This window comes from Streptomyces sp. NPDC032198, assembly GCF_040636975.1.
Classification (GTDB): Bacteria; Actinomycetota; Actinomycetes; order Streptomycetales; family Streptomycetaceae; genus Streptomyces.
In genome coordinates this window covers 172179-227589 of the sequence record NZ_JBEZVL010000009.1, presented here as the reverse complement: position 1 = coordinate 227589, position 55411 = coordinate 172179, and the positions used below count along the sequence as shown (strand labels likewise).

General features: G+C 70.7%; 53 protein-coding genes, 3 tRNA genes, 1 pseudogene and 1 riboswitch (2 of these 58 only partly in view). Of the genes and pseudogenes, 32 read left to right on the top strand and 25 right to left on the bottom strand.

Going from position 1 to position 55411, the window contains the following annotated elements:
* From AB0E78_RS24885 to AB0E78_RS24870, 4 genes are all read left to right on the top strand, one after another.
* A protein-coding gene (locus AB0E78_RS24885; RefSeq protein WP_361836385.1) for a helix-turn-helix domain-containing protein crosses the window boundary here: on the top strand, positions 1 to 217 show its 3' end. 314 nt of this gene lie to the left of the window's left edge; the window shows 217 of its 531 coding nt (coding positions 315-531); its start codon lies off the left edge, out of view; its stop codon occupies positions 215 to 217.
* 84 nt (positions 218 to 301) lie between these two features.
* Positions 302 to 622 carry a DUF6412 domain-containing protein gene (locus tag AB0E78_RS24880; RefSeq protein WP_361836382.1) on the top strand — a complete coding sequence of 107 codons (321 nt, stop codon included), beginning with the start codon at positions 302 to 304 and terminating at the stop codon, positions 620 to 622.
* A gap of 128 nt (positions 623 to 750) precedes the next feature.
* Complete coding sequence (locus AB0E78_RS24875) at positions 751 to 1521, top strand: YidC/Oxa1 family membrane protein insertase (protein ID WP_361836787.1); 771 nt, start codon at positions 751 to 753, stop codon at positions 1519 to 1521.
* Between the two features lie 135 nt (positions 1522 to 1656).
* Positions 1657 to 2514 (top strand): fumarylacetoacetate hydrolase family protein, encoded by an 858-nt coding sequence (locus AB0E78_RS24870; protein WP_361836379.1) that lies wholly within the window; start codon positions 1657 to 1659, stop codon positions 2512 to 2514.
* A 132-nt stretch (positions 2515 to 2646) separates the two neighbouring features.
* Here the strand turns inward: AB0E78_RS24870 and AB0E78_RS24865 are convergent, their stop codons facing one another.
* A complete protein-coding gene (locus AB0E78_RS24865; protein WP_361836376.1) occupies positions 2647 to 3114 on the bottom strand; it encodes a heme-degrading domain-containing protein in 468 nt (155 codons plus the stop codon).
* Positions 3111 to 4208, bottom strand: a complete 1098-nt coding sequence (locus AB0E78_RS24860; protein ID WP_361836373.1) for a Gfo/Idh/MocA family oxidoreductase — start codon at positions 4206 to 4208, stop codon at positions 3111 to 3113. Before AB0E78_RS24860 ends, AB0E78_RS24865 begins: the two co-directional genes overlap by 4 nt.
* 48 nt (positions 4209 to 4256) lie before the next feature.
* On the opposite strand from AB0E78_RS24860, the gene AB0E78_RS24855 reads away from it, so the two are divergent.
* The 13 genes from AB0E78_RS24855 (at position 4257) to AB0E78_RS24795 (ending at position 17350) form a co-directional block, all read left to right on the top strand.
* A complete protein-coding gene (locus AB0E78_RS24855; protein WP_361836370.1) occupies positions 4257 to 5456 on the top strand; it encodes an ROK family transcriptional regulator in 1200 nt (399 codons plus the stop codon).
* Between the two features lie 435 nt (positions 5457 to 5891).
* Positions 5892 to 6812 (top strand): hypothetical protein, encoded by a 921-nt coding sequence (locus tag AB0E78_RS24850; protein WP_361836368.1) that lies wholly within the window; start codon positions 5892 to 5894, stop codon positions 6810 to 6812.
* Between the two features lie 81 nt (positions 6813 to 6893).
* Entirely contained in the window at positions 6894 to 7685 is a 792-nt protein-coding gene (locus AB0E78_RS24845) for a GntR family transcriptional regulator (protein ID WP_361836365.1), read from the top strand.
* Positions 7686 to 7840: 155 nt separating this feature from the next.
* Positions 7841 to 8965 (top strand): TIGR03364 family FAD-dependent oxidoreductase, encoded by a 1125-nt coding sequence (locus AB0E78_RS24840; RefSeq protein WP_361836362.1) that lies wholly within the window; start codon positions 7841 to 7843, stop codon positions 8963 to 8965.
* A gap of 14 nt (positions 8966 to 8979) precedes the next feature.
* Positions 8980 to 9675: a phosphonatase-like hydrolase gene (locus tag AB0E78_RS24835; protein WP_361836359.1), complete on the top strand. Its 696-nt coding sequence runs from the start codon at positions 8980 to 8982 to the stop codon at positions 9673 to 9675.
* Positions 9672 to 10724 (top strand): ABC transporter ATP-binding protein, encoded by a 1053-nt coding sequence (locus tag AB0E78_RS24830; protein ID WP_361836356.1) that lies wholly within the window; start codon positions 9672 to 9674, stop codon positions 10722 to 10724. Before AB0E78_RS24835 ends, AB0E78_RS24830 begins: the two co-directional genes overlap by 4 nt.
* 49 nt (positions 10725 to 10773) lie before the next feature.
* Positions 10774 to 11619: a 2-aminoethylphosphonate ABC transporter permease subunit gene (locus AB0E78_RS24825; RefSeq protein ID WP_361836353.1), complete on the top strand. Its 846-nt coding sequence runs from the start codon at positions 10774 to 10776 to the stop codon at positions 11617 to 11619.
* Positions 11606 to 12403 carry an ABC transporter permease subunit gene (locus AB0E78_RS24820; protein WP_361836352.1) on the top strand — a complete coding sequence of 266 codons (798 nt, stop codon included), beginning with the start codon at positions 11606 to 11608 and terminating at the stop codon, positions 12401 to 12403. The genes AB0E78_RS24825 and AB0E78_RS24820 overlap by 14 nt, the downstream gene beginning before the upstream one ends.
* A 42-nt stretch (positions 12404 to 12445) precedes the next feature.
* A complete protein-coding gene (locus AB0E78_RS24815) occupies positions 12446 to 13522 on the top strand; it encodes a 2-aminoethylphosphonate ABC transporter substrate-binding protein (RefSeq protein WP_361836349.1) in 1077 nt (358 codons plus the stop codon).
* A 294-nt stretch (positions 13523 to 13816) separates the two neighbouring features.
* Positions 13817 to 15199 carry an alkaline phosphatase family protein gene (locus AB0E78_RS24810; RefSeq protein WP_361836784.1) on the top strand — a complete coding sequence of 461 codons (1383 nt, stop codon included), beginning with the start codon at positions 13817 to 13819 and terminating at the stop codon, positions 15197 to 15199.
* 81 nt (positions 15200 to 15280) lie between these two features.
* A complete protein-coding gene (locus AB0E78_RS24805) occupies positions 15281 to 16060 on the top strand; it encodes an HAD-IIA family hydrolase (protein WP_361836346.1) in 780 nt (259 codons plus the stop codon).
* A gap of 69 nt (positions 16061 to 16129) precedes the next feature.
* The gene (locus AB0E78_RS24800; RefSeq protein WP_361836344.1) at positions 16130 to 16669 is read left to right on the top strand and encodes a hypothetical protein; all 540 of its coding nucleotides are present in this window, start codon (positions 16130 to 16132) and stop codon (positions 16667 to 16669) included.
* A 15-nt stretch (positions 16670 to 16684) separates the two neighbouring features.
* Entirely contained in the window at positions 16685 to 17350 is a 666-nt protein-coding gene (locus AB0E78_RS24795) for a class F sortase (protein WP_361836341.1), read from the top strand.
* Here the strand turns inward: AB0E78_RS24795 and AB0E78_RS24790 are convergent.
* From AB0E78_RS24790 to AB0E78_RS24780, 3 genes are all read right to left on the bottom strand, one after another.
* The gene (locus AB0E78_RS24790) at positions 17331 to 18122 is read right to left on the bottom strand and encodes a CbtA family protein (protein WP_361836338.1); all 792 of its coding nucleotides are present in this window, start codon (positions 18120 to 18122) and stop codon (positions 17331 to 17333) included. The genes AB0E78_RS24795 and AB0E78_RS24790 overlap by 20 nt on opposite strands.
* A gap of 20 nt (positions 18123 to 18142) precedes the next feature.
* Positions 18143 to 18364 carry a CbtB-domain containing protein gene (locus AB0E78_RS24785; protein ID WP_361836335.1) on the bottom strand — a complete coding sequence of 74 codons (222 nt, stop codon included), beginning with the start codon at positions 18362 to 18364 and terminating at the stop codon, positions 18143 to 18145.
* Positions 18365 to 18395: 31 nt separating this feature from the next.
* Positions 18396 to 18518, bottom strand: a riboswitch (cobalamin riboswitch).
* Positions 18519 to 18848: 330 nt separating this feature from the next.
* Positions 18849 to 19604, bottom strand: coding sequence for an ANTAR domain-containing protein (locus AB0E78_RS24780; protein WP_361836332.1), 756 nt, complete (start codon positions 19602 to 19604; stop codon positions 18849 to 18851).
* A gap of 161 nt (positions 19605 to 19765) precedes the next feature.
* On the opposite strand from AB0E78_RS24780, the gene AB0E78_RS24775 reads away from it, so the two are divergent.
* Positions 19766 to 20797: a glycoside hydrolase family 6 protein gene (locus AB0E78_RS24775; RefSeq protein WP_361836329.1), complete on the top strand. Its 1032-nt coding sequence runs from the start codon at positions 19766 to 19768 to the stop codon at positions 20795 to 20797.
* Positions 20798 to 20936: 139 nt separating this feature from the next.
* Here the strand turns inward: AB0E78_RS24775 and AB0E78_RS24770 are convergent, their stop codons facing one another.
* From AB0E78_RS24770 to AB0E78_RS24755, 4 genes are all read right to left on the bottom strand, one after another.
* Entirely contained in the window at positions 20937 to 22877 is a 1941-nt protein-coding gene (locus AB0E78_RS24770) for a kelch motif-containing protein (protein WP_361836326.1), read from the bottom strand.
* Positions 22874 to 24859 (bottom strand): glycosyltransferase family 2 protein, encoded by a 1986-nt coding sequence (locus tag AB0E78_RS24765; RefSeq protein ID WP_361836325.1) that lies wholly within the window; start codon positions 24857 to 24859, stop codon positions 22874 to 22876. The genes AB0E78_RS24770 and AB0E78_RS24765 overlap by 4 nt, the downstream gene beginning before the upstream one ends.
* A gap of 316 nt (positions 24860 to 25175) precedes the next feature.
* Positions 25176 to 25907, bottom strand: a complete 732-nt coding sequence (locus AB0E78_RS24760; protein ID WP_361836322.1) for a FadR/GntR family transcriptional regulator — start codon at positions 25905 to 25907, stop codon at positions 25176 to 25178.
* 112 nt (positions 25908 to 26019) lie between these two features.
* Positions 26020 to 26093, bottom strand: a tRNA-Lys gene (locus AB0E78_RS24755).
* 255 nt (positions 26094 to 26348) lie between these two features.
* Here AB0E78_RS24755 and AB0E78_RS24750 point away from each other — a divergent pair.
* The 9 genes from AB0E78_RS24750 (at position 26349) to AB0E78_RS24710 (ending at position 35238) form a co-directional block, all read left to right on the top strand.
* Positions 26349 to 27737, top strand: coding sequence for a peptidoglycan-binding protein (locus AB0E78_RS24750; protein ID WP_361836319.1), 1389 nt, complete (start codon positions 26349 to 26351; stop codon positions 27735 to 27737).
* A 142-nt stretch (positions 27738 to 27879) separates the two neighbouring features.
* A complete protein-coding gene (locus tag AB0E78_RS24745) occupies positions 27880 to 29064 on the top strand; it encodes an SPFH domain-containing protein (RefSeq protein WP_361836317.1) in 1185 nt (394 codons plus the stop codon).
* A complete protein-coding gene (locus AB0E78_RS24740) occupies positions 29051 to 29737 on the top strand; it encodes a nucleoside/nucleotide kinase family protein (RefSeq protein WP_361836314.1) in 687 nt (228 codons plus the stop codon). Before AB0E78_RS24745 ends, AB0E78_RS24740 begins: the two co-directional genes overlap by 14 nt.
* Before the next feature lie 106 nt (positions 29738 to 29843).
* Positions 29844 to 30446: a lytic polysaccharide monooxygenase gene (locus tag AB0E78_RS24735; RefSeq protein WP_361836312.1), complete on the top strand. Its 603-nt coding sequence runs from the start codon at positions 29844 to 29846 to the stop codon at positions 30444 to 30446.
* 109 nt (positions 30447 to 30555) lie between these two features.
* Positions 30556 to 31047: a DUF3592 domain-containing protein gene (locus AB0E78_RS24730; protein ID WP_361836309.1), complete on the top strand. Its 492-nt coding sequence runs from the start codon at positions 30556 to 30558 to the stop codon at positions 31045 to 31047.
* 81 nt (positions 31048 to 31128) lie between these two features.
* Positions 31129 to 32790, top strand: coding sequence for a long-chain-fatty-acid--CoA ligase (locus AB0E78_RS24725; protein WP_361836306.1), 1662 nt, complete (start codon positions 31129 to 31131; stop codon positions 32788 to 32790).
* A 172-nt stretch (positions 32791 to 32962) separates the two neighbouring features.
* Positions 32963 to 34258 carry a sensor domain-containing protein gene (locus AB0E78_RS24720; protein WP_361836303.1) on the top strand — a complete coding sequence of 432 codons (1296 nt, stop codon included), beginning with the start codon at positions 32963 to 32965 and terminating at the stop codon, positions 34256 to 34258.
* Positions 34222 to 34905 (top strand): response regulator transcription factor, encoded by a 684-nt coding sequence (locus AB0E78_RS24715; protein ID WP_361836301.1) that lies wholly within the window; start codon positions 34222 to 34224, stop codon positions 34903 to 34905. Before AB0E78_RS24720 ends, AB0E78_RS24715 begins: the two co-directional genes overlap by 37 nt.
* Before the next feature lie 51 nt (positions 34906 to 34956).
* Positions 34957 to 35238, top strand: coding sequence for a hypothetical protein (locus tag AB0E78_RS24710; RefSeq protein WP_361836299.1), 282 nt, complete (start codon positions 34957 to 34959; stop codon positions 35236 to 35238).
* On the opposite strand, the pseudogene AB0E78_RS24705 reads toward AB0E78_RS24710, so the two are convergent.
* From AB0E78_RS24705 to ehuB, 7 genes and pseudogenes are all read right to left on the bottom strand, one after another.
* Positions 35213 to 35644 (bottom strand): annotated as a pseudogene (locus tag AB0E78_RS24705) (MMPL family transporter); the annotation flags it as partial. The gene AB0E78_RS24710 and the pseudogene AB0E78_RS24705 overlap by 26 nt on opposite strands.
* Positions 35645 to 35689: 45 nt before the next feature.
* Positions 35690 to 35763, bottom strand: a tRNA-Lys gene (locus tag AB0E78_RS24700).
* Between the two features lie 73 nt (positions 35764 to 35836).
* Positions 35837 to 36595, bottom strand: a complete 759-nt coding sequence (locus AB0E78_RS24695; RefSeq protein ID WP_361836298.1) for an IclR family transcriptional regulator C-terminal domain-containing protein — start codon at positions 36593 to 36595, stop codon at positions 35837 to 35839.
* 188 nt (positions 36596 to 36783) lie between these two features.
* Entirely contained in the window at positions 36784 to 37596 is an 813-nt protein-coding gene (ehuA, locus tag AB0E78_RS24690; protein ID WP_249589754.1) for an ectoine/hydroxyectoine ABC transporter ATP-binding protein EhuA, read from the bottom strand.
* Positions 37586 to 38251: an ectoine/hydroxyectoine ABC transporter permease subunit EhuD gene (gene ehuD, locus AB0E78_RS24685; RefSeq protein WP_361836295.1), complete on the bottom strand. Its 666-nt coding sequence runs from the start codon at positions 38249 to 38251 to the stop codon at positions 37586 to 37588. The genes ehuA and ehuD overlap by 11 nt, the downstream gene beginning before the upstream one ends.
* A complete protein-coding gene (gene ehuC / locus AB0E78_RS24680; RefSeq protein ID WP_361836292.1) occupies positions 38248 to 38988 on the bottom strand; it encodes an ectoine/hydroxyectoine ABC transporter permease subunit EhuC in 741 nt (246 codons plus the stop codon). Before ehuC ends, ehuD begins: the two co-directional genes overlap by 4 nt.
* A complete protein-coding gene (ehuB, locus tag AB0E78_RS24675) occupies positions 38985 to 39794 on the bottom strand; it encodes an ectoine/hydroxyectoine ABC transporter substrate-binding protein EhuB (RefSeq protein WP_361836781.1) in 810 nt (269 codons plus the stop codon). Before ehuB ends, ehuC begins: the two co-directional genes overlap by 4 nt.
* Positions 39795 to 40032: 238 nt before the next feature.
* Between ehuB and AB0E78_RS24670 the strand changes: the two genes are divergently transcribed.
* Positions 40033 to 40533 (top strand): DUF3830 family protein, encoded by a 501-nt coding sequence (locus AB0E78_RS24670; RefSeq protein ID WP_361836289.1) that lies wholly within the window; start codon positions 40033 to 40035, stop codon positions 40531 to 40533.
* Positions 40534 to 40550: 17 nt separating this feature from the next.
* Here AB0E78_RS24670 and AB0E78_RS24665 read toward each other — a convergent pair whose 3' ends face one another.
* Both AB0E78_RS24665 and AB0E78_RS24660 read right to left on the bottom strand, forming a co-directional pair.
* A complete protein-coding gene (locus tag AB0E78_RS24665) occupies positions 40551 to 41954 on the bottom strand; it encodes an amidase (protein ID WP_361836287.1) in 1404 nt (467 codons plus the stop codon).
* Between the two features lie 107 nt (positions 41955 to 42061).
* The gene (locus AB0E78_RS24660; protein WP_361836284.1) at positions 42062 to 43018 is read right to left on the bottom strand and encodes a D-2-hydroxyacid dehydrogenase; all 957 of its coding nucleotides are present in this window, start codon (positions 43016 to 43018) and stop codon (positions 42062 to 42064) included.
* Positions 43019 to 43349: 331 nt separating this feature from the next.
* Here AB0E78_RS24660 and AB0E78_RS24655 point away from each other — a divergent pair, with 331 nt between their 5' ends.
* From AB0E78_RS24655 to AB0E78_RS24645, 3 genes are all read left to right on the top strand, one after another.
* Positions 43350 to 44186: a decarboxylase gene (locus AB0E78_RS24655; protein ID WP_361836281.1), complete on the top strand. Its 837-nt coding sequence runs from the start codon at positions 43350 to 43352 to the stop codon at positions 44184 to 44186.
* 12 nt (positions 44187 to 44198) lie between these two features.
* A complete protein-coding gene (locus AB0E78_RS24650) occupies positions 44199 to 44936 on the top strand; it encodes a decarboxylase (RefSeq protein ID WP_361836278.1) in 738 nt (245 codons plus the stop codon).
* Positions 44937 to 45580: 644 nt separating this feature from the next.
* Positions 45581 to 46678, top strand: a complete 1098-nt coding sequence (locus AB0E78_RS24645; RefSeq protein WP_361836276.1) for an LLM class flavin-dependent oxidoreductase — start codon at positions 45581 to 45583, stop codon at positions 46676 to 46678.
* Between the two features lie 7 nt (positions 46679 to 46685).
* On the opposite strand, the gene AB0E78_RS24640 is transcribed toward AB0E78_RS24645, so the two are convergent.
* The gene (locus tag AB0E78_RS24640; RefSeq protein ID WP_361836273.1) at positions 46686 to 48491 is read right to left on the bottom strand and encodes an EAL domain-containing protein; all 1806 of its coding nucleotides are present in this window, start codon (positions 48489 to 48491) and stop codon (positions 46686 to 46688) included.
* 326 nt (positions 48492 to 48817) lie between these two features.
* Here AB0E78_RS24640 and AB0E78_RS24635 point away from each other — a divergent pair, with 326 nt between their 5' ends.
* Entirely contained in the window at positions 48818 to 50098 is a 1281-nt protein-coding gene (locus AB0E78_RS24635; protein ID WP_361836270.1) for a M6 family metalloprotease domain-containing protein, read from the top strand.
* A gap of 90 nt (positions 50099 to 50188) precedes the next feature.
* On the opposite strand, the gene AB0E78_RS24630 is transcribed toward AB0E78_RS24635, so the two are convergent.
* The 6 genes from AB0E78_RS24630 to AB0E78_RS24605 form a co-directional block, all read right to left on the bottom strand.
* Positions 50189 to 50262, bottom strand: a tRNA-Lys gene (locus AB0E78_RS24630).
* A complete protein-coding gene (locus tag AB0E78_RS24625) occupies positions 50253 to 50885 on the bottom strand; it encodes a bifunctional DNA primase/polymerase (RefSeq protein WP_361836268.1) in 633 nt (210 codons plus the stop codon). Before AB0E78_RS24625 ends, AB0E78_RS24630 begins: the two co-directional genes overlap by 10 nt.
* Positions 50886 to 51052: 167 nt before the next feature.
* Positions 51053 to 51418, bottom strand: a complete 366-nt coding sequence (locus tag AB0E78_RS24620) for a hypothetical protein (RefSeq protein WP_361836265.1) — start codon at positions 51416 to 51418, stop codon at positions 51053 to 51055.
* 220 nt (positions 51419 to 51638) lie between these two features.
* Complete coding sequence (locus AB0E78_RS24615) at positions 51639 to 53018, bottom strand: AAA domain-containing protein (RefSeq protein ID WP_361836263.1); 1380 nt, start codon at positions 53016 to 53018, stop codon at positions 51639 to 51641.
* Positions 53015 to 54601: a hypothetical protein gene (locus AB0E78_RS24610; protein WP_361836260.1), complete on the bottom strand. Its 1587-nt coding sequence runs from the start codon at positions 54599 to 54601 to the stop codon at positions 53015 to 53017. Before AB0E78_RS24610 ends, AB0E78_RS24615 begins: the two co-directional genes overlap by 4 nt.
* A 217-nt stretch (positions 54602 to 54818) precedes the next feature.
* Positions 54819 to 55411, bottom strand: the 3' portion of a protein-coding gene (locus AB0E78_RS24605; protein WP_361836779.1) for a hypothetical protein. The gene runs 562 nt beyond the window's last position; 593 of the gene's 1155 nt are visible here — the last part of the coding sequence; the start codon falls outside the window, past its right edge — the gene reads right to left on this strand; the stop codon is at positions 54819 to 54821.

Genomic DNA, 55411 nt, shown 5'->3' with positions numbered 1-55411 from the left:
CTCGGAGACCGGGCCGTTGCGGTACTTCCGGCACACGGAGTGCGGCACGGAGCTCGGGAACGTCGGGGAGTGCCCGGCCTGCGGAATCCTCGTGCCCGTCGCGGACGTCGAGATGCTGCCGGGTCCCGGGCTCGATCCGGACCCGTCCGATCCGGTCAGCCGGGCGCTGCTCGCGCCCCGAAGGCTCCTTACGGCCGTCGAGGCGGATCCTGTATAACGGGCTGTGGACGACGTGCCGTACCAATGCGGCATGTTCATGAGAACGCAGCATGTTCATGAGTGGGAAGGGAGGGACCGAGGAATGCAGGACGCACTCCGCGGCTGGAAAGCCGCTCTCCGTCCCACCGGCCTTCTCCTCTTCCTCCTCGTCGAGGTCGTCCTCCTCGACGCGAGCAGCCTCACCGCCGCCGTCGCGCTCGCCGCGACCGCCGCCGCGGGCTCCGCGCTCGCCGCCTGCTCGGTCATCGCCGCGCGTTGCGCACCCGCCGTGCCCCGCACCAGGGTGCGTACGGCCATCCGTGATCGCGAGAAGCGCACCGCGTTCCTGCCCCAGCGCGACCCCGACGCCTCGGGCCGCAGGCGACCCCGAGCACCGGGCCGTCTCGTCCTGACGGCCGCGTAGGGCGCACCAGAAACGCAGGGCGCACCAGAAACGCGAAGCAACCCTCGCGGGCCGTCACGCCGAAAAGAGCATCCGCACCTTTTCCCGGCACGACGAGACCCCCGGAGGGCTTCTCCATGTTCGGTTTCCTGTCTCCCTTTATGTCCGTGTTCGCGGGCTTGGTCGGCTCCCTCGCCGACCTGCTCGAACCGCTCTTCCACGCCTCCGCGACCGCCGCCGCCATCGTGCTGTTCACCGCGTGCGTACGACTCCTCGTCCACCCCTTGTCGCGGGCGTCCGCCCGTGGCCAGAAGGCGCGCGCCAGGCTGAACCCGCAGATCGCCGAGTTGCGCAAGAAGCACTCCAAGAACCCCGAGAAGCTGCAGAAGGCGGTCCTCGAACTGCACGCGGCGGAGAAGGTCTCGCCGCTCTCCGGGTGCCTGCCCAGCCTGTTCCAGCTCCCGGCGTTCTTCCTGCTCTACCACCTGTTCTCCAACACCAGCATCGGCGGCGAGGCCAACTCGCTCCTCGGCCACAAGCTCTTCGAGGCGCCCCTTGGCGGGCGGTGGGCGGACGCGCTCGGCGACGGCGGGGTCTTCGGGGCGCAGGGCCTCGTCTACCTCGGGCTCTTCGCGATCGTGGCCGCCGTCGCGACCTTCAACTTCCGGCGTACGAAGACGCAGATGGCCGCGACGGCCGCCGCCACGCCCGCGGGGGACGCGGGCCAGCAGGTGCCCGGCATGGGCGCGATCGCCAAGGTCATGCCGTTCATGTCGTTCATGACGCTGTTCACCGTCGCCTTCGTGCCGCTGGCCGCCGCGCTGTACGTGGTCACCAGCACCACCTGGAGCGCGATCGAGCGGGCCGCCCTCTACCGCGACGTGCCGATCGGCGCCGGGGCGCTGGCTACTGCCGGGTAACGGTCCGGTCCGTGAACAGGGTCTTGCGGGATGGACAGCGACCTTGGAGGATCTTCCAATCCTCCGATGGCCGCTGCCCAGAGATCGGCGATCCGTCGGAGGTGAGTGGGCGCGCTCGACCAAGGGAGATTGACCATGAAGCTGCTGCGAGTCGGTACGGCGGGGGCCGAGCGCCCGGCGCTGCTCGACGCCGAAGGCGCGCTGCGGGACCTGTCAGGGACCGTCACGGACATCGACGGGGCGCTGCTCTCCGACGCGAGCGCCCTCGACCGGGTCCGGGCCGCCGCCGAGTCGGGCGAGCTGCCCGTGCTCGACGCGCAGGGGCTGCGGGTCGGGCCGCCGGTGGGCCGGATCGGCAAGGTCGTGTGCATCGGGCTCAACTACCACGACCACGCGGCCGAGACCGGGGCCACGCCGCCCGCCGAACCCGTCATCTTCTTCAAGGCGGCGGACACGGTGGTCGGGCCCGCCGACACCGTGCTGGTGCCGCGCAAGTCGGTCAAGACCGACTGGGAGGTCGAGCTCGCGATCGTCATCGGGCGCACCGCCCGCTACCTGGAGTCCGACGCGGAGGCGCTCGCGCACGTCGCCGGGTACGCGGTGTCGCACGACGTGTCCGAGCGCGAGTTCCAGATCGAGCGCGGCGGCACCTGGGACAAGGGCAAGAACTGCGAGACGTTCAACCCGCTGGGCCCGTGGCTGGTGACGACGGACGAGGTCCCCGACCCGCAGGCGCTGTCCCTGAAGCTCTGGGTCAACGGCGATCTGAAGCAGGACGGGACCACGGCCCAGCAGATCTTCCCGGTGGCCGAAGTGGTGCGCTACGTAAGCCAGTTCATGACGCTGTACCCGGGCGACGTCATCAACACCGGTACGCCGGCGGGCGTGGCCATGGGCCAGCCGGAGCCGAAGCCGTACCTGCGGGCCGGTGATGTGGTGGAGCTGGAGATCGAGGGTCTGGGCAGGCAGCGCCAGGAGCTGAAGGATGCGTAGCCCTTCGGGGCGGGGCGCGGCGGATTCTTGATGCCCCGGGGTGGAGTCAGCGGGGCCTTCGCCGACTCCACCTGCGGGTGCGTCGTGGCTGGGCGCGCAGTTCCCCGCGCCCCTACGGGGCGTACTCGCGGCTTACGTGAACCGCTCCAGCGCCTCCACCACCAGCGCGTGGTCCGCGGCCTGCGGGAGGCCCGACACGACGACCGTGCCGATCACGCCCGCGCCCCGCACCGCGATCGGGAACGCGCCGCCGTGCGCCGCGTACGCGTCCGGGTCCAGGCGCGAGGACTCCTCGAACGTCGTCCCCTTGGCGCGGAAACGCGTGCCGACCAGGAACGACGAGCAGCCGTAACGCTCGACGACACGGCGCTTGCGCTGGATCCAGGCGTCGTTGTCCGGGGTCGAGCCCGGCAGTGCCGCGTGGAAGAGCTGCTGGCCGCCGCGGGTGATGTCGACGGCCACCGGGGCCCGGCGTTCGCGGGCGAGATCGACCAGGAGGGTGCCGAGTGCCCAGGCGTCCTCGTACGTGAAGTGGGGGAGGACCAGGCGGAGTTCCTGGTCCTCCAGCTCCTCGATCGTCGGTGCGGCGGGCGTCGTCATACGACCACCGTCACACCGTCGCGGGCCGAGCGGCGTGCCGCCTCCAGGACGTCGAGGGCCGATGCCGCCTCGTGCGCGGAGACCGGGTTGCCGCCGGTGCCACGGAGCGCCGCGGCCACGGCCGCGTAGTACGCGGGGTAGTCGCCCGGCAGCGTCTTGACCGGGTTGCCGCCGCCGGTCAGCGGGGACTCGCCGGAGCCGACGCGGCCCCACATGCATTCGAGTTCCTCGCCCCAACTGTCCTCGCTGGTGGGCCGCTTGCCGTCGCGGAGTGCGGCTTCCTGCGGGTCGAGGCCGTACTTCACGTAGCCCGCCGCCGAGCCGAGCGCGCGGAAGCGCGGGCCGAGCTGGGCGGTGGTGGCGCTCACGTACAGGTGCGAGCGGACGCCGCTCTCGTGCGTGATCGCGATGAACGTGTCGTCGTCTGCCTCGGCGCCGGGGCGGCGGACGTCGGACTCGGCGTACACGGACCGCGCGGGACCGAAGAGAACGAGCGCCTGGTCGACCACGTGGGACCCGAGGTCGTACAGCAGACCTCCGATCTCTTCGGGGTTTCCGGACTCGCGCCAGCCGCCCTTGGGCTGCGGGCGCCACCGCTCGAAGCGGGATTCGAAGCGCCATACGTCGCCGAGCTCGCCGTCGGCGATGAGCTTCTGGAGAGTGCGGAAGTCGTTGTCCCAGCGGCGGTTCTGGAAGACGGAGAGGAGCAGCCCCCGGTCGTCGGCGAGGCCCGCGAGCTCGCGGGCCTCGGCTGCCGTGCCCGCGATCGGCTTGTCCACGACGACCGGGAGGCCCGCCTTGAGGGCGGCGGTCGCGAGCGCGACGTGCGTCTTGTTCGGGGAGGCGATCACCACCAGGTCGAGCTCGTCCGCGCGGGCCCAGAGGTCGTCGGCCGACGCGGCGAAGTTCAGCCCGTCACCGAACTCGGCGCGAGCCTGGGCCTGCCGCTCGGGGTTCGACGTGACGACCGTGTCGAGGGCGAGGCCCTCGGTGGCGGCGATCAGCGGGGCGTGGAATACGGAGCCCGCGAGGCCGTATCCGATGAGGGCGACGCGTAGAGGGGAGCCACGTAGAGGGGAGCCTGTACCAGTCATGCGTTCCACTTAAGCAACGGTGTTGCCAAAGCGCAAGCGCGGGCGACAATGGGGGGTGTGAACAGGACTGATGTGGGAGCCCAGAGGGCCGGCGGCGGTGGTCGGACGGGCGGCGGAGTGAATCTGCCCGCGCTGCGCGGGCACAACGCCGCCCTGGTGCTCGACCTGCTGCGCACGGCAGGCGACGGCGGCATAAGCCGACTGGAACTGGCCGAGCGTACGGGGCTCACGCCGCAGGCCGTCAGCAAGATCACCGCGCGGCTGCGTACGGAGGGGCTCGCGGCGGAGGCGGGCCGGCGGGCGTCCACGGGAGGCAAGCCGCGGACGCTCCTGCGCCTCGTCCCGGAGGCGGGCCATGCGATCGGCCTCCACCTGGACCGCGACGAACTGACCGCGGTCCTGGCCGACCTGACGGGCCACGTGGTCGCGGAACGCCGGGCACCGCTGGATTTCGCCGCGGGTGCGGAGGCGGTGGTGGACGCGGCGGTGGAGGTGGTGCGGGGGCTGGCCCCTGGCCTGAAACCGGCCCCGGATGCGGGCCCGGATGCGGCCCCGGATGCGGGGGCGGGCCTGCTCGGTGTGGGGATCGCACTGCCGGGGCCGCTCGACCACTCCGACGGGGTGCTGCACCGCGTGACGGGCTTCCCCGCGTGGGACGGCTTCCCGCTGCGGGACGCGTTCGCGGGGCGGCTCGGGCTGCCGGTGGTCGTGGACAAGGACACGAACGCGGCGGCCCTTGGCCTCGCGCTGGGCGGGGTGGCGGAGTCCTTCGCGTATCTGCACCTCGGGACGGGCCTGGGCGCGGGCCTCGTACTGGGCGGAAGCCTCTACCGGGGCGCGCGCACCGGGGCGGGCGAGTTCGGCCACCAGGTGATCCAGCTGGACGGCCCGCGATGCGAATGCGGCAACCGCGGCTGCATCGAGGCGCTGTGCCTTGCGGCGGTCGCGCGGGGCGATCTGGACGAGGCGGCGCGGGTCCTCGGGGCGGGGGCGGGGAACCTGGTCAGCCTGCTCGACATCGACCTCGTACTCCTGGGCGGCCGAGCCGTCCTGGCCGACGAGGAGCGCTTCGTACGAGGGGTCGGCGAGGTACTCACCACTCGCGCGAGGCAAGGCGGCGACGGCACGGAGGTCCCGGTGTCCATCGCACCCGGCGGCGACCGGGGCGTGGCGGAGGGCGCGGCCCAACTGGTACTGACCCCCCTCTTCGGCAGGGCGAACGCGGCGTTTCCGGCGGGGAGGGGGTAGGGGCGTCGTCGGCTGGTGGAGGCCGGTAGGAGCCCTCGGCTGGTGGAGGCCGCCGCTGGGGGCACCCTGGCCATCACGGCCCGCTGGCGCGGTGGCGTCCCTGGCCACCCCGGCCCGCTGGCGGTGGCATCCCTGGTCGCCACAGCCCGCTGACAGTGGCGACCCGGGCCACTGGGACCCGCTGATGCGGCATCCCGGCCACCGCAACCCGCGGATCAAGGGCAACCCCCGGCCGCCAGAGCCCACCCCCTCACCCCACCCCGGCAACCCGAATTAACGGAAAGTCGGCTGATAGGGCGGACTTGCGCGGGCCAGTCGGCGGTATGGGGTGGTGGCGTGGGTGGGGGAGAGCGGGGGGCGTGGCAATCTCGCGGGGTCCGTTCCCGCCACACAAGGCCCCCGCTCCCGCCCGCCCGCGCCCAGCAAAGGCCCCTCATGCGACTCCGCCGCCCGCTCGCCTCCGGCATCACCGTCGTCGCCGCCGTCCTCCTGCCCGGAGCGGTTCCAGCGGCTGCCGTGGAGAGGCCGCCGGAGAGCGGGGTGGCGGCTGCCGTTTCCGTACCGCTGCCGGGAGCCGCGCAGCCTCCCACCTGCTCCGATCCCGGGAGTGAGGACTTTCCCATCGGGACGCGGATCCGAGGGGGGCCCGCCGCCTACGAAGCCGGCGGCGGCTACCGGCGCTGGTCCGTCGAGCTGGCCAACACCACCCGCGGCACCTGCGGAAACATCCACCCCGTCGTCGTCATCGTCGACAAGGAGCGCGAGCTGCGGCCCCGCGAGGTCCAGTTGGAGTTCCGCGACGGCAAGCGCTGGCGTCCCGTCACGTTCGAGCAGACCGATCGGGACGAGAACGTCGGCGTCTTCGACGACGGATTCCCCGGGTTCACGGTCAAGGCTGGTCGGACCCTCACCGTGAAGGTGCGGCTCTCCTTCACCTCCGAGGCCCGCTCCGAACACGCCGTCATCTCCGCCGCCGTCGTCCAGCGCCGTGCCGACGACGGCGACTGGGTGGGCGAGTCCGAGGACTATCCGTTCGCCATTGATGCCCATGAAGGCCACGGCGATGGGGATGGCGATGGAGATGCGGACGGGGGCGGTGACGGTGCCGACGGCGGAACCGACGCGGGCGAGAGCGGCGGGCGCGACGGCGGCGACGGTGCCTCGGACCTCCACGGCGGCGGCAGCGGCGGGCAAGGGGACTCCGATGCCGGAGGGTCGACCTCGTACGCCGATGAACTCGCCGCCACAGGACCCCGCGCCCTGCTCGGCGTCAGCGCCGTCGCCGGTGCGCTGTTCGCCGCGGGCTGGGCCCTCGTCGTAGGCGCGAGGCGCCTGCGGGCCACCCGCCGGCGCTGAAACCCCGCACGCCGACGCCGAGCCCCGCGCGGACAGCGGGTGTTCACGCGCCCGTTCACGTACGTCTGCGAACATCCCCGGGTGGACAACCCGAACCCCCCGCACCCTCCCGCGCACCTGCTCGACCAGGCCCCCGGCGCCCCCATCCGCTCCGGCATCCCCGAGCACGGCCGCATCCCGAAGTACTACGCGGTGAAGGCCCGGATCGCCGACCTCATAGAGGAGTTGGGGGACGGGCAGACGCTGCCGACCGAGCGGGACCTCGCCGTGCGGTACGAGGTCGCCCGGGAGACCGTCCGGCAGGCGCTGCGTGAGCTGCTGCTCGAAGGGCGGCTGCGCAGGCAGGGGCGCGGCACCGTCGTCGCGGGCCCCAAGCTGGAGCAGCCCCTGTCCCTCGCGAGCTATACCGAAGGCGTACGGCGACAGGGGCGCACCCCGGGGCGACATCTCATCTCCCTCGACCAGTTCCCCGCCCCCGAGGCCCTCGCCGCCGAGATCGGGGTCAAGCAGGGGGAGCCCGTCTGGCACATGGAGCGTGTGCTGCTCGCCGACGACGAACGGGTCGGCCTGGAGAGCACGTACGTCTCCGTGGCCCGTGCCCCCGCCCTCGACCGGGAGTTTGAGCCGGACTCCTCCTTCTACGCCTACCTGCGCGACCGGCTCGGCATCTCCTTCGGCGACGCCGACGAACGCATCGAGACCGTCCTGGCCACGCCCCGCGAGGCCCTGCTCATCGGCACCCCTCCCGCGCTGCCCATGCTGCTGATCCACCGCGTCTCCCGCGACACCTCCGGCAGCCCCCTGGAACGCGTCCGCACGCTCTACCGCGGCGACCGGTTCTCCTTCACCACCCATCTGGGCAACGGCGGCTGATCCCTCCTCCCCGCAGCCGACACCCGACTGCACTGGATTGCACTCGACTCAGGTAACGAGAACATAACGGGTCTAGGCCAAGCTTGGGTGCCCGTTCACCGTCCCGTTGCCGTTCGGACCACGGCGGGTCACCCGTCCCCAGGAGCGTTGCCGCCGTGAGAGTCATCGTCGTAGGAGCCGGCGTGGTGGGAACCATGCACGCCTGGCACGCAGTGGAACGCGGCCACGAGGTCGTACAGATCGAGCGCGAGAGTGAGGCTCGCGGCGCCTCGCTGCGCAACTTCGGGCAGATATGGGTGAGCGGCCGCGCCGGGGGCGAGGAGCTGGACACCGCCCTGCGGGCCCGCGAGCTGTGGGAGGAGATAGGCGCACGGGTGGAGGGCATCGGCTTCCGGGCCAACGGCTCCCTCACCCTCGTGCGCAACGAGCGTGAGCACGCGGTCGCCGAGGCCGCCCTCGCCCGCCCCGACGCGGCGGCCCGCGGCTACAAGCTGCTGGACGCCGACGAGGCCCGCGCCCTCAACCCGGCGCTGCGGGGTGACTTCATCGCAGGCCTGTGGTGCGAGCGGGACGCGGCCGTGGAGCCGCGCGTCGCCCAACTGCGGCTGCGGGAAGCGCTGCTGGCCTCGCCCCGCTACACCTTCCTGCCCGGCCGTGAGGTCCGCGAGGTCGTCGGCGAGAACGCGGTGCGGGACGACCACGGCGACGTACACACCGGTGATGCCGTCGTGCTCGCCACCGGCGCCTGGCTCGGCGGCCTCGTCCGCGAGCTTGCGGGACCCGGCCTGCCCGTGCGCCGTGTGCGGCTGCAGATGATGCAGACGGAGCCCCTCGGCGAGGAGCTCACCACCTCCGTCGCCGACGCCGACAGCTTCCGCTACTACCCCGCGTACAGGTCGGACGCCCTCGACGCGCTCAACTCCGGGCAGCCGCAGGCACCGACCGCCGCCGAGCACAAGATGCAGCTGCTCATGGTGCAGCGCAAGGACGGCGGCCTGACCATCGGCGACACCCACGAGTACGAGCACCCCTTCGCCTTCGACGCCCTCGAGGACCCCTACGACCACCTGACCGAGGTCGTCGAGGGCTTCCTGGGCCGCCCGCTGCCGAAGATCAGGCGGCGCTGGGCCGGGGTGTACGCGCAGTGCGTCGACACGGCCCGCGTCGTGCACCGGCAGCAGGTCCGCGAGGGCGTGTGGCTGGTCACCGGGCCCGGCGGGCGCGGCATGACGTGCTCGCCCGCGATCGCCGAGAAGACCGCCGACGAGTTGGGATGGTGAGGGAGTTGCGAGACATGGTGAACGAGGGGTGCGGCCTTGTCGTCCTCGACATGGCCGGTACGACCGTCGCGGACGGCGGGCTCGTCGAGGAGGCCTTCTCCGCCGCCGCGCGGGAACTCGGCGTCGAGCCGGACTCGGCCGATCACGCGGCGAAGCTGGACTACGTACGCGCCACCATGGGCGAGTCCAAGATCTCCGTCTTCCGGCACCTGTTCGGCGACGAGGAGCTTGCCCAGCGGGGCAACGTGGCGTTCGAGAAGGCGTACGGGGCGCTGGTGGACGGCGGCCGGATCGCGCCGGTCGCCGGGGCCAGGGAGGCCATCGAGGAGCTGCGGGGCGAGGGCAGGACCGTGGTGCTGACCACCGGGTTCGCCCGCGTCACCCAGGACGCCATCCTGGCCGCGCTCGGCTGGCGGGACCTCGTCGAGCTGACCCTGTGCCCCGCCGACGCGGGCGGTCGCGGCCGGCCCTACCCGGACATGGTGCTCAGCGCCTTCCTGCGGACGGGGGCGGTGGACGGCGTCCGGCAGGTCGCCGTCGCGGGCGACACGGCGTACGACATGCTCAGCGGCGTACGGGCCGGTGCCTCCGTCGTCGCCGGGGTACTGACGGGGGCGCACGACGACGGGGCGCTGCGGGCCGCCGGGGCGACGCACGTCCTCGGGAGCGTCGCCGAACTGCCTGCCCTCCTCCGGGGTGTCGGGGAATGAGCAGCGGCATCCGCTTCGACCGCGTCTCGGTCGCCTACGGCAGGAACACCGTCCTCGACTCGCTCGACCTGACCGTCGAGCCCGGCGAGGTCATGGCCCTGCTCGGCCCCTCGGGCTCGGGCAAGACGACCGCGCTGCGGGCCGTCGCCGGGTTCGTGCGGGCGGCGTCCGGGCGGGTGTTCATCGGGGAGCGCGATGTCACCGGCCTGCCGCCGCACCAGCGGGGGATCGGGATGGTCGTCCAGCAGTACGCGCTCTTCCCGCACATGAGGGTCGCGGACAACGTCGCCTTCGGCATGAAGGCGCAGAAGGTCCCCAAGTCCGAGATTCCGGGGCGGGTCGCCGAGGTGCTGGAGATGACGGGGATGGCCTCGTACGCCAAGCGGTTTCCCCGGGAGCTCTCCGGCGGGCAGCAGCAGCGGGTGGCCATCGCGCGGGCGCTGGCCATCCGGCCGGGGGTGCTGCTCCTCGACGAGCCGCTCTCCGCGCTCGACGCGCAGCTGCGGTCGGGGATGCTGGGTGAACTGGCCCGGCTGCACCGGGAGTTGCCCGACGTCTCGATCCTGTACGTCACCCATGACCAGGTCGAGGCGCTCACTCTTGCGGATCGCATCGCCGTGATGGACCGGGCGCGGCTGCGGGACTGCGGTACTCCGCAGGAACTCTATCGGGCGCCCCGGACCGAGTTCACGGCTTCTTTCGTGGGCCATGCGAATCTGCTCGCGGTGCGGGTGGGGGACGGTGGCGTCACGTTCGGCGACACCGACCTGAAGGTCGACACGGGGGAGGCGGCGCGGGGCGCCAGCGCCACGTTGTGCGTGCGGCCGCATCTGGTCGGGCTGGGGGAGGGCCCCAATGCCCTGTCCGGGCGCGTGGCCGAGGTGCAGTGGCGGGGGGCCACCCATCGGCTGTACGTGGATGTCGCGGGGCAGCGGGTGAAGGCGGACCTGCGGGAGCTGCGGGACCCTCCGGGTATTGGTGACTCGGTTACCTTGCACTTCTCCCCGGAGGATGCGGTGCTGCTGTCCGGCGGGGTGAGCGATGGATAGCGCTGGTGGGCAACTCGTTGAAGCTGAACCGGCATCGTGGGCGCAGCAGTTGGGACGGCCGGAAGGAAACCGGCGCCAAGTGCCCGCCTTCGTATGGGCCCTTCCCCCCATCGCCCTCCTGGCCCTCTTCTTCCTCTACCCCCTGGCCCTCGTGGTCCAGCAGTCCGTGCGGCCCGACACCGGCGGGACCTCCCTCCAGCCCTACTCCGACGTGTTCGCCTCCGAGGCGTTCCGGGAGGCGCTCGGGACCACCGTATGGCTGGCCGTCGGGTCCACGGCCGGGTGTCTCGTGCTCGGGTTCGCGCTCGCGCTGATCATCGCCTTCGTGCCGTTCCCGGGAGGGAAAGCCGTCGCCAGGTTCATCGACGTCTTCCTCTCCTTCCCGTCCTTCCTCATCACCCTCGCCCTGGTGTTCGTCTACGGCACCAAGGGCATGGCGAACGGCATGTGGACGGACGCGACCGGGGCCGCCGAGGGGCCATTCCAGTTCCTCACGACCCCCTGGGGCGTTCTCCTGGCCGAGATCACGTACTTCACGCCCTTCGTGATGCGCCCCCTGCTCGCCGCGTTCTCGCAGATCGACACGGCGCAGCTCGAAGTGGCCTCCAGCCTCGGCGCGAAGCCCGGCCGTATCGTCCGGCGGGTCATCCTGCCCGAGGCGCTGCCCGCCCTTGCCGCGGGCGGCAGCCTCGTACTCGTCATGTGTCTGAACGAGTTCGGGATTGTGCTCTTCACCGGCGCCAAGGGGGTCACGACCCTGCCCATGCTCGTCTACAGCAAGGCCATCCTCGAGTCCGACTACCCGGCGGCCTGTGTCGTCGCCGTGGTCAACATCGCGATCTCCGTGGGCCTCTACAGCCTCTACCGGGTGGTGAGCCGTCGTGTTGGTGCATAGCCGCAAGGGCAAGTGGGCGACCTGGCTGGTCTTCTTCGTCCTCTTCCTGCCGCTCTTCGCGCTCCCTCTGCTCGTGATCCTGGCGGCCTCCCTCTCCTCGCACTGGTCCGGCGCCTTCCCTTCCGGATTCACCACGGGGCACTACGAGTCCGCCACCCGCGGGGAGTCCCTCAAGGCGCTCACCACCAGCCTGGTCACCGCCGTCAGCGCCAGCCTGCTCGCACTCGCCGTCGGGTCCTGGGCCGCGCTCGCCGCCGCCTCGATGAAGAAGGGGGGCAAGCGCCTCCTGGACACCCTCTTCGTGCTGCCGGTCGCCGTGCCCTCCGTCGTCGTCGGGCTCGCGATCCTCGTCGCGTTCAGCAAGCCGCCGATGATCCTCAACGGCACCCGCTGGATCGTGATCCTCGCGCACACCATTCTTGTCACGGCGTTCGCCCACCAGTCGGTTTCGGCTGCCATCGTGCGACTCGACCCGGCGTACGAACAGGCCGCCGCATCGCTCGGTGCGCGGCCCTCGTACGTCCTGTGGAAGGTGAAGCTGCCGCTCCTGCTGCCGTCGCTCAACGCGGCCGCGGGCCTCTGCTTCGCGCTCTCCATGGGCGAGCTGAGCGCCACGATGATGCTCTACCCGCCGGACTGGATGCCGCTTCCCGTGCAGATCTACGCGGCCACCGATCGCGGCTCCCTCTTCACCGGTGCCGCCGTCGCGGTGGTCCTGATGGCGGCGACGCTGCTGGTCCTCTTCGCCGTCTCCCGCATCCGCACGCGCGCCTCCTATCGCTGAACTCACCCCCGTCCCACGGTTCTTCAAGGAGTACGAAACGTCATGTCGCGTCACCCCCGAACCCGCACCCGCACGCTCGCCGCCGTCTCCGGCAGCCTCGTCCTCGCCGGATCCCTCACCGCGTGCGGCGGCGACTCCGCCGCCTCCGACGCGAAGGAGGTCACCGTCTACAGCGCCGACGGCCTCAAGGGCGAGAACGGCGACGGCTGGTACGACCAGGTCTTCAAGGACTTCGAGAAGAAGACCGGCATCAAGGTGAACTACGTCGAGGGCGGCTCCGGCGAGATGGTGCAGCGCGCCGTCCGCGAGAAGTCCAACACGCAGGCAGACGTCATCATCACCCTGCCGCCGTTCATCCAGCAGGCGGACGAGAAGGGCCTGCTCCAGGCCTACAAGCCCGAGGGCTCGGACCAGGTCGACGGCGCCGACAAGGCCACCGACGGCAAGTGGACCTCCGTGGTGAACAACTACTTCGGCTTCATCTACAACAAGAAGGAGCTCGGCGGCGGCAAGGCCCCCAAGACCTGGGAGGACCTCACCGACTCCGCGTACAAGAACAAGGTCCAGTACTCCACGCCCGGCGTCGCGGGCGACGGCACCGCCGTGCTCATCAAGGCGATGCACGACTTCGGCGGCAAGAAGCCCGCCATGGATTACCTGAAGAAGCTCCAGACCAACAACGTCGGTCCCTCCGCCTCCACCGGCAAGCTCGCGCCCAAGGTCGACAAGGGCGAGCTCCTCGCCGCCAACGGTGACGTCCAGATGAACTACGCCCAGTCCAAGGACATGCCGAACCTCGGCATCTGGTTTCCCGCCAAGGAAGGCGGCAAGTCCACCACCTTCGCGCTGCCCTACGCGGCCGGCCTGGTCAACAAGGCCCCGCACAACGCCAACGCCAAGAAGTTCCTCGACTACCTGCTCAGCCAGAAGGCGCAGCAGCAGGTCAGCGAGATCGGCGGCGGTTTCGCGGCCCGCAAGGACATCAAGGCCACCGACGCGAACGCGGTCGCCCTCGACAAGATCGTCGACGGCGTCGAGATCTTCGAGCCGGACTGGACGGACATCTCCAAGAACCTCCAGACGTACGTGGAGGACTGGAAGTCGGCCACGGGAAGCTGACCCCGGTCGTGCGCAGCTGACCTCAAGTTCACCTGGTTCCACGAGAGTTCACCGTTCGCCCCCTGGCCCCGGGGTGTTAGGTAGCGAAAGGATAACGGGTATGGACCCAACGCCACTGGTTCTCCAGGGGCGTTGGCGTGTGCCATGCCGCTCACCCCCACCCCTTCCGACTGGAGGACCACGTGTCGCAAGGCATGACCCGCCGCTCGCTCCTCGTCTCCACCGCCGCCCTCGCGGTGGCCGCAGGGCCCCTCGCCGCCGTCGCCAGGGCCGCGGCCAAGACCCCCCAAGGCCCTGGTCATCGGCCTGGACGGCGCCCTGCTGAGCAGAATCAAGGACGCCGACGCACCCGCGCTCAAGGGCCTGATGGCCGCGGGCCTGACCGCGCCGAGCAGCCTCTACTCCAACCCGCTCGCGCCCACCTCGTCGGGCCCCGGCTGGTCGACGCTCATCACGGGCGTGTGGCCCGACAAGCACAAGGTCGTCAACAACGAGTTCACCGGGCACAACCTCGCCGCGTACCCGGACTTCATGACCCGGATCGAGGCCGCGAAGCCGAACCTGCGGACCTACGCCGTCGCGTCCTGGAATCCGATCACCGACATCATCTTCTCGGCGAAGGTCGACGCCCGCGTCTCCACGCCGTCCGCCGAGTACGACACCGGGACCACCGCCCGTGCCGTCGCCGAGGTGAGGAGCGGCAATCCCGACGCGGTCTTCGTCCAGCTCGACAACATCGACCACGCGGGCCACGACAGCGGCGCCGCGAGCCAGGCCTATCTCGACGCGATCCACGGCGCCGACGCCCAGGTCGGCCAGATCGTCGCCGCGGTCAAGTCCCGTGCCACGTACGGCGAAGAGGACTGGCTCATCATGATCACCGCCGATCACGGGCACACCGACGCGGGCGGTCACGGCGGTTCGAGCCGGCCCGAGCGCCAGACCTTCATGATCGCCACCGGCGGTACGGTCACCCCGGGTTCGGTCCGCCACGACGTCCGCATGCCCGACATCGCCGCGAGCGCGCTCGCCCACCTCGGCATCGCGATCGACCCGGCCTGGGGCCTGGACGGGCACCCGGTCCAGCAGCCCACGGCGGACGCGTTCGACGCCCTGCGCGCCAAGCTCACCGGACCCGTCGACGAGACCGGCATCGGCGCCGGCGTCATCGGCTTCACGCACACACCGCCGAGTGGCTGGAGCGTCGACAACTCCCGGATGGGCACCGGCGGCATCACCGAGTGGCGCGGCTGGTCCTTCACCACGGACGAGTTCTGGACGAAGGCCCAGCGCGACCAGCAGCGCGAGAACAACATCCGCGCCCGGAACGTCTTCGCGGTGGCGGACGGCGACGAGTGGACCGACAAGTCCTTCTCGGGCACCTTCGACTCGACCCTGGTCAGCCCCGCGTACGAGGTGCGGGGCGGCGCACGGGCCACCCTCACCTACACGACGTACTACCGCCAGGAGGCCCCGCAGAAGGGCGAGGTGCTCGTCTCGTACGACGGAGGGGCCCCCGTCGCCGTGAAGGCGTACACCGCGGACACCCCCTCCCGCGTCGAGAACATCGCCCTCCAGGTGCCCGCGGGAGCCAAGAGCGCGCAGGTCCGCTTCCGGTACACCGGCGGGAACAACTGGTATTGGGTGATCGACGGGGTCACGATCACCGCTTCCTGATTAGGCTGAGGGGCGTCGGCACAGAGCTGTCCCGGCGCCCCTGGCCTCACCCGTTCATCGCAGACCGCAGGAGTGCACCCCATGGCAGAGCGCAAGCCCATCGAATCGTGGCTCACCGACATGGACGGCGTGCTCATCCACGAGGGCGTCCCGATCCCCGGCGCCGACTCCTTCATCAAGCGGCTCCGCGAATCCGGTAAGCCCTTCCTGGTCCTGACGAACAACTCGATCTACACCGCCCGCGACCTCCAGGCCCGCCTGAACCGCATGGGCCTCGACGTGCCCGTCGAGAACATCTGGACGTCGGCGCTCGCCACCGCGAAGTTCCTGGACGACCAGCGCCCCGGCGGCACCGCGTACGTCATCGGCGAGGCGGGCCTCACCACCGCCCTGCACGACATCGGGTACGTCCTGACCGACCACGACCCGGACTACGTGGTGCTCGGCGAGACCCGTACGTACTCCTTCGAGGCCATGACCAAGGCCGTGCGGCTGATCAATGGCGGGGCCCGCTTCATCTGCACGAACCCGGACGAGACCGGCCCCTCCATGGAAGGGCCGCTGCCCGCGACCGGCGCCGTCGCCGCGCTGATCACCAAGGCCACCGGGCGCAGCCCCTACTTCGCGGGCAAGCCGAACCCGCTGATGATGCGGACCGGTCTGAACGCGATCGGGGCGCACTCCGAGACCAGCGCCATGATCGGCGACCGCATGGACACCGACATCCTCGCCGGCCTCGAGGCCGGAATGGAGACGTTCCTGGTGCTCACGGGCCTGACGTCCCGCAAGGACATCGACCAGCACCCGTTCCGGCCCTCGAACGTCGTGGACTCGATCGCAGACCTCGTCGACCGCGTGTGACCACCCGTTTGCCGCACACGGGAGGCGTGAGCAGCAGCCGCGCGTGAACCTCGGAACAGGAGGTTCACGATGCGTAGAGGTTCACTCACCCTTCGTGGCATAGCCGGGGCCGCGGTCCTCGCCGCGCTCCCCGTCGTCGCCACGACGCCCGCACACGCCCACGACGAGGGCAAAGTGCACGCCACGGTCTCCCCGGCCAGCGCCGCTTCCGGGGCCAAAGTGGAGATCAGCGTCGATGGCTGCGACGGGACGACCGGTTCCGCGGGGTCCGGGGCGTTCACGGGCGACGCGAAGCTCACCGGCAGGGACGGCGACAAGTACTCCCTGAACGGCTCCGCCACGATCAGGGACGGCGTCACCGGCTCGTACGACGTCACCATCGTCTGTGACGGCCACCCCCACCAGGGCGCGGGCACCGTACGCGTCGTCCAGCACCACTCCGAGCCCGTGTCACCGGTCCGCGCGGGCGGCGGCGGCACCGCCCAGCTCGCCGCGCACACCGAGGAGGCGGGCCCCGGCACCCGGCACGCGGTGATCGGCCTGGTGCTCGCCGGGGTGGCCGCCGTGGCCGTGGCGCTCCGCAGCGTCCGCCGGCGCCGCTCCGAGTGACGGGCGACGGCCGCGATGTCGGACCATGAGGGATCGGCAGGGCACGGGCGCTTCCTCACCGGGGTCGCCTGGGCCCTGGTGCTGGTCGGCCTCTGGCTGTGGGGCAGCGAGATCACCGACGTACGGGGCGGTGTCTCGGAGCCCACGAACGGCGACGTGGCGGCGGTGGGCCGCCCCTTCGCCGTCGAACTCCCGGACGCGCACGAGCCGCTCGGAGCCGCCAGGCCGCAACGCGTCGACATCCCCTCGCTGAAGGTGCGGGCACCCGTGATCAGCCGCGGCCTCGACCCGGAGGGCGCCATCGATCCGCCGCCCTTCGAGCAGGCGGAATCCGTCGGCTGGTACGGCGGCGGGACGCGCCCCGGAGCGGCGGGTACGTCCCTGCTCGTGGGCCACGTCGACACCGAGACGCGCCCCGCGGTCTTCTACGACCTCAGCGCGGTGCGCCCCGGCGAGAAGGTCAGGGTGACCCGGGACGACGGCTCGGTCGCCGAGTTCACCGTGGACGACGTCCAGGTCCTCAGCCGGGACCGCTTCGACGCGAAGAAGGCGTACGGCCCCCACGAGGAGGGCCGCGCCGAGCTCCGCCTGATCACGTGCGGCGGCTCGTTCGACCGGGCGACCAAGACGTACTCGGCGAACGTGGTGGTGTCGGCCTACCTCACCGGGGTGGGCCCGTAGAGGCGGTGCCGGGGCGCGAGCGCACTCCCGCCGCGCTCGCGCCCACGGCGGCCCCTTCCCGGGCGGCCCGCAGTCCCAGGCCTCCGAAGACCGCCGCGAACACCGCCCACAGCAGGGCGTGCGAGGCGACCGAGAGGACGCGGAAGTCCCACAGGAGCACCGCGTCGACCGGGACCGGGTCGGGATTGTCCGGGAGCAGGAAGAGCACGGCGAGCACGGCGACCGTCGTGAGGGCCGCCGCGGTCTGCCGCACCGGGTCGGGTCTCTCCGACAGGCGTACGTACACCTGCCGGACCAGGAGCATGCCGAGGACGCCGATCGCCACGGACGCGAGCCACATCGCCTGGCGGTCACCGACCGTGCCCGCGTCGCCGACGCCCGGCGGGTTCGCCGGGTAGCGCAGACCGGGCAGCAGGGAGACGGCGAGGAAGGCCGCCCCCGCGAAGGCGAGGGCACGCGGCCACGGGTGCGCGTACGGATCGCGGCGGTGCACCAGGGCGTACGCCACCGCGCAGAGGACGCCGACGGCGAGACCGGCGACGAGTGCGGTGACCACCAGGCCCGCGTGCTGGGTCGAGCGCGTGAAAAGCTCCTCGTGGTGCTGCGTGTGCTCATGGCCGGCCGACCGCTTCTCCTCGGCGCGGATCGCCCGGTCCATCAGCGGCTCGGCGAGGAGCAGCGAGAAGAGACCGGCCGCGAGGCCCGCCGTTCCTCCCGCCACGAGACCCCGCCCGAGCAGGGGCAGTACGGGCGAGGGCGCGGAGGATGGCATGGTGCCGTGTCCGTCCCCGGTCAGTGGCACGGGGCACCGAAGAGGTGCCGGCCGTCGTGCGCGAACTCGTGGAGATAGCTGCCGGTCGCCGAGATCAGCGAGCCGTTGTCGAGGAAGAGCGCGTAGAGCGCGATCAGCGCGATGATGGCCGCGGCCGAGGCGATGAGCCAGTCGCGGGTCTGGACCGTGGCGGCCCGGGCCGCCGTCCTGTCGGTGTGCGGTGCCGCGGTGTGCAGTGCCATGTCGAAGCGTCTCCTTCTGGGGTTCCACGCCCCGAAGCAGGAGTACGACGGCTCAGTTCCTGGCTTCCACACACCACTTGGGCGTCCGGTCACAGTGGCGGGACCGCCCCGGAATCGCACCGGGTTCCTGTCAACCGTCGCCTCGATGTATGGACTTGTCGTCCCGGAGAGTCCCAGTTGGTCATGGACACTGTCAACGGTCCCGGTACAACCAGGGCCCGGTCGGCGGCCCGCTCCCCCCGGAGCCGTCGACCGGGCTGGTCCTCGACCGCGCGCGCACGAGCTGCGGGAGTAACCCGGCGCCGGCGCGGGAGGTTCGATGGCCAACCCCGCTGTGCGGGATGGACGATCAGGCCGGGGGCTTGGGCCGTTGTGACGACTCTAGAACGGATGAGCGCTGGAGCCTAGGGGTGGATTGACGCCAAGTCGCGAGCCGCTTCCTCTCTGTGATCACCGCAGGTGGTGGGAGTTCCCGGGACGACCTTCAGGATGGCTCGGACCAACCGCCGCGCAGCGCCGCGTCGTCGAGCGATCCCTTGATCACGTCAATGGCGACCAGGTCCATGACCAGCCGTTCTCTGCGCGCGTACCGCCGCAGCGCGTCAAAGGCGTCGTCCACCCCGGTATGCCAGCGTTCGGCGAGCATGCCCTTGGCCTGTTCGATGCGTACGCGGCTGGTCAGGGCGCCCTGGAGCTGGGTGGCGAGGGTTCGATACCGCGTGTAGGCACGGTGGTTGTGCAGGCCCACCGCGGCGGCGTCGGCGATGGCCTGCGCGAGCCGCAGCTCGTCTTCGGCGTGCGGGCACCGGGAGGTCTCGGGCACGAAGACGTTGAGCGCCCCGAGCAGGGTCTCGCGCTGGCGCAGCGGCACCGCGTACGTCACCCCGATCCCGTGGCGCCGCGCCAGCGCGGTGAACTCCGGCCAGCGCTGGGCGGGTTCGGCCGCCGTGAGCCGCACCGGCGGCACGGGCAGACCGGTGCCGAGACTCTCCACGCAGGGCCCGCCGCCGTGCTGGACGCCGAGCAGGTCGAGTGCGAGTGCGTGGGGATGGCCGCCGGTGGCGACCGCGGGGGCGCCGAAGCCGTCGAAGATGACCCCGGCGGCGGACGCGTCGAGGAGCTCCACGCAGTGGCCCGCGACCCGGCCGAGGTAGAGCTCCGGGTCGAAGTCGTCGTCCAGGGTGTTCGCGGTCTCCACCAGGACTTGGGCAAGCCGTAGTTCAGAGGTGCGATCCCGCATGATCTCCTCCCCATGAGCGCCGCCCCGCCCACTGCGCCTACCCGTTGACGCCCCGCTGTAACAGGTCTCCTACAGGTCTCCGCAGCGGACGGGCGGGCCTCGTGGCCAGGGTGGGCGTATGTCAGGATTGAGAATCGGACAGTGCACCCAAGGGGGAGTGGATGTACCACAAAGGCACCGGCCGCGGTCATCGGATCGCGGTCAGGGGGTTGCAGGCCGCGGCGGCGTTTGCGGGGGCTGCGCTGCTGCTGTCGGGGTGCTCCTCCGATGACGGCTCGGGCGAGGGGGAATCCTCGGGGCCGGTCAAGCAGCAACCCAAGGGTTCCGACCCGTACTGGGTCAACCCGGAGGGGAACGCGGCCAAGCAGGTCGCCGCGTACGAGAAGGACGGCAAGAAGGACGACGCCGGTCTGATCCGGAAGATCGCCGAGCAGCCCGTCGCCGAATGGATCGTCCCGGAGAACGCGGAGGACCAGGCGCGCGGCTTCACCGAAGCGGCGCAGAAGGCCGACAGGGACGCCCTGATGGTCCTCTACAACATCCCGCACCGGGACTGCGGCCAGTACTCGGAAGGCGGCGCCGCCGACGGCAACGAGTACCGGAAGTTCATCGACCAGGTCGCCGCGGGCATCGGCGACCGCAGGGCCACGGTCATCCTGGAGCCGGACGCCGTGCTCCACATGGTCGACAACTGCACGCCGGAGCAGTTCCACGAGGAGCGGTACGACCTCCTCAAGGGCGCCATCGGGAAGCTCAAGTCCCTGAAGAACACCAAGGTGTACCTGGACGCGGGCAACGCGGGCTGGAAGAACCCGGACTCGCTCTGGGAGCCCCTGAAGTGGTCGGGCGTCGAGCAGGCCGACGGATTCTCGGTCAACGTCTCGAACTTCCAGACCACCGAGGCCAGCACGGAGTTCGGCAAGAAACTCTCGGCGAAGATCGGCGACAAGCCGTTCGTCATCGACACCGCGCGCAACGGCAACGGCCCGTACACCAAGGGCAAGGACACCTGGTGCAACCCGCCGGGCCGTGCGCTGGGCGAGGCGCCCACGACCAAGACGGACGACCCGCTCGTCGACGCGTACCTCTGGGTCAAGCGGCCCGGTGAGTCCGACGGCACGTGCCGGGGCGGCCCGAAGGCCGGCCAGTGGTGGCCCGAGTACGCGAAGGGCCTCGCGGAGGCGGCCAAGTAGAAACGCCTCACAGCGCCCCACGAGAAAGCCGCAGTCGCGACTGCCGGGTGACCGGACAGTTGCGACTGCGGCTTTCTCGTGGTTGCTCGCGCCCCGCTGCGGAGCCGCATATCGACACAGCCCCGCGCCCCTGAAGGGGCTACTTCACGTGGACCCACTTGGCCTTGCTCGGGGTGCCCTGGTCATCCGTCACGAAGAGCATGTACCAGCCCGACTCGACCAGGCTCCGCTCCTTCGGGATCGTCACCGTGACGCCGTCCGCGGACTTCTTCAGGTCCAGGGCGATGGACGTCTGGTCGATGTCCGTGACGTGCGTCGAGGCGCTCGGCCTGATCAGACGGGCCGTCGTGATGGACGAGGCGTGCTGGGTCTTGAACGTCCCCGACCCGCCACGGCTCATCTCCTCGGGACCGCCGGTGAGCTTGGGCTGCGAGCCCTGGTAGAGATACGGCGGGGTGTAGATCTCGATGCGCTGCTCGAAGACGCCGGGCTTGGTGTTGGCCTTGTCGGCGTAGAGCGAGTCGGAGCCGAAGAACATCACGCGGCCGTCGGGCAGCAGGATCGAGCCCGAGTGGTAGTTGCGCCCGACCTCCGGGTCCGCGACCCGCCGCATCTTGCCGGTCTTGGCGTCGTAGATCCGCGCCTGCTTGATGTTCGAGTCACCGCGGCCGCGGTAGTCCTCGGAGCCGCCGGAGATGAGCACCGTGTCGTCGGGCAGGGTCGAGGCCTGCGGGTAACGCGTGCCCTTCTCCAGCTCGGGACCGTCCACGAACTTCGGGCTGTCGTCCTTGAGGTCGACGATGCGCGTCTTCTTGCTGGACTTCTTCGACTCACCGACACCGCCACCGCCGACGACCATGTACTTCTGGTCCTGCGCGGGCGGCAGTTCGACCGTGTTGGAGGTCTCCAGGATGTTCGGGTCGCTCATCCCCGGAATCCCCTTCCAGCTGCCCTTCTCCTCCAGGTCCCAGGTGCCGGGCTTGCGGCCGACGTCATCGGGGCCGTAGCCCGCGTTCGATCCCGAGTAGAAGAGCCTGCCGTTCTCCAGCTGGAAGACCGCGGGGTAGGTCGGGAACTGCCGGACCTGCTTGGTGTACGTCCACTTCTTGGTCTTCGGGTCGTACACCTCGTTCTTGCCCGGGACCAGCTGGCCGATCTCGTCGAGGCCGGAGAGGCTGAGCACCTTGCCGTCCGAGAGCGTGGTCAGCGTGGGGTACCAGCGGGCCTCGTTCATCGGGTCGACCTTGATGTACTTCTCGGCGACCGGGTCGAACTCGAAGGCGTCCTTGATCCCCTGGAAGTCCTTCTTGTCCAGGGCGAGCTTCTGCGCGATGCCGTAGGTGTTGCGGGTGGCGGCGCCCTTGAGGCCCTGCACGCGGTAGTTGTCCTGCGTGCCGGTCTCGTACTTCGTGCCGCTCTTCTGCGCCTCCACGTACACCCGGCCCAGGCCCGGCTGGTTGCGTACGAACGCGCCGGTCGTCTTGTCGAAGACCTTCTTCGCGCGCTCGATGACGACCGGGTCCTTGGAGACGAACGTCTTGCCGTTCTTCTTGCCGGTGAACCTCGTGCCCGACGGCAGCGTGATCGGCTTGTCCGGGTCTTCGTTGTGCACCACCATCAGGCCGCCGGCCTTGGTGGTGTCGCCCTTGAGCTTCTCGTAGCGCTGGGTGCCGCCGGCTATCAGCAGATTGCCGTTGGCGAGCTGGGTGTGGCCGGTGCAGAAGAGGTCGACGGGCGTCTTGATCTTCTTGATCGTGTTCTTGACCGGGTCCCACAGGCGGGTGTCGAACTTCTTGGCGTCGAAGTTCTTCTGGTTGTTGCCGGAGCCCGCGACCAGCAGGATCTTGCCGGTGTGCAGGAGCGCCGCGTGGATCGTGTTCTGGCGGTACTCCTCGGGGAAGTTCACGACCTGCCAGTGGCCGTTGTCGGCCTTGTACTCCGGCTTGTTGATCTTGTAGTCGTGGTACTTCTCCGAACCCACGCGCCACAGCCACGGGCCGTTCATCCCGGCCAGCGCTATGACCACCGCCGCGCCTATCGCGATGCGGCGGGCGCGGCGGCGGCTGGAGCGGTCCTTCATTTCTTACGTCCCCCAAGGGCGATCTGCATGGTCTGGTCGTTCGATGCCCAACTGGGCTTCTGCTGCGGCGCGTGCGGCGGCTGCGGAGGCTGGTGTGCCTGCGGCAGCTCCGCCGTGGCGTCACGCTGCGGCGGCACCGTCGGGTCCCCGCCGCCCGAGGGCGGCCCCGAGGCTCCGGATCCGTGCCGGGACCTGCGCTTCTTCTTGTCCTGGCGCATGCCCCACCGCCAGGCGAAGATCGGCGCGGCCGTGATCAGCAGGGCGAACGTGGCCCACGTGATCATCGCCGGGTGGACGTGGTCGAAGACGAACGCGGCGGCCATGGAACCGCTGAAGACCAGGATGAAGAACAGGTGGATCCGGAACGTGCCGAACAGGGTGTCCGGGCTCGCCGAATCGCCCTTGGGGGTCACCACGAACTTGCTCTTGCGGCGCAGCACGGCGTCGAGCAGAGAGCGTGCGTAGACCGGCGCGGACAGCGCCGACATCACCATGCCCGCGATACCGCCGGAGCCCTCGGGCTCGTGCGGCGAGACGTTGTGGCGGCGGTTCCAGATGTAGAGGCCGATCTGCAGCGCCGACGCGTTGCCGTACAGCATCAGCCAGATCGTCGGGTCGATGTTCACGCCCGATGCGCCCATGCCGAGGAACAGCGCGCAGGAGAGCGCGGCCAGGATCCAGTTCATGGCGGACATCGGGTAGAAGATGACCATCATCGTGTAGTTGAAGAGGCGGCCCGGCGGCAGCGAGAACGGCGCCTTCCAGAACTGCTTCAGGATGGTCTCGTACGTGCCGCGCGACCACCGCAGCTGCTGCGTGAAGAAGTCCGTCCAGGCGTTGGGGCCCTCACCGACCGCGAGCACGTCCGGGGTGTAGACCGACTTCCACTTCTTGCCGGTGCGCGGGTTCGTGGCCCGGTGGATCTCGAAGCCGGTCGCCATGTCCTCGGTGATCGAGTCGTACAGACCGCCGATCTGTTTCAGCGCGCTGATCCGTACGGCGTTGCTCGTGCCGACGAACATGGGGGAGCCGTACGCGTTGCCCGCGCGCTGGATCAGCGCGTGGAAGAGGAACTGCTGGGACTCGGCGGCCTTGGTGATGAAGTTGTCGTAGTTGCCGTAGACCTGCGGGCCGATGACGAAGCCGACGTTCTCGTCACGGAAGAAGCCGAGCATCCGCTCGAGGTAGTTCGGCATCGGGACGTGGTCGGTGTCGACCGATGCGAAGAAGTCGTAGTCGCCGCCGTGCGCGTCCAGCCAGGCGTTGTAGTTGCCGTGCTTGGTCTTGGCGCGGTGCGGGCCCTTGCTCATGTTCCACTTCGCGACGCCCTTGCGGGAGAAGTGGTGCACGCCGAGCCGCTGGCAGACCTCCTTGACGGCGGGGTCGTCGCCCTCGTCGAGGAGCCAGACGTGCATCAGGCCGCGGTGGCGGATCTTGACCGCCGCCTCCAGCGTCTTCGTCACCATCTCCAGCGGCTCTTTGCCGGGCACGAAGGAGGTGAGGAAGGCGACACGGGTGCCGGTCTCGGGCACCACGGGTATCGGGTCACGGGCGACGAGCGTGGCGTGCGCGTTCGAGAGCACGTTCATGCAGCGGAAGAACTCGATCAGGCCGATCGATATGAGCATGACGATGTCGAGCGTCGGCAGCCAGTCGTTCGCGACGTAGTCACGCTTCGTCCAGTGCGTCGGCTGCAGCAGCCAGGCGAGCAGCACGAGCGAGAGCAGCGGCGCGGCTCCCAGCATCAGCGCGGCCCTGATCCGGTGCGGCTCCTGCGAGAGCAGCGAGCGGTACTGCACCTTGTAGGGCTTGGTCGGATCGGGCTGCGTGAGCGGCCCCGCGAGACGGCTGTAGTGCTCGTAGTCGTATCTCGGCAGAGCCTTCTTGATACGTCGGAACCCGCCTGTCCGGTGCGACGGAACCCGCAGTTGGGTCGTCTCTGACGGGTCGTTCGGCCCGGCGCCCGTCGGCGTCGACGTCATGAGTCATCCCCCCGCACGCGGATCGTCCGCGTGTTCGTTGGTCCTTCCGTCCGACCCGGTCCCCCGGCCTTCACGGACGCATCAGTGGCAGGCCACCGTCCCCTTAGACATGGAACAGCTACCTTCCGGTTGCATGATGCCCCCCTCGGCATCCGATCGTGACAGGGACCCCCGTCCCCACCCCGCGGGCTCCGGCCGGCCGGGCCCCCAACTGCCCCGCACCGCCTGCCTCATGAGAGCCAATGGCTCGTGCGCACAGTGGCTCAGCACAAGGTTCTACGCCCATAGCCATGATCGCAAGAGCGAAACAAGGTGTTTACCGGTCATACGAGCGATTCGAGTTGCCTGTTGGGACAGGAGCAGTCAAGCGCGTTCGAATATTACCGAAGTGTTCCCGTATGGCCCGCTCGGCCCGGAGTACATCGCCGGACCGGACCGCGTCGAGGATCTCCCGGTGCTGCCGGCAGGTGACCTTCGGGTCCTGCGGAACGTCCACCAGGTCGGTACGTACCTTATGGAAGGCGTCCCAGAAGGCTTCCAGGACCTCGCCGAGCAGCGGATTGCGAAGACAGCGGTACAGAGTGGCGTGAAATGCGCGGTCGGTTTCGGTTTGAACCGCACCCGGCCGGCCGGTCCGCCCGTCGTTCGCCGCCACCTCGGTGTCCATCCGGTCCACGAGGGCATCGAGTTCGGCCAGATCCGCGGCCGGGATGCGGCCCGCGAGACGCGCGATGAGCCCGGTCTCCACGGCCTCCCGCAGCTCCAGGAGCTGGAGCAGGCTGTCCTCGCCGCGGTAGTGGCCGGCCACCGTGCGGAAGGTGAGGCCCTCGATCATGGGAGCCATCGACATGGGCCCGACATAGGTGCCGAAACCATGCCGGATCTCCACGATGCCCATCGCCTGCAGCGCCTTGAGCGCCTCTCGCACGGAGTTCCGACTGACGCCGAGGCGTTCCATCAGTTCGGGCTCGGTCGGCAGAGAGGCCCCGGAGGGCAGCCGCTGGTCGATGATGAGCTTCTTGATCCGCTCCTGTATGTCGCGCGCCATGGCGCAACGGTAGCGGTACGGACACAGGTACCGACCCTGCCGGGAACAGGGGTATCGCCTTGCCCGGGAACCACGAAAGCCCCCCGCGTGAACGGAGGGCTTTCGCTGTCTGTGCGCCGCCAGGGACTCGAACCCCGGACCCGCTGATTAAGAGTCAGCTGCTCTAACCAACTGAGCTAGCGGCGCGCGCTGACCTGGAGAACTCTACCGGACGCCGACGGGTGCTCCGGACCAGCTGGGAGCTTGCGCGTGCCCGGGGCGGCATGGGGCTGGGGTTCGAGCGGGCTTTGTCCGGGGCGAGGCCGGGAGGCGAGGGAACCGTGAATGCGGGGCGCATCAATCATTCGGACCGTCAACATGCGATATCACCGGACAGTTGAGAAGCTGACGACTGTGCAGATGCGACGCAGACATTCTTTCCTGGAGTGTGAGGGGAATCGCATGGAGGGTGCTCCGGTATTCGAGGAATTCGACCCCGAGAGCGACTGCGACTGCCCCGGATGCATTCACCGGCGGCGATCCATGACCCACGCACTCCCCGTACGGCAGGGCGGCCACCCGGGGGCGCACGGCGCGCGCCGCGCCCTCGTCATCGCCGCGGCGGCGGGCTCCGTGCTCGGCGGCGGCCAGGCGCTTCCGGCGGCGGCGGCTCCGGGCGCGGGGCACCATCCGGTGGGGCCACCGGGGGCGCCGGGGGCTCCGGGGGCTCCGGGGGTTCCGCGCGTTCCGTCGGACGAGGGCCCGGGGGTGGGCGACCCGGGCCCCGGTGACCCCGGTCCCGGCAGTCCGCAGGGTGGTACGAGTGCGCTGCACGGGGCGCCGGAGGTGCCGGGTTCCCCGGGGCCCACGGCGTCGGCGGCGCGGGCCACGACGCGGGCCGCGATCATGGCCCGCGCCAAGAAGTGGGTCGCGGCGAAGGTGCCGTACAGCATGGACTCGTACTGGTCCGACGGTTACCGCCAGGACTGCTCGGGCTTTGTCTCCATGGCCTGGAGCCTCGGCGGCAATGAATGGACGGGCAGCCTCGCCTCGTTCGCGGTGCGCATTACGAAGAGCCAGCTGCAGCCCGGCGACATCCTTCTCTTCCACAATCCGGCGAACCCCGAGAAGGGGTCGCACGTGACGATTTTCGGCGGCTGGGCGAACGCGGCACACACGCAATACACCGCGTACGAACAGGCCCGCCCGCACGCCCGTGTGCAGACGACTCCCTATGCCTATTGGAGCAATGGGAGCCGCTATCTGGCGTACCGCTACAAAGGGGTGGAGAGCGGCGCTCCGGGCGGCTCGGGGCCGAGCTCCGGCGCGCGCTACCCCGGCGCGGGATCGTTCGGCCCAGGTGCGAACAACAAGTACGTCACCCAGCTCGGCAAGGCACTGGTCGGCCGGGGCGGTGCCCGCTTCTACAAGACCGGGCCGGGTCCGCGCTGGAGCGACGCGGACCGCAGGGCCACGCAGGCGTTCCAGCGGGCGCAGGGCTGGACCGGCGCCGACGCGGACGGTCTGCCGGGCCCCGCGACATGGTCGTACCTGATGACGGGCAAGGGCCGCGACATCCCCGGCGCGGGGGCGGGCGGCGCCCAGAGCAAGGCGCCCGCGTACCCCGGCAGGGGAGTGTTCCGCCCCGGCCAGTCCAGCCCGTCGATCGAGAAGCTCGGCGGACAACTGGTGAAGAAGGGCTTCGGCAAGCACTACGGGCGGGGCCCCGGCCCGCGCTGGACGGAGAGCGACCGCCGCAACGTCGAGGCGTTCCAGCGCTCGCAGGGCTGGCGAGGCACAGCAGCGGACGGCTACCCGGGCCCCGAAACATGGCGGCGATTGTTCGCATGAGCTGCGTGAGCGGGGCGGCGCGCTTGAGACGCGGGCAGGAAGGTGACCGGGTTGCGGGTGTGACCCGGTCACGAGTTGGACCGGGGCACAGATGTGACCGCGTCGCGGATGAGATCGAGGCACGTATGAGGTGGAGGCAAGGATGAGTGCGACAGCGGCATCACGGTCACAGACCCCCCAGCCCGAGGACCCGAAGGCCGTCGGCGCCCCGGACACGCCCGCTCGCTCGCCGCGCCTGATCCAGAGCGAGGCCACCACCGAGATCCCCATCCATCTGCTCTTCCGCGACGACCCCGGCGACCCCGGGGTCTCACTGGCGCCCGCCGTGGTGCGGCGCAGGCAGGGGACGGGGGAGCAGCCCCGCACCACCCGGCGCCCGGTGGCGACGGCCGCCCGGCCGCTGCCCGTGGTCGACCCGGACCTCGGCGAGCGGCCCGCCCGCGTGCTGCCCGGTGCGGTCGGCGTGTTCGGCGGGACGGCGGGAGTCGCCGGGTGCGCAGCCGCGCTGTGGTGGGCGGGAGTACTGCCCGAGCCGGTGGCGCGAGCGGCGGGGCTGTTCCGGCCGGACGGGCACGGCGGCTACGACGCGTACACCGGGCTCGGTCTCGCCCAGTGGGCCTCGCTCGCCGGGTCGGGCGCGCTCGCGCTGTTCGGGTTCGGCGGCCTCGCCCGGGGCCGGGTCGGCACGGCGTGGGTGCTCACCCTCTTCGGGCGGTACCGCGGCAGCGTCCGCAGGACCGGGCTCATGTGGGTCAACCCGCTCCTCCTGCGCCGCCGTGTCGACGTACGCCTGCGGCACTGGCGCAGCGAGCCGATGCCCGCGGTGGACCGGGGCGGGGTCGCGCTGCGGGTCGTCGTGCTCGTGGTCTGGCGGGTCAAGGACGCGGCGCGCGCCACGCTCGGCGTCGCCGACCACCAGGAGTATCTGCGCGAGTGCGTCGAGGCGGCGACGGCCCGCGTCCTGTCCCGGCTGCCCGCCGACGCCTTCCACGACGACACCGCGACCCTGCGCGACGCGGACGCCGTGGGCGACACACTGACCCGGATGCTCGCGGCGGAGGCCGAGCCCGTCGGCATCGAGATCTTCTCGGCCCAGCCGACCCGCATCGAGTACGCCCCCGAGATCGCCGACACCATGCGCCTGCGCCGGGTGGCCGCCCTGGACGCGCGGCACCGCGACAGCGTGCTCACCTCGGTGGTGGACTCCGTCGAGGACACCGTGACCCGGCTGACCACCCGAGGCCTGGTCGAGCTCGACGACTACGAGCGCAAGGCCTTGGTCAAGGACCTGACGGTGGCGTTCTATACGGGGCATGGAGACCGATGACCACACCCCCGGCCACACCGCCGGCCGCGCCCCCGACCTCACCGCCCTCGCCCAGGACGCCCTGCGGCTGACCGCCGGGCGGCCCCGCACCCTCCTCGGGATCGCGGGGCCGCCAGGCGCGGGCAAGTCGACGTTCGCGCGGGCGCTGGTGGCGGCGATCGGCGAGAGCGCCGCGTATCTGCCGCTCGACGGGTTCCACCTCTCGAACGACCAGTTGGAGCGCCTCGGCCTCACCGCCCGCAAGGGATCGGAGCCGAGCTTCGACGTCCGGGGGTACGTCGCGCTGCTCGCCCGGGTCATCGAGGACACCGGCCACGACATCTACGTACCCGATTACGATCGCACCCTTCACGAGCCGGTGGCCGCCCGGCACCGGGTCCCGCCGACGGCCCGGCTCGTCGTCACCGAGGGGAACTATCTGGCCTGCGATCTGCCCGGCTGGCGCGAGGCGCGGGAGCTCATGGCTGAGTGCTGGTACGTGCGCGCACCTGCGGAGGTACGTCAACAGCGCTTGATCGAGAGGCAGTTGGCGGGCGGCCGAACGGCCGATGGGGCGGCGGCGTGGGTGGCGACGAACGACGGCCCGAACGGTGAACTCGTGGAGAAGTCGCGCCATCGGTGCGGCCGGATCGTCTCCACTATTGGTATGGACATGTTCAACTACCGCCCATAATCTGGGCTTGGTCTAGACCGCAGTACTTACTGCATCCCACTGCACCCGCAGTGCCGCAGCGCGCGCACGGCTCACGGAACCCCCACGTTTCCCCTGGAGCGGCAGCATGCGAAACAAGAAGTTGTACGCGGCCATGCTCGGCGCCACCACGGTCGGGGCCTTCGCGCTCTCGTCCGGTGGTGCGAGTGGTCACGGCTACACCGACCTGCCCGCCAGCCGTCAGATCAACTGTGCCAACGGCACGGTGAGCGGCTGCGGTTCCATCCAGTACGAACCCCAGAGCGTCGAGGGCCCCAAAGGCTTCCCGGCGGCCGGTCCCGCCGACGGCAAGATCTGCTCGGCGGGCGTCGGCGGCTTCGACTCGCTCAACCAGCCGAAGGCGCCGGGCGGCGGAGCCTGGCCGACGACCAGTGTCAGCGCCGGTCAGAACTACACCTTCCGCTGGCAGTTCACGGCACGCCACCGCACCACCGACTTCAAGTACTACATCACCAAGCAGGGTTGGGACGAGAGCAAGCCGGTGACCCGGGCTGCCCTCGAAACGACCCCGTTCCTCAACGTCCCCTACAACGGCCAGCAGCCGCCCGCCACGCTCTCGCACTCCGGGACCATTCCCGGCGGCAGGAGCGGACACCACGTGATCGTCGCGGTGTGGACGGTCCACGACACGGCGAACGCGTTCTACGCCTGCTCCGACGTCAAGTTCTGAGCAGGGCTTGAGGCTCTGGCGCACTCCCCACGGGTAGGTTCCGCGTACGCCGTCCAAGACCACGACGGCGTACGCGGAGCAGTACCGGCAGTAATCATCGGGGGATGCAGTGGAGTTCTTCTTTTATGCCGTGCCCACGCTCATCGGCGCAGGCGTGATCGCGATGGCGGTCAAGGTGATCAAGCGCTACTCGCAGTTGCGGCAGGCGTGGGCGAGCGGCCTGACGGCGCAGGCGCGTTGCCTGCGCACCTACACGACGACGAGCCGGCACGGCGAGGACCACCACATCACCACCACGCTGCACCACGTCTACGAGTTCACTCCGCACGCGGGCCGCCCCGTCCGGTTCGAGGAGGAGAACGGCCCCGCGACGATCGTGGAGGGCGACCTCGTCACCGTGTACTACGCGGCCGGCCGCCCCGAGGCGGCGACGGCGCACGAGCCGAGCCCCGGCAAGAGCGCGGCGGCCACGATCGGCGTGCTCTGCTTCTTCGGCGTCATGCTCGCCTTCTGCGTCTTCTTCATGGCGACGGCGCACGAGATGTTCAGTGCGGCCGACATGTTCGACTCCGATGACGTCTTCGACTCGGAGCTGCCCTAGCCCGTGCCCCAGCCCGTGCCTTGACCCCGCCGCCGAGGGCCCTCTCCACTTCTGACGATGCATCAATTATGGTGCGCGGCCATGGAGTCCACTGGGAGCACCGTCGCGGAACTCGTACAGGCGCGCTGGGGCGACCACCGCCCAGGACTGCACTTCGAGCAGCAGTCGCTGACCCACCACCAGGTCGCGGCGGGCGCGGCGGCGAGGGCCGCGCTCCTTGCCGACCTGCTGCCGAGAGGGGCCGAACCGCACGTCGGCGTGCTGCTCGACAACACCCCCGAGTACCCCCTGTGGCTGAGCGCGGCGGCGCTCGCGGGGGCGGCGGTGGCGGGCATCAACCCCACGCGCAGGGGAGCGGAACTGGCCCGCGACATCGTGCACACGGACTGCCGGGTCCTCATCACGGAACGGGCGCACCTCGCACTCCTGGACGGCCTTGAACTCCCGGGCGTACGCATCCTGGTGACGGACACGGATGCGTACGGGGAGCTGCTCGCGCCCTACGCGGACGCGGGCCCGGAGATATCGCCCTCCGTGACCCCGGCCGGCCGCATGCTCCTGTACTTCACCTCGGGCTCGACGGGCGCGCCCAAGGCCGCGATCTGCAGCCAGGGCCGTCTCGCGGCGGCGGGCCGGTCCCTGGTCGAGCACTTCGGTCTTGGGCCGGACGGCGTCCACTACATCTGCATGCCCATGTTCCACGGCAACGCGGTGATCGCGGACTGGGCGCCCGCGCTGGCGGGCGGGGCGGGGGTGGCGCTGCGGCGGCGCTTCTCGGCCTCCGCGTTCCTGGACGACGTACGGGCTCATGGGGCCACGTACTTCACCTATGTGGGCCGGGCGGTGCAGTACCTCCTGGCGACGCCCGAGCGTCCCGACGACACGGAGAACCCGCTCCGGATGGGCTTCGGAACCGAGGCGGGGGCGGTGGACGCGGGGCGGTTCGAGAAGCGGTTCGGTGTGCGGCTGGTGGAGGGTTACGGCTCCTCGGAGGGCGGTGCGGCGATCCAGCGGGCGCCGGGGACTCCGGCCGGGGCGATCGGGCGGGCGGCGCCGGGGGACGAACTGGCGGTGGTGGATCCCGTTACGCGTACGGAGTGCCCGCCCGCTGCCTTCGCCGCGGACGGGCGGCTGCTGAACGGGGACGCGGCGATAGGGGAGCTGGTCAACAAGGGCCGATCGCCCTTCGAGGGGTACTGGCGCAACACGGAGGCGGACGCGGCGCGGCTCCGGGACGGCTGGTACTGGACGGGGGACCTCTTCTACCGGGACGCGGAGGGGTTCCTCTACTTCGCGGGACGCACGGACGACAGGCTCCGCGTGGACAGCGAGAACCTGGCGGCGGCGATGATCGAGAACATCCTCGCGCGGTGGGAGGGGGCGGCGGCGGTCGCGGTGTACGCGGTGCCTGATCCCGTGGCGGGGGATCAGGTGATGGCGGCGCTCGCCCCCCGGGGCGGGGTGGAGTTCGATCCGCTCGCCTTCGCCGAGTTCCTGCTGTCGCAGGAGGACTTGGGCACGAAGATGGCGCCCCGCTTTGTGCGGGTGGTGCGGAGTATGCCGGTCACCGCCACCAACAAGGTGGCGCGGGCCTCCCTGCGCCGGGAGGGGTTCCGCTGCGGGGATCCCGTCTGGTGGCGTCCCGATGCCGGGGGTGGGGCGTACGAGCGGCTCACCCCTGCCGCCGAGTCCTCTCTTCTCGACCTGTACAGGGCCCAGGCCCGGGAGGGGCTGCTGTCGTAGGACGGGCCTCTCCCACCCGCCCAGCCGCCCGATTGCCCCGCAGCCTCCCCCTGAACGAACAAGCATTTCCCGCCCACCCACCCGATTGCCCCGCGGCACCATCGATCAGTCAACGATCGGCCGCAGTCGGCACCGCACCCCCAAACGAACCAGCCCCGCATACCGTGACCCCATGGACGGGGAAAGCGTGTGGACCGGGCTTCGAGGGCGGGCGTATCTGGGGAGCAGCGCGCCCTGGAGAGCGCTGGCATACCTCCTGGGCGGCGTAAGCCTCGGGGTCCTGGTTCTCCTCGGTGGGCTTCTCGGCCTCACCGTGAGCGCCGCCCTGACCCTGGTCCTCGTAGGCCTCCCCCTCCTGCCCCTCCTGGGCCTCACCGGCATCCCCATAGCCGCCCTGGAACGCCGCCGCCTCCGCCTGGTCGACCCCCGGCCCCCCGCACCCACCCCCCACCGCACCCCCGAAGCCCCCGGCATCCCCGCCTGGTTCAAGCTGCGCGTCAAGGAGCAGGCCACCTGGCGCGAGCTCGCGTACGCCGCCCTGCTCGCCCTCGTGCTGTGGCCCCTCGACCTCCTCGTACTCACCTGCACTGTCGGCGCCCCCGCACTCCTCATCGCCACCCCCGCCCAACTCGCCCTGGACGGAGGCGAGATACGCGCGGCCAAGCTCTGGCTCGTCAGCGACTATCCGCACGCCTTCGCCACGGCACTCCTCGGCCTGCTCCTCCTCGCCCCGCTCCTCTACCCCCTGGGCGCCTACGCCGCCGCCCGCGCCGCCCTCGCCCGACTCCTCCTCGCGCCCCGCGAGGCCGAGTTGACCACCCAGCTCGCCGAAGTGACCCGCTCCAGGGCCCGCCTGGTCGACGCCTTCGAAGCCGAGCGGCGCCGGATCGAACGCGACCTGCACGACGGGGCCCAGCAGCGGCTCGTCGCGCTGACCATGACCCTGGGCCTCGCCAGGCTCGACGCCGCCCCCGGCAGCCCCCTTGCCGCCCAACTCGCCACGGCCCACGACGGAGCGGGGAAAGTTCTTGCCGAACTGCGTGAGCTCATCCGTGGCATCCACCCCCAAGTCCTCGCCGACTACGGCCTCGCCGCCGCCATCGAGGACGCCGCCGACCGCTCCCCGGTCCCCGTGGACACCGACCTGGACCTGCCCCGCCTCCCCGAACCCGTGGAATCCGCCGGGTACTTCACCACTCGTGAGGCCCTCACCAACATCGCCCGGCACAGCAACGCGCCCCGCGCGCACATCAGGGCCCGCCACGAGGGTGAGATCCTCCGCATCGACGTGTGCGACGAAGGCGACGGCGGCGCTGACCCGGCCAGGGGCACCGGCCTGACCGGCCTCGCGGACCGGATCGCGGTGCTCGATGGCACACTGACGGTCACCAGCCCGCCCGGCGGCCCGACCGTACTGTCCATGGAGATCCCGTGCCGAGCCCAGCAGCCCAGAGCCCTCGCCGACTGAACGGTCTGCGGATCGTCGTCGCCGAGGACAGCGTGCTGCTCCGCGAGGGGCTCATCGGACTGCTCGCCCGTTTCGGCCACGAGGTGCCGGCCGCGCTCGGGGACGCGGAGGGGCTGCGCGCCGCCGTCGACGCGCACGACCCGGACCTCGTCCTGACCGACGTACGCATGCCGCCCAGCTTCAAGGACGAGGGGCTGCGCGCCGCACTCGCCCTGCGGGCCGAGCGGCCGAAGCTGCCGGTCCTGGTGCTCAGCCAGTACGTGCAGCGTTCGTACGCCGCCGAGCTCCTGGACACCGGCGACGGCACCGGCGTCGGCTATCTGCTCAAGGACCGGGTGGGCCAGGTCGAGCAGTTCGCCGACGCGGTGGCACGGGTCGCGGACGGCGGCACGGTCGTGGACCCGGAGGTCGTACGGCAGTTGATCAGGCGCCGCCGTGACCCCCTCGAACAGCTCACGCCGCGCGAACGCGAGATGCTCGGCCTGGTCGCCGAGGGCAGGTCGAACGCGTCGATCGCCGCCGAACTCATCGTCAGCGAGGCGGCGGTGGGCAAACACATCGGCAACATCCTCGGCAAACTGGACCTGCCGCCCGGGGACGGAACGCACCGCAGGGTGCTCGCGGTCCTGGCATACCTGCGGGCCTGAGCCCGGAAAGCGTGCACAGGCCACCGGTCAGGTCCATTACGATCCTGAACCATGAGCACGTCAGACCAGATACGGGCAGGCCTCACGCCGCGCCAGGCCCGGCGCCTAAGGATCGCCGCGGCCTCGGTGCTGATGGCCGCGGCGGCCGTGGTGCTCGCCGTGCGCCTGGCGAGCCGGTCGTCCGTCCTGGTCGTGGGGGTGTACGGGCTGCTGCTCGTCCTCTGCGGCCTGGTGATCGAACTCAGCAGGCGCGGTCGGACCAGGCTCGGCAGCTACCTCCTCGCCGCCGGCCTGGTGGCCGCCCTGGTCATGGACTGGGTGGTGCTTGCCTGACCCCCTGCTTGGCCGGCCCGGGACCGGCGGAGGGCGCCTCGCGGAGCCCGTACCGCTGATGGATCTTCCGCAGCCGCGGCGGCGCCCACCAGGCGCGGCGGCCGAGCAGCGTCATCGTCGCCGGGACGAGGAACATCCGGACCAGGGTCGCGTCGATGAGCACCGCGAGCGTCAGGCCGAGCCCGATCTGCAGGATCGGTGAGAAGCCCCCGGTCATGAAGCCGCCGAAGACGATCGCGAGCAGCAGCGCCGCGCAGCTGACGACGCGGCCCGAGCGGCGCAGGCCCTCGACGGTGACGGCGCGGGGATCGCCTCTCTCCAGCCAGGTCTCCCGCATCCGGGACAGGATGAACAGCTCGTAGTCCATGGCGAGTCCGAACGCGATCGCGATGATCAGCGGCGGCGCAACAAAAGAAGCCCCTCGCTTCAGCGAGGGGCTTCTCTCTGTCTGTGCGCCGCCAGGGACTCGAACCCCGGACCCGCTGATTAAGAGTCAGCTGCTCTAACCAACTGAGCTAGCGGCGCCTGCTGACTCAAAAATAATACCTGGTCCTGGAGGGTGCTCAGAACCGCCCGCGGCCGGCCTTGGCCGTGGGTTCTAGATCGCCAGGGAGAGCAGTACCGGGGCCGCCCCGCGGTTGAGCGTCTGGGCCGCTTCCCGCAGCCGGTGTGCGTGCTCCACCGGGAGGGAGAGCGCCAGGCAGCCGACCGCGGAGCCCGCCGTGATGGGGACGGCGGCGCAGACCGTGCCGACCGCGTACTCCTGTAGGTCGAGGACCGGGACCGTCGCGGGCTGGGCGGCGAGGCGGTTCAGCAGGACCCGCTCGTTCGTGATCGTCCGCGAGGTGAGGCGGGCCATCTTGTGGCGCGAGAGGTGGTCCCTGCGGCCGTTCAGGTCGAGCTGGGTCAGCAGGCTCTTGCCGACCGCGCTGGCGTGCGCGGAGGAACGGAAGTCCACCCACTCGTTGACCTTGGGGGTGCAGGGGCCGTCCGCGAAGTCGGTGATCTTGATTTCGCCGTCTTCGTACCGGCTGATGTAGACCGCCGCGCCGATCGAGTCGCGCAGCTCGTCGAGGGTCTCCTTGAGCTTGTCCCGCAGGGCCTGGTCGCGGCGGTGGGCCGAGCCGAGGCGGGCGAGGGACGCGCCGGTCACATACGCACCGTCGGCTACCTGCTCGACGTATGCCTCGCGGCGGAGCATGCGCAGCAGGGCGGCGAGCTGGGGTGCGGGCAGTTTGGTCTGCCGGGCGAGCTCGGCGTCGGTCACGCCGGTCTCGTGCCGGGCGACGATCTCGAGCACCCGCAGGGCACTCTGCACCGAATGCTGCGGCGCGGTCGGCTCATGCTTCAGCGCCACGGCTTCCCCCTGCGTGGAACGGTTCCGGACAGCTGGGCTCCGTCCCACGATAGCCGCCAAGAGGTCGATATGGAGCGGCTGTTGACGAGATTGGTGGCGCGTTCCGGCTCCGTCAGCAGGAACGCGCCACTCTGGCATATGCCAGCGTCACCACCCAAGGCCATAGCCTGCGTGGTTACGGAGCGCGGTCACAGGACTGCGCTGAGGAACTCCCTGGTCCGCTCGTGCTCGGGCTCGGTGAAGATCTTCTCCGGCGTCCCGGACTCGATGACCCGGCCGGAGTCGAACATCAGGACCTGGTCCGAGATGTCACGGGCGAAGTTCATCTCGTGGGTCACGCAGAGCATCGTGATGTCCGTGGTGTGGGCGATGTCCCGCAGGACGTCGAGGACACCCGCCACCAGTTCGGGGTCGAGCGCGGACGTGACCTCGTCCAGGAGCAGCACCTGCGGGCGCATCGCCAGGGCGCGCGCGATCGCGACGCGCTGCTGCTGGCCGCCGGAGAGCTGGTTGGGGTACTTGTCGATGTGCTCGGTGAGCCCGACCAGTTCGAGCAGGCCGCGGGCGCGCTCCTCGGCCTCGTCCTTGGACAGGCCGAGCACCTGGACCGGCGCCTCGGTGATGTTCCGCAGGACCTTCATGTTCGGGAAGAGGTTGAACTGCTGGAACACCATCCCGATGTTCTTGCGGACCTCGCGGATGTACTTCTCGCCCGCCGGCACGAGCTTGCCGTTCTTCTCCTCGTGCGTGAGGTAACGCCCGCCGACCTTGATCGTGCCCTCCTCGGGCTTCATCAGGGTCATGAGCAGCCGCAGGATCGTGGTCTTGCCGGATCCGGAGGGGCCGATCAGCGTGACGTGCTTGCCCGAGTCCACGGAGAAGTCGAGCTCGTCGAGGACGGTGTTCGAGCCGAACCTCTTGGTGACCTTGTCGAAGCGGATCAGCTCGCTGCCGTCCACCGCCGGATTGGTCGTTTCCTTGGGGGTGCTTTCAGACGACAAGACGACGCTCCAGAGCTCGGAGGAGGAGGGAGGACGGGTAGGCGATGACGATGAAGGCCACACCGACGACGGTCAGGGCCTCGGTGTACTGGAAGGTCTCCGCCGCCTGGAGCCGCGAGCGCTGCAGCAGCTCCAGGACGCCGATGCTGGCGAGCAGCGGGGTGTCCTTCAGCATCGCGATGACGTAGTTGCCGAGCGCGGGGATCACGCGGCGGATGGCCTGCGGCAGGATCACCGCGGTCCACGTGTGGCGGTAGGGCAGGCTCAGCGCTGTGGCCGCCTCCCACTGGCCGACGGGTACGGCCTCGATGCCGGCGCGGTAGACCTGCGCGGTGTACGTCGAGTAGTGCAGGCCGATCGCGAGGATGCCGGTCGTCAGTGCGGAGAACTGGATGTCCCACTCCGGAAGGACGAAGAAGAAGAAGAACAGCTGCACGAGCAGCGGAGTGTTGCGGATGAACTCGGTGATGATGCCGACCGGCCACCGCACGAAACGGCTGGGCGCACGGAACAGGAGCGCCCACACCAGGCCGAGCGAGAACGAGATCAGCGAGCCCAGGGCGAGGATCTGCAGGGTGGTGAGGACGCCGTCCCAGAAGTGCGGCATGAAGTCGGAGACGGCGCCCCAGTCCCACTTGTCAGCAGCGATGATCATGCGCCGGTGCCCCCGCTCTTCGGAATCTGTGAAACTTGCATCTCCTGACGCCAGTTGAGCTTGGACATCAGGCCCCGGGACTCGGTCTTCTGCCCGATGCCCGCCTTGGTCTTACGCTCCAGGGAGCGCATCCCGCGGGTCAGCAGGAAGGCGAGCACGAAGTAGATGACCAGCGAGATCGTGTAGATCTCCGCGCTCTCCGTGGTGGCGAGGCGCACCAAGTACGCGGCGAAGGACACGTCACCGATACCGAGCAGCGAGACCAGGGCGGTGCCCTTGAGGAGCTCGACCAGCAGGTTCGAGAACGGCGGGATCATCTCCGGGATGGCCTGCGGCAGCAGGATCAGCCGCATGCGTTGCGCAGGGCTGAAGCTCAGCGCGACCCCCGCCTCGCGCTGTGCCGGCGCCACCGCGTTGAGCGAGCCACGCACGATCTCGGCGCCGTAGGCACCGTAGGAGAGCCCGAGGGCGAGCACGGCCGCCCACATCGGGACCAGCGCCCAGCCCACCAGCTGCGGCAGGACGAAGAAGATCCAGAACATCAGCACCAGCGAAGAGGTGCCGCGGAAGATCTCGGTGTAGAAACCGGCCAGGAAGCGCACGGTGCGCAGCCGGTGGGTGCGGGCCATGCCGATGCCGAAGGCGACGACGGTCGCGAGGGCCGCGCTGTAGATCGTCAGCTGGATGGTGATCCAGATACCGGGCAGAACCCAGTGTTCCCACAGTCCCGCTGTCATTTGCACAGCTCCTCTGCGGTCAGCTTGGTCATCTCGTCCTTCGTGAAGCCGAACGGCTTCAGGATCCGGAAGAGCTCACCGCTCTTCTTCATCTTGTGGATCTCCACGTTGAAGGCATCGCGCAGTTCCGTGTCGGTCGGCCGGAAGGTGAAGCCGCCGCCGTCGATCTGCTTCTCGCCGTCGACGATGGGCGCGAAGGCCTCGGTCGCCTCCGCCTTCGTGCTCTTGCGGACCACACCGCGGCCGGTCAGCGCGGTACCAGCGAAGAAGTCGATGCGACCCGCCTCGACGGCGTTCATGCCCGCGACCGGGTCCTGGTAGATGGCGATGTCGTCCCGCTTGTAGCCCGCGGCGATCCCGTAGTCGATCTCCGCGTAGGCAGGGCCCGTGCCCATCTTCGCCTTCGCCTTGAAGGCGTCCTGGTAGTTGAAGAGCTTCTTCGGGTTGCCCTTGCGGACGATGAAGGAGTCCAGCATCTGGTACTCAGGGTCGGAGAAGATGACCTGCTGACAGCGGTCCTTGTTGATGTACATCCCGGCCGAAACCACATCGAACTGCTGTGTTTTCAGACCCGGGATGAGCGAGCCGAACTCGGTGGCCACGGGCTGGACCTTGGGGACGCCCAGGCGTTTGAAGATCACTTTCGCGAGCTCCACCGCCTCACCGGTGAAGGCCCCGTCCTCGTCGATGTACCCGTACGGTGCCTCACCCGCGATCCCGAGCCGTACGGTGCCCTGCGACTTCAGGCGCGCCAGTGTGTCTCCCGTGGGCACCTTGCTGCAGCCCGCGGCGCCGAGCGCGCCCATCGCACCTACCGCGCCCGCGCCGAACAGGAGTGATCGTCGGCGGACCCCGGAGTTCCTGGGCACCGCACTCGGCCCTGCGCCGTAGGCACGGGGGCTCTCTGTCTCATTGCTCTCTGGGTCGTTCCAAAGTGGTGGAGCCATGGGCGCGCGGCTACCCGACTCGACGCGGAATATGCGGGCCAATTTCGGCCCCTGATGCAATCGTTGTGGTCTTGACCCAGGGAGGAGCATGGGACACATGGCAGACCGATTCATCGAAGTCTCCCTCGCCAAGCGAGGAGTTCAGTGCACGGCAAAGCTGCTCGACGACCGGGCCCCGTTGACCTGCGCGGCGGTGTGGGAGGCGCTTCCGCTCAGCGAGGACGTCTATCACGCGAAGTACGCCCGCAATGAGATCTACGCCCTCTTTCCGGCTTTCGCGGACCGTGAGCCGCCGCTGGAGAACCCGACAGTCACCCCCATTCCCGGTGACCTCTGCTATTTCTCCTTCAACGGGACGCAGTTGGGCACACAGGCTTACGGGTACGAACCGGGCGCCGACGTCAAGGCGGGCGCCACGGTCGTCGACCTCGCCCTCTTCTACGAGCGCAACAACCTGCTGCTCAACGGCGACGTCGGCTGGGTCCCCGGCATCGTCTGGGGTCAGGTGGTCGACGGCCTCGACCGGATGGCCGAGGCCTGCAACGACCTGTGGCGCGGGGGCGCGCAGGGCGAGACGCTGAATTTCCGCAGAGCGTAGGCCCCGGGCTCGTAGGTTCAGTCAAGGGCGGGCGGCGCGATCCTCGCGCTGCCCGCTTCGTACAGCGCGTGCGCGGCCCGCAGGACCATGGCGTCGGCGTGCCGCGCCCCCACGATCTGCACCCCCACGGGCAATCCCTCCCGGTCCACCCCGCAAGGGACAGTCGCGGCCGGCTGCTGCGTCAGGTTGAAGGGGTACGTGAACGGCGTCCAACCCGTCCACCGACGATGGCCGGAACCTTTCGGTACCTCCGCCCCCGCCTCGAACGCGGTGATCGGCAACGTCGGAGTGACCAGCAGGTCGTACGTCTGGTGGAAGCGGCCCATGCGACGGCCCAGCTCCATGCGTACGTCAACTGCAGCAAGGTAGTCGAGCGCGCTGTACCGGGCGCCCTGCGCACAGATCTCGCGCAGCCCGGGATCGAGCAACTCCCGCCGCTCGGGCGGCAGGTGCTGGGTCACCCGGGCCGCGCCGCTGAACCACAGCGTGTGGAAAGCCTCCACCGGGTCCGTGAAGTCGGGGTCTGTCTCCTCGACGTACGCACCCTGAGCGGCAAGGGACTCCACCGCCTGCCGCACCGCCGCGGCGACCGCGGGCCGCACCGCGACCTGGCCGCCGAGTGAGGGTGAGTACGCGATGCGCAGGCCGCGTACGCCGCCTTCGATACCCGTGCGGAAGCTGCCCGCCACCGGACCGAGCTGCGACCAGTCGCGCGGGTCGGGTCCGCTGATGACGTCCATCATCAGGGCCGCGTCCGCCGCGTCCCGCGTCATCGGCCCGACGTGCGCCAGCGTGCCGAACGCGGACGCGGGATACAGCGGCACCCGCCCGTACGTCGGCTTCAGCGCGAAGATCCCGCAGAAGGCACCCGGGATCCGCACCGAGCCGCCGCCGTCCGTGCCGAGCGACAGCGGCGCCGTGCCGAGCGCCACGGCCGCCGCGCTGCCGCCGCTGGAGCCGCCCGCGGTGCGCGAGGTGTCGTACGGATTGCGCGTGATCCCGCTCTGCGGGCTGTCCGTGACGCCCTTCCAGCCGAACTCGGGCGTCGTCGTCTTGCCGATGAACACCGCGCCGTGCTCACGGAGCCGCGCCACCGACGGCGCGTCCTCGTCCCAAGCCCCTTCCGTACGAACGGTCTTCGAGCCCCGCAGCGTCGGGCCCCCGCGCTGCAGCAGGATGTCCTTGACCGAGACGGGAACCCCGTCCAGCAAGCCCTGCGGCTCACCGCTCCGCCACCGCGCGGCGCTCGACTCGGCCTGTGCGAGGGCCTCTTCGCCGTCGATGCGCACGAAGGCGTTCACCGTGGGCTGCACTTCCTCGGCCCTGCGCAGCGCCGCCCGAGTCGCGTCGACCGGACTGAACTCGCCCTTGCGATAGGCGTCGACGAGTTGTACCGCGGTGAGATCCGTGAGCTCGGTCATGCACGCTCCTCAAGGGGGAGGGAAGTGGCTCGCCTCAGGGGGAATCGGCCGGCGAATCGGTCGGCGAACCGACCGGGAAATCGGCCGGCGAATCGGCCGGGGAGTGATCAATTCCCCGGTACATACCCACGTTTCTTGTCGACCACGTTGGCAAGAGGCCGCCCGGCCTCCCACTCCTCGTACAACTCGACGAACTGCGCGCCCAGTTCATCGCGCCAGCCCACCGTGTCACCGCTCATGTGCGGGGACACGATCAGGCCCGGCGCTGTCCACAGCGGGCTGTCCGCCGGCAGCGGCTCGTGCTCGAAGACGTCGAGCGCCGCGCCCGCGATCCACCGCTTCGACAGGGCCGCCGCGAGGTCGTCCTCCACGACGAGTGCGCCGCGCCCGATGTTGATGAAGCGCGCCGACGGCTGCATCATCCCGAAGCGCCGCTCGTCGAACATGCCGCGCGTGTCGTCCGTGAGGGGCGCCGCGCACACCACCCAGTCGGCGCGTGCCATGAGGCGGTCGAGCTCGTCGGGGCCGTGGACGCCGTTGCGCGCGCTGCGCCCCACCAGGGCGGTGATGATCCCGAGGCCCTTCAGCATCCGCACGATGGCGTGTCCGATCGGCCCCGAACCCACGACACACGCGCGCGTACGGGCGACTCGCTGGGTCTCGCGGTGCTGCCAGGTGCGCTCGCCCTGGAGCCGGAGGGTGTGCGGCAGGTCCTTGGCCATGGCCAGGACGAGGGCGGCCACGTACTCGGCGATCGGCTGGTCGAAGACGCCGCGGGCGTTCGTGACCAGCGTGTCGGACTCGGCGAGCGCCGGGCACATGAGCCGGTCCACGCCCGCACTCGCAGTGTGTACCCAGCGCGGGCGCGGGCCCTCACCCGGCCAGGCGAGCCGCACCGCGTCCGAGAGGAAGTCCCAGACCAGCAGCACATCGGCGTGGGGCAGTTGGGCCGCAAGGGTGTCCCCGTCGGCGTGCAGCACCCGAACGCGGCCGGTCAGGCTGCCGAGACGGGGCGGCGGGGCGGGGGACGGGGCGTCAAGGACCAGAACGGTTGTGTCGGACATCGGGGCCTTCGTCGATTCGGAGGTCGATTCGGACATCGAGGAGAAACCGTTTCGCAATGAGAGTCCGCTTCCCTGAGATTCGTGTCGGCCAGAGCCGTCTGAGATGCGCGGATTGACCACGCTCGCACCTGAAACTACCTTCGTCAACAGAGGTGCTCTATCACAAGCACCCCACGACTGAGTACTCTCCGTACTAGGTCATAGCACTCTCTGTAGCGCTTTCTTGGCGCCTTCTGCCCCATCCCGACGTCCCGGCGCGTCGCCGGTTCCGCATCTCCCGGCCCCCGGCCGGTCCCTCCATTGCACGCACGCACGAACTTGGGGCCTGCTCATGGACGTCTCCTTCCTCGGCGGACCACACCCTCAACGCGGTGTAGGTGTCGTCGCCCCTTTCGACTTCGCCCTCGACCGAGAGCTCTGGCGCTGGGTGCCGGACGAGGTCTCCCTCCATCTGACACGCACCCCGTACGTGCCTGTCGAGGTAAGCCTTGACCTGGCACGACTCGTCAGCGAGCACGAGACGCTCGGCGAGGCGGTGCGCGCTCTGAGCGCCGCCGAACCCGAAGTTCTCGCCTACGCCTGCACGTCCGGCAGCTTCGTCGGCGGCATCGCCGGCGAGCGCGCGATGTGCGAGGCCATGCACCGCGAGGGCGCGGTCTCCGCGGTCACCACATCGGGCGCGCTGCTCGAAGCGCTCGAGGATCTGGGCGCGCGGCGCATCGCGCTCGTCACGCCCTACACCTGGTCGGTGACCCAGTCCCTCGAGGAGTACCTGGCCGAATCGGGGGTGTCCGTCACCGGCCGCGCCTACCTGGGCCTGACCAGGCACATCTGGAAAGTGCCGTACAAGGACGTGGCGGAGATGGCGCGGCGCGCGGTGCTCGGCGGGGCCGACGCGCTGTTCATCAGCTGCACCAACCTCGCGACGTACGACGTCATTCCGCAGCTGGAGGCCGAGCTGCGGATGCCGGTGATCTCCGCGAACCAGGTGACGATGTGGTCCGCCCTGCGCCGTCTGGGTACCCATGCGGTAGGGCCCTACCAGGCGCTGATCAATCCCAGCGCCCGGCCGGGTGCGGGTCCGGTCGCCGGGCCCGGCGAACTGCCGGGCGTGGTGCCGCTCGATCCGCCCCAGGGTCTGCCCGAAGGACCACCAACGCTGCCTTGAAGGAGGCTGGAAGTGACCGCACTTGGTTTCCTCTATCCGGGTCACTCGGCTGAGGACGACTACCCCCGCATGGAGCAGATGCTGGGGAGTGATGTCCGGCTGCAGGTCGTCCACACCGACATCGGCGAGGACGCGCACCGGGTCGACGCGCTCCTGGAGATGGGATCGACCGAACGGCTCGCCGCCGGGGTCGAGGAGCTGCGCCTGTCCGGCGCGGACGCGGTGGTGTGGGCCTGCACCAGCGCGAGCTTCGTCTTCGGCTGGGAGGGCGCGCACGACCAGGTCCGGTCCCTGGCCCGGACGGCGGGCCTCCCGGCGTCCAGTACGTCCTTCGCGTTCGCCCACGCGGTACGTGAGGTGGGCGCGAGCAGGGTCGCTGTCGCCGCGACGTATCCGGAGGACGTGGCCGGGCTCTTCGCGTCGTTCCTGAAGGCGGCCGGCGTGGAGGTCGTCTCGACCCAGGGGAGCGGCATCATCACGGCCGCGGAGGTCGGTACGTGGGGCTGGGAGGAGGTCCTGGCCATGGCCCGCGCGGGCGACCACCCCGATGCGGAGGCGCTCCTGCTTCCCGATACGGCGCTGCATACGGCCGCGTACGTCCATGACCTGGAGCAGGACCTCGGCAAACCGGTCCTGACGGCGAACCAGGTCACGGTCTGGGAGGCGCTGCGGCTGGCGTCCCGCCGGGTGAACGCTCCGTCCCTGGGTGCACTGTTCACCAAGGAACCGGTGGTGCAGGTGCGGGAGTAGTTGCTGGGGTGCGTGCGGGACCGCGTCGCCGGGCGCGGGTGCTTGCCGGTGCGGTGCGGTGCCGTCTGTGTGTGGGTGCGGTGCCGCGCCGGTATGTCCGTCCTCGCTATCGTCCGGTGGCCGCGGGGCTGCTTCGGGGCTGGAGTGCCGCGAGCTGTGCTCCGGGCGGACATACCGGCACGTCCCCTCGCGTGCGTCGCCGACTGGGGGAGCGCGCGGGCAGCGGGGCTGACCGGTCGTGGGTGCGGTGCCGCGCCGGTATGTCCGTCCTCGCTATCGTCCGGTGGCCGCGGAGCTGCTTCGGGGGTGGAGTGCCGCGAGCCGTGCTCCGGGCGGACATACCGGCACGTCCCCTCGCGTGCGTCGCCGACTGCGGCCCATCGTTGGCTGATCGATGGCACTGCCGGGCAATCGGGTGGGCGGGCGGGAAAAGCTTGTTCGTTGAGGGGGAGGCTGCGGGGTGATCGGGCGGGTGGGTGGGGAAGGCCTGTTCGGGTAGAGGTGGAGGCGGGGGATCACGTCCGTGGGGAGAGGGGGTCGTACGTTCAAGGGAACCCCGCGGGAATAAAGCGGAGCCTGCCTCCTGTTGGACCGCGGCGTAAGGAGTACCGCACAAGCACCGCGCAGCAGGAGGCAGGACCCCCGTGACAGTGGACCCGAGCGACGACATCCGCGGCGAGCGGCACGGCAGCGCGCCCGTCCCGCTCTCCGTGCTCGACCTGGTGACCGTGGGCGCGGGGCGGACCGCCACCGACGCCCTGCGTAAGAGCGTGGAGATCGCCAAGCTGGCGGAGGGCCGCGGCTACCACCGCTACTGGGTGGCCGAGCACCACTCCATGCCGGGCGTGGCCTCCTCGTCCCCGGCGGTCATCCTGGCCCACCTCGCCGCGCACACCGAGCGCATCCGCCTGGGCTCGGGCGGCGTCATGCTGCCCAACCACGCCCCCCTCGTCATCGCGGAGCAGTTCGGCACCCTGGAGGCCATGGCCCCGGGCCGCGTCGACCTGGGCCTGGGCCGTGCCCCGGGCACGGACGGCGCCACCGCCGCCGCGCTCCGCAGGACGGACCGCCTCAACGAAGGCGCCGACGACTTCCCCCAGCAGCTCGCCGAGCTCACCCGCTTCCTGGACGACGATTTCCCCGACGGCCACCCGTACAGCCGTATCCACGCCGTCCCCGGCCCGGTCCAGGCCACCTCGCCCGGCGGCGTGCAGTCCCCGCACCGCCCGCCCCTGTGGCTGCTCGGTTCCTCCGGGTTCAGCGCCCGCCTCGCGGGAGTCCTCGGCCTGCCCTTCGCCTTCGCGCACCACTTCTCCGCGCAGAACACGATCCCGGCGCTCGACCTCTACCGGGAGTCGTTCAAGCCCTCCGCCGTCCTCGACGCCCCGTACGCCCTCATCGGCGTATCGGCCCTGGCGACCGACGACGAGAAGGAGGCCCGGCGCCAGGTCCTCGCCGCCGCGCTGAACATGGTCCGGCTGCGCACCGGGAAGCCGGGTCTCGTCCCGACTCCCGAGGAGGCGGAGGCGTACGAATTCAGCGAGATGGAGCGGGAGTTCGTCGGCAGCTGGAACTCCAACGTCATCCACGGCACCGCCGACCAGGTCCGCACCGGCCTCGACGACCTCGCCAAGCGCACCGGCGCCGACGAGCTGATGATCACCGCCAACGCGCACAGCGGTGAAGTGCGGCTGCGTTCCTATGAGTTGATCGCGGACGCCTACGGGCTGCCCACCGCGTAGCCGCCGGTCAGCCGGCCGCGAGCAGCGCGGAGATACGATCCGGCGTCACCGGGCGGGAGTACAGCCACCCCTGCCCGGTGTCGCAGCCGATCCGCCGCAGCCGCGTCGCCTGCGACGTGGTCTCCACGCACTCCGCGGTGACGGTCAGACCGAGCCGGTGCGCGAGTTGCACCAGGGCCTCGACGATGACCTCGTCCGCGGGGTTGATGTGTGCCTCGCCGGCCTCCGCGTCGTACTGGAACCCCCGTACGAACGAGCCGTCCAGCTTCAGGACGGACACCGGGAGCCGGCTCAGGTACGCCAGGTTCGAGTACCCCGTGCCGAAGTCGTCGATGGCGATCCGCACCCCCATGTCGCTGAGCGACTGGAGGGCCTGCAGCGGGCGTCCCGCCGAGCCCATCACCGCCGACTCGGTGAGTTCGAGCTGGAGCAGCTCGGGGGCGAGGCCCGTCTCGGCGAGGATCTCCGCGACGTCGGCCACCAGGTCCGAGTCCCACACCTGCCGCACCGCGACGTTGACGCTCACGAAGACCGGCGGCCGGTCCGGGTGGTCGAGCTGCCACTGCCGGGCCTGGCGGCACGCCGTCCGCAGCACCCAGCGGCCCAACTGCACGATCGAACCGTCCTCTTCGGCCAATCCGATGAACCGATTCGGCGTCAGCAGGCCGAAGCGCGGATGCTGCCACCGCACGAGTGCCTCGACCCCGCGCAGGCCGCCGTCCTCCAGACGCACCAACGGCTGGTAGTCCAGCAGGAATTCACCGCGCTCGACGGCCGGGCGCAGTGAACTCGACAGCGTCTGGCGGGTCATGCGGTGGGCGTTGCGCTCGGGGTCGAAGAGCGTCCAGCGTGCCTTGCCGTCCGACTTCGCCCAGTAGAGCGTCGTGTCGGCCGCCTGCATCAGGCAGGTCGTCGTGGTCCCCGCGGCGCGCCGCTCCACGACGCCGATCGAGGCCGACACGGAGAGCCGCTGGCCCGCCAGGTCGAAGGGGTCCTGCAGCGCCTTGAGCGCCGTGTCGGCGAGGTCGGCCAGCTGGTCGGTGCCCGTCGAGTCCTCCACGAGCAGCGCGAACTCGTCGCCGCCGAGCCGTGCGACCAGCGGCGCCGCCGCCCTGCCGTGACCCGCCTCGTCCGCGCACCGCGTGAGCCGCTCCGCGACGGCCGCGAGCAGCCGGTCGCCGACCCGGTGGCCGAGGGTGTCGTTGACCGCCTTGAACCCGTCGAGGTCCAGATAGCAGAGGCCGATCCGGCCGGTGCCCGTGTCGTCGTACGCACCCGCTTCGAGCGCGGCGGCCAGGCGTTCGAAGAACAGGCTGCGGTTGGGCAGCCGGGTCACGGGATCGTGCATCTGCAGATGCCGCAGCCGGGCCTGGAGCTCGCGGCGTGCGCTGATGTCGGTGGCGGCGAGCAGCACCGTGCGCCCGCCGGGCATCGGCGAGACGGTGACCTGGACCCACAGCGAGTGCCCGTCGGGATGTTTCAGGCGCCGGGTGCAGCGCAGCTTCGCCTGGCGGCCGCGGAGCACCTCGCGGTACGCGTGCCAGGTGCGTGCGTCCGACGCGAGGTCCACCAGATCGGCGGCGAGCCGTCCCGTGAGCTCGTCCGGGGCCGCGCCGAGCAGCTCGGCGAGTGCGTCGTTGGCATCGATGACGAGACCCTCGCCGTCCACGACGCCGAGGGCGATCGGGGCGGCGGCGAATGCGGCCCGATGATCGGGCCGTCGCCCCGGATGGCTACGCTCCGTAAGGGGCGCCCTGGCGAGGTCGGGTGCTGTGACCGCTGTGGGCGCTTGGCCTTCAGACGTTCCGTTCACCACTTGCTCCCGCAGTGCAGTTGTTCGGCGAGGCCGGGCCCGCGCAGGAAAGTGTGCCGATCATAGGGGCTGGCCCGACGGCGCATCCAGCCACAAGGGGGTGCCGCGTGGCGGCCGTGCAGGGCATAGGACAGGTGCATGCCCGGCACGGATGTGGCACCCACCCGGCGGCAGATCGTTTCTGCTCGCCCGTGTACTGCTTCCTTTACGCCTCAATCTGCCCGGCGACAACTTGTGACGTTCCGTGAGCACTCCAGAGTGGCGCATCACCCGACCGGGTCAGACAAACAGGGCATTTCTCTAAAAAGACGCACAGGGTGGGTGGGATGCCCCGCAATCCGCACCCGGAGGTCGACGTGCCGCGTCAGCTACCCCCCTGGGGACTCACCCGTGGAGGGGAGAGACCCCGGTTGCGCAGCACGGCCGCCGCCCTCACGTCCCTGACCGCGCTTGCCGCCACGGGGCTCGTCGCGGGCCCCGCGGTCGGCCAGACCTCGGCGGTCCCCTGCGCGCTCCAGCGCACCCCGGCGCATCACTCGGAGGGCCTCGACTCCTGGAACGGCGCCTATCCGCGCCCCCATCGGACCCTCGACGCGGTGATGGTCTTCCTCTCCTTCCCCGACTCCCCGCCCCAGGTGTCCCCCGGGGAACTCGCGGCCGACTACTTCCCCGCCACCAGTCAGTTCTTCGACCAGGCCTCCTACGGCAAGTTCACCCTGCGCCCGCACCCGCAGCGCGAGTGGGTCGAGATGCCGGACGACTCCACCTCGTACGCCATACAGCGCGACTGGAACGCCGCCCGGCGCAGTGCCTATCTGCGGGACGCGGTGACGGCGGCCGATCGGCAGGTCGACTTCTCGCGGTACGACGTCGTCTACTTCGTCGCCGACCCGGACGCGCCCGGCGTCGACTCGGACGCGACGAAGGTCGTCAACTTCGACCGGCCGATGCGGGCCGACGGCGCGGACATCAAGCGCATCGTCACGGTCTTCGAGCGGCATCCGCCGGACCGCAACGTCCTCGCCCACGAGACCGGCCATGTCTTCGACCTGCCCGACCTCTACCACCGGCCGACGGACGGCAAGGGCGACTGGGACACGCACGTCGGTGACTGGGACGTCATGGGCAGCCAGTTCGGGCTCTCGCCCGACCTCTTCGGCTGGCACAAGTGGAAGCTCGGCTGGCTCGACCGGCGGCAGGTGGCGTGCGTGGAGGGCAAGGGGCGGCGGCTGACCCTGGAGCCGCTGTCGACGCGGCCCGCGCGCGGGGGCTTCGGCGGCACCAAGCTGGCGGTCGTCCGCACGGGGCGCGGCAGCGCGATCGCCATCGAGGCGCGCGGCGCGGCGGGCATCGACCGTGCGACGTGCCGGGAGGGGGTGCTCGTCTACCGCGTACGCAACGAGGCACCGTCCGGCGGTGGCCCGGTCGAGGTGCTCGACGCCCACCCGGGCTCGGAGGCGTGCTGGGGCGGCTCGGTGTATCCGCCGCTCGCGGACGCGCCGGTGGGGGCGGGGGAGAGCTTCACGGTCCCGGACGAGGACGTGCGCGTCGAGGTCGAGGGACGGACGGCGACGGGGGCGTGGACGGTGAACGTGTCGGTGGGCTGAGGCCCGCGGTGGTGTGCCGGTGCCGGGCAGGAAGCCGGTGCCGGGCATGAAAGAAGCCCCCCGCTTGCGCGAGGGGCTTCTTTCTGTCTGTGCGCCGCCAGGGACTCGAACCCCGGACCCGCTGATTAAGAGTCAGCTGCTCTAACCAACTGAGCTAGCGGCGCCTGCTGACGTCGTAGACCTTAGCATCCTGATCGCCGCCAGGAAAAATCGATATACGGACCGCGGAGCCCGCTGCCGCACGGGCCGCGCGGACGCAGGCCCAGAGCACGACCTCGGGCCCGGGAAGCCAGGGATGGCGGGCATCGGGGGCCACCAGCCAGCGCGATTCGAGGTGCCCCTCAAGGCGGCTGGAGGGCACGCTTCCGCGGGTTTCCGCGGCGATCGGCGGCACCGTCACGGCGTCTCCCATGCCGTGGCAGAGGACGCCGGGGACGGCTCGGCCCCACTCCTCCCACTCCAGGAGCGCGGGCAGGCGCTGGGCGGTCCCGGGGGCGGCGAAGAGCAGCATGCGGCCGCGGTGCGCGGCGACGGGGCCCGAGCCGGGGCCTTCGCCCCATAAGCGGTCGAGCATCCGCCGGCCGAAGACCGCGGGGACGCTCACCACGTCGAAGACGGAGCCGCAGGGGAGGACGGCGGGGGCGGTGGGGCGGCTGCGCCAGTGCGCGAGCGCGCTGCGCGGATACGTTTCCGCGGAGGCGAGCCAGGCGGCTCCCTCGGGGGTGACGTCGCAGATGTCCTGGACGCTGGCGGGGGCGGGATCCGGGTGGAGACGCGTGCTGCTCATGGCGACTACATCTACCGGTAGTGAGGGTTCCATTTCTGAGAGTTGCCAGAAACCGGGACAACAGTGGGGAGGGGGGAGTACCTTGCCCTCGGGGCATATGCCCCGTGATCTTCTCCAGGGGCCTGGAGGCCTCCGCGCTCCCGCCCGGCGGCCCCTTCCCGGGGCCCTCAGGCTTCCGGCCCGCCGCCGCCCGTACCGGCCCCGCGCAGGAGCTCCCGGCCGAACTCGACCATCTTCTTCGCGTAGTCCTCGGTCCACTGCGCGCGCTCGGCGATCACGGCGGGCGTCAGCCGGTCGAAGCGCCGGGGGTCGGCGAGCTGGGCCGCGGCGATCGCCTGGAACTCGACCGCCCGGTCCGTCGCGGCACGGAACGCGTGGGTCAGCTCGGTGGCGCGGGCCAGGAGCTCCCGGGGGTCCTCCATCGACTCCAGGTCGAAGAAGTGCTCGGGGTCGGCGACGGCTTCCGCGGGCTCGAAGAGCAGGGGCGCGGGTCGCAGACGCTGCTCGGTACGGGTCCGATCGGGCTCCGCCATGGTTCTTCCTCCTCGTACGGTTTCCGGCCGTGGGGCCGTCTTCCATTGTCCCTTGCCGCGCAAGGGGGCCACGGGCCCAGGGACGCCACGCGACACGGTGTTCGGCGAGGCGGGCCAGTACCGCGTGATTCGCCTCCCAGCCGTCCGGGGCTGTTTTCTTTGTCCGCCTCCGGCGGTGTGCCGGACTCCGTCCGGCGTTGGGTGGGTGTCTTGGCGGTGGTCATGGACGCCACGCCACACGGTGTTCCGCGAGCCGGGCCAGTACCGCGTGATTCGCCTCCCAGCCGTCCGGGAACTTCACCGTGACGCCCAGCTGGACCGGTTCCGTGGACGGGTGGTCGTCGAGGAGTTCGCTGACGCCCGCGCGGCAGATCACGATGCAGGCGTGCCGGTGGCGGGACGCCAGGACGCAGAGACGGCCCGTCTCCAGGTGGAACGCGGTGGCGTCCGGGCGGCCGGAGAGCGGGTGCAGGACCACCGTCACGTCGAACTCGCGGCCCTGCAGCCGGTTGGCGGTGTCCACCGTGACATCCGTGACGCCCAGCCCCGCGAGGGCCGCGCGCACCGCCGCCGCCTGGTCGCGGTGGGCGGTGCCGACGGCGATCCTGTCGGCCGTCAGGGGAGTGGGGTCCGGGCCGCGCTCCGACGTGGCGGCGCCGCCACGGTCCAGGAGGCGCCGGACGACCTGGGCCACCGCGCGTACGGCCTCGGGGTCGGTGCGCGGCGTGTTCCGCGCGGGCAGTTCGAGCAGGCCCCAGCCCGACTCCGCCGCCTCGTCGATCACCCGGTCCGGGCCCGAACCGTCCGACGGCACACCGAAGCCGAGGCGCCGGTCGCCGTGGTCCGTGCCGCTGCGGAAGGGCGTGTACGGATAGAACGCGGCCGAGACCAGCGGGGCCGCCGACGCCGGGAGCCGCCAGGACACCGGGAGCCGGTGCTGGGGCAGTTCGGGATTGTGCGCGAGCAGGGTCGTCACGGCGCTCACCGACGGGTCGTACGCCAGTCCGGCCCACTGCTCGGCGCCCACGATCGAGAACGGGTCGAGCTGGCCGGGATCGCCCACGAACAGGGCGCGCTCGAAGAGTCCCGCCACGGCGAGCAGCGCGTCCGAGCGCATTTGGTACGCCTCGTCCACGATCGCGTGCCGCCAGGGCGCATCCAGCTTGTCGGCATCGACGTGCGCCCACTTCGCGGCGGTCGACACGACGACGTCGAGCCCGGCGAGATCGGCGGCCTTCGTGGACGTACGCACGGCGGGCAGGTCGTCGAGTGCCTTGTCGTACGCGTCCGGGTCACTGCTGTGCAGGCGGCCGACCGGCAGCTCGGGGTCCTTCTCGGCGAGGCGCAGCACCAGGTCGTCGACCTGCGCGTTCGTCTGCGCGATCACCATCAGCGGGCGTCCCGCCGCGGCCAGTTCGCGGGCCGCGCGGACCACAAGGGTCGACTTGCCGGCGCCGGGCGGTGAGTCGACGACGACGCCGCGGTGCGCGCTGTGCAGCGTGTCGTGCAGGATCGCGTCCGTGGCACGGGTGGCCGCGGCGCCCGGGTCGAAGGAAGCACGGTCGTGGGGGGCACGGTCGAAGGGGGCGGTCGGACTCACAGGGTGTCCTCCGGCGTCACGGGGTCAGGGCGCTCGGCGGCGTCTCCCGGCGGGCCGCCGTGGGTCCAGGGAGTCGCCTCGGGGTCGGGCAGCTTGGCGCCACCGCGCTGCTCATGCTCGAAGAGCGTCCAGCAGATCCGGTCGCCCTTCTCCGGCACGGAACCCTGCTCGGGCTCCTTGCCGCGGCCCATCTTGTCGGTGATGCGCAGGACGACGGTTCCTTCACCCTCGTACGTGACGAACTCGGCCGTCTGCGGCTTGCCCTGGAGCGAGCGGTACACCTTCGCGCGCTCGGCCAGGTGCGGGTGGTCGTCCGTGCGGACGGTGACCAGGGGGCGCGGCCTCGGGCTCTTGCTCTCGCTGTACGCCATGACCACCTCGGTCACCTCACCGGCGAATGCCTCGCCCGCGAGCCGGCGGCCCGCCATCACCAAGGGGTCGTCGAGGGCTTCCTGGGCGTCGAGCCTGGCCTGCTCGCGCTCGCGCGTGGCGAGCTTGTTCGCCGCCGTCACCGCGTCGTCGATGCGGGGCTGCGGGGGTTCGCCCGCCGTCACCCGGTCCCGGTGACCGGTGAACGACCAGCGGTCGCGGGTCCAGCGGTCGGTGGCGTGCGGGGCCTCCGGAAGCGTGCAGAGCGCGTCGAGGCCGCGCCACACCGCGTCCCAGGTGGGGCGGGTCCTGCTCTCGATCAGGGAACGGATCTCCCGCTCGGCCGTGGCCAGTTCGGCGAGGCGGGCGTCCGCCTGGATGCCGTCCTCGGCGGTGGCGAGGGCGCCGCGCGCGCGGTCGTGACGCTCGATGGCCGGGGCGAGCAGGCGGTTGTCGAACGCGGGGTCCGTGGCGGGGCCCGCGGGCGGGCAGAGCAGCTGGCCGTCCCTGTCCCGCGCCAGCTCGGCGCGGAGCGCGGCGTCGGCCCCCGACGTTCCCTCCGGGGCCTCGATCCAGGCGAGCAGGGCGCCGAGGTGCTGGTCCTCCAGGCTGGACTGGCCGGTGGCCCAGTGCCGGGAGAGCAGTTCGGTCATGGCGACCAGGAGGGCGGAGCCGGGGACCCGGGCCCGCTCCCCGAAGTGCGTCAGCCAGCGGCCCAGGAGCGGGACGCGGGGCGGCGCGGGATACGGGGTCTCCGGGTCCTGCTCGGCGGTGCGGCGGAAGCGGGTGGAGCGGCCGATGAGCCGTACGAAGTCGATGCCGGCGCGGCTCGGGACGATCAGCTGCGGGGCGTCCGCGCAGAGTTCGACCTCCACCTTGACGCGCTTGCCGGTCTCCGGATCCGTCTCGCTGCGTTCCGCCGCCTCGACGTCGTCCGCGAAGGAGTCGACGTACTCCAGGACGGTGTCCGCGAGCTGGGCGAGGAAGGTGAAGCGGAGGTCGCGGTCGCGGGGCTGCGGTACGACCAGGATGCGGGGCGAGGTGCGCTCCGTCCCGACGAGCGCGCCGAGCGGAGCACCGGCCTCACCCGCGGTGATGAGGGGGACGAGGACGAGGGGTCGCTGGGAGAGGTGGCGATGCCGGACCGTTGCTCTCGGCTGGGCACGACCACTGGCCACCGCTTCCAGGCGAGCGAGATTATCGATCAACGACACCGGTCAGCCCTCCCGTGCGGGCCGCGCCCGCTTGCCCGGCCACTCCGCGTCGAATTCTCCCCACTCACCCAGCGGATCACCCGGCAGCGAGAGGGCAAGCGGCGAACGGTCACCGGAAAGCTCCAGAACAGGTGGGTGGGCGGGAAAAGAACACCCACCGCGGGTCGCCGGAGCAGGCCTTGGCGAGGCAGGCCGCGCGGCAGAGGCGTGGAGGACGTCAGCATGGTGGGCCCTCCGCCGCATCCCCGCCCGAGGCGCCCACGCCGGACAACGCCTCGGTACGGAGTCTCGCCGCTCTCCTCAGCGTCGCCACCGCCGGGTCCGACGGGTCGCCCGAGGTGCCCGCCGCCGCCGACAGGACGTCCCCGATCGTCGTGAGTCCGCCCAACTCGCCCCGCAGCGAACGGCCCAGGGCGGTCACCGCGCCCTGGGCGCGGGAGCGCTCGCGGCAGTGGAAGGCCAGTTCGCAGGCGGCCAGGCACTCGGGGGCATACGTCGCCGGGACCGATTCGACCGCGGCCGTCAGGTCCTCGGTGGGGCGGGTGACGTCGAACGTCGTGCCCTCCGGGAGCGCCGCCGCGATGTCCTCGATGCGGGTCAGGCGGTCCAACTGGCGCCGCGTCACCGAGAGTTGTTTGCGGACGTCGATCGCCGACGCCGTGGGGAGGTTCGAGAAGTCCTTGGGGCAGACCAGGAGCACGTGGTGCCGGATACGGGGCGCGGGGTCCATGCGCGCCGCCACCCGCTCCAGGGCCAGGGCGTACACCGCGGCCTGGCGCGCCGCCGCGCCCACCTTCGCCGCGTCCGCCG

Excerpts from the sequence above, each read along its gene's own strand:
- ehuD (WP_361836295.1), bottom strand. The coding sequence starts at position 38,251 with ATGATCATCGCTGCTGACAAGTGGGACTGGGGCGCCGTCTCCGACTTC.
- AB0E78_RS24865 (WP_361836376.1), bottom strand. The coding sequence starts at position 3,114 with ATGACGACGCCCGCCGCACCGACGATCGAGGAGCTGGAGGACCAGGAA.
- AB0E78_RS24860 (WP_361836373.1), bottom strand. The coding sequence starts at position 4,208 with ATGACTGGTACAGGCTCCCCTCTACGTGGCTCCCCTCTACGCGTCGCC.
- AB0E78_RS24800 (WP_361836344.1), top strand. The coding sequence starts at position 16,130 with ATGCGTAGAGGTTCACTCACCCTTCGTGGCATAGCCGGGGCCGCGGTC.
- AB0E78_RS24710 (WP_361836299.1), top strand. The coding sequence starts at position 34,957 with ATGAGCACGTCAGACCAGATACGGGCAGGCCTCACGCCGCGCCAGGCC.
- AB0E78_RS24785 (WP_361836335.1), bottom strand. The coding sequence starts at position 18,364 with ATGGCACTGCACACCGCGGCACCGCACACCGACAGGACGGCGGCCCGG.
- AB0E78_RS24790 (WP_361836338.1), bottom strand. The coding sequence starts at position 18,122 with ATGCCATCCTCCGCGCCCTCGCCCGTACTGCCCCTGCTCGGGCGGGGT.
- AB0E78_RS24635 (WP_361836270.1), top strand. The coding sequence starts at position 48,818 with ATGCCCCGCAATCCGCACCCGGAGGTCGACGTGCCGCGTCAGCTACCC.
- AB0E78_RS24770 (WP_361836326.1), bottom strand. The coding sequence starts at position 22,877 with ATGAAGGACCGCTCCAGCCGCCGCCGCGCCCGCCGCATCGCGATAGGC.
- AB0E78_RS24620 (WP_361836265.1), bottom strand. The coding sequence starts at position 51,418 with ATGGCGGAGCCCGATCGGACCCGTACCGAGCAGCGTCTGCGACCCGCG.
- AB0E78_RS24830 (WP_361836356.1), top strand. The coding sequence starts at position 9,672 with ATGAGCAGCGGCATCCGCTTCGACCGCGTCTCGGTCGCCTACGGCAGG.
- AB0E78_RS24815 (WP_361836349.1), top strand. The coding sequence starts at position 12,446 with ATGTCGCGTCACCCCCGAACCCGCACCCGCACGCTCGCCGCCGTCTCC.
- AB0E78_RS24720 (WP_361836303.1), top strand. The coding sequence starts at position 32,963 with ATGGACGGGGAAAGCGTGTGGACCGGGCTTCGAGGGCGGGCGTATCTG.
- AB0E78_RS24725 (WP_361836306.1), top strand. The coding sequence starts at position 31,129 with ATGGAGTCCACTGGGAGCACCGTCGCGGAACTCGTACAGGCGCGCTGG.
- AB0E78_RS24870 (WP_361836379.1), top strand. The coding sequence starts at position 1,657 with ATGAAGCTGCTGCGAGTCGGTACGGCGGGGGCCGAGCGCCCGGCGCTG.
- AB0E78_RS24750 (WP_361836319.1), top strand. The coding sequence starts at position 26,349 with ATGGAGGGTGCTCCGGTATTCGAGGAATTCGACCCCGAGAGCGACTGC.
- ehuC (WP_361836292.1), bottom strand. The coding sequence starts at position 38,988 with ATGACAGCGGGACTGTGGGAACACTGGGTTCTGCCCGGTATCTGGATC.
- AB0E78_RS24625 (WP_361836268.1), bottom strand. The coding sequence starts at position 50,885 with ATGAGCAGCACGCGTCTCCACCCGGATCCCGCCCCCGCCAGCGTCCAG.
- AB0E78_RS24775 (WP_361836329.1), top strand. The coding sequence starts at position 19,766 with ATGTACCACAAAGGCACCGGCCGCGGTCATCGGATCGCGGTCAGGGGG.
- AB0E78_RS24850 (WP_361836368.1), top strand. The coding sequence starts at position 5,892 with ATGCGACTCCGCCGCCCGCTCGCCTCCGGCATCACCGTCGTCGCCGCC.
- AB0E78_RS24765 (WP_361836325.1), bottom strand. The coding sequence starts at position 24,859 with ATGACGTCGACGCCGACGGGCGCCGGGCCGAACGACCCGTCAGAGACG.
- ehuB (WP_361836781.1), bottom strand. The coding sequence starts at position 39,794 with ATGGGCGCGCTCGGCGCCGCGGGCTGCAGCAAGGTGCCCACGGGAGAC.
- AB0E78_RS24665 (WP_361836287.1), bottom strand. The coding sequence starts at position 41,954 with ATGACCGAGCTCACGGATCTCACCGCGGTACAACTCGTCGACGCCTAT.
- AB0E78_RS24760 (WP_361836322.1), bottom strand. The coding sequence starts at position 25,907 with ATGGCGCGCGACATACAGGAGCGGATCAAGAAGCTCATCATCGACCAG.
- AB0E78_RS24745 (WP_361836317.1), top strand. The coding sequence starts at position 27,880 with ATGAGTGCGACAGCGGCATCACGGTCACAGACCCCCCAGCCCGAGGAC.
- AB0E78_RS24855 (WP_361836370.1), top strand. The coding sequence starts at position 4,257 with ATGGGGGGTGTGAACAGGACTGATGTGGGAGCCCAGAGGGCCGGCGGC.
- AB0E78_RS24805 (WP_361836346.1), top strand. The coding sequence starts at position 15,281 with ATGGCAGAGCGCAAGCCCATCGAATCGTGGCTCACCGACATGGACGGC.
- AB0E78_RS24795 (WP_361836341.1), top strand. The coding sequence starts at position 16,685 with ATGTCGGACCATGAGGGATCGGCAGGGCACGGGCGCTTCCTCACCGGG.
- AB0E78_RS24880 (WP_361836382.1), top strand. The coding sequence starts at position 302 with ATGCAGGACGCACTCCGCGGCTGGAAAGCCGCTCTCCGTCCCACCGGC.
- AB0E78_RS24780 (WP_361836332.1), bottom strand. The coding sequence starts at position 19,604 with ATGCGGGATCGCACCTCTGAACTACGGCTTGCCCAAGTCCTGGTGGAG.
- AB0E78_RS24655 (WP_361836281.1), top strand. The coding sequence starts at position 43,350 with ATGGACGTCTCCTTCCTCGGCGGACCACACCCTCAACGCGGTGTAGGT.
- AB0E78_RS24740 (WP_361836314.1), top strand. The coding sequence starts at position 29,051 with ATGGAGACCGATGACCACACCCCCGGCCACACCGCCGGCCGCGCCCCC.
- AB0E78_RS24670 (WP_361836289.1), top strand. The coding sequence starts at position 40,033 with ATGGCAGACCGATTCATCGAAGTCTCCCTCGCCAAGCGAGGAGTTCAG.
- AB0E78_RS24835 (WP_361836359.1), top strand. The coding sequence starts at position 8,980 with ATGGTGAACGAGGGGTGCGGCCTTGTCGTCCTCGACATGGCCGGTACG.
- AB0E78_RS24735 (WP_361836312.1), top strand. The coding sequence starts at position 29,844 with ATGCGAAACAAGAAGTTGTACGCGGCCATGCTCGGCGCCACCACGGTC.
- AB0E78_RS24660 (WP_361836284.1), bottom strand. The coding sequence starts at position 43,018 with ATGTCCGACACAACCGTTCTGGTCCTTGACGCCCCGTCCCCCGCCCCG.